We start from the raw sequence: 57268 nt of genomic DNA, 5'->3' as shown, positions 1-57268 counted from the left end.
CGGTCGATCGTGCCGTGGAGCCGCTCGGAACCGACGTGCACCTCAACCGCGGCCCGGCGGCGGCAAAGGTCGCGCAACACGAACGCGAGCCCGAGGCGGGCTGACAGGGCGGTCGGCGGCTCGGGGGTGCTGTCGGCACGCAGACTCGCGACGAGTTGTCCCCGGGCGGGGTCGACCGTCGCGAGCGCCGCAAACGGCACGATCGCCGACCGCTGGATGCCGGCATCCAGCTCGCCCGCGAGCCAGTCGCGCCCGATCGCCGCGAGGGTGAGCGCGACGCGGTCGCCACTGCGCAGGGTCAGCCCGAGAGGGGACGCACCGTTCTCGTGCAGGGCGCGGATGCGGTCGCGCAGACTCAGGCGCCCCAGGCGCAGCCGCTCCTCCTCGGCGAGCAGGTCGACCTGCTCGGCCCCCAGTTCGGTCTCGAGTTGACTCTCGAGGTCGTCGAACAGGTTCTGCCAGCGCACGGCGCGACGTTATCCACCGCTGGTCGTCGCGGCGGACAGTTATCCACAGGGAGGTAGTTCCCATTTACGACCCCTCGCGGGCGTGGTCGGATGGGGCATCCCGCTGGGACGGGAAGCACCGGAACCGATTCAGGGAGTTACCGATGACACTTTCCCAGGCGTCACCCGCCGCAGTCGACGGCACCGCGTTCGACGGTACCGCCGCACGGCAGCTTGAGCCGCGCTTCCCGGTCGACGACTTCTTCGACCACCAGCCGACGCCCACGACGGCGCTACCCGACCCGCGGCCGCTGATCGAGAATCTCACGCGCTGCGTCATCGAGATCCTCGCCGGCGCCCGCGAGCTCGACCAGATCGCGCGCTGGCTGACCGACGACGTCTACCGGCACCTGCTCAAGCGCGTCGTGCTGTCGTCGCGAGCGCGGCAGGCGAAGGGCGCTCCCGCGTTGCGGCCGACCTTCGCGATCGGGTCGGTCATCGTCTGCGAACCCCGCGATGGCATCGTCGAGGCGACCGTTGTCGTGCGCGGGCGTGCCCGGGTGCGCGCGGTCGCCCTGCGACTCGAGGGTCTCGATCGCCGCTGGCGAGCGACCGCCATCCACGTGTTGTAGGCCGCGACGCTCACCATGAAGTGATGTAGCATTACATCATGCAGCGCACCCAGATTTCGCTGACGAGCGAAGACCGGCGCATCCTCGACGCGGAGGCCGCCCGCACCGGTCGTTCCCTTTCCGCGCTCATTCGCGAAGCTGTGGTCCGCACCTACGGGTCTGAGCGAAGTGCCGACGACGACCTCCGAGCCCTCGACGCAGCGTTCGGGGGTTGGCGCGATCACGGCCTCGACGGTGAGTCCTACGTCGAGGCGCTGCGGTCGGGTCGCCGGCTCGACGCCACTTCATGAGCACCCTCGTCGACACCTCGATCCTCATCGACGTGCTCCGCGGCGAGCCGGCCGCGCGATCGGCGTTGCGCGAGGCTCGCAAGGCTGGGCCACTCCACGCGAGTGAGGTCACGCGGCTGGAGGTTCTGGCCGGCATGCGTCCCCGCGAAGAGAGTGCGACGCGGGCTCTTTTCGAGGCGTTCACCTGGCATCCGCTCGACGCGTCGATCGCGGAGGTCGCGGGTGACCTCGGTCGCCGCTGGCTCCCGGCTCACCGCGGCATCGACTCGGCCGACCTCGCGATCGCGGCGACAGCCGTCGTGCTCGACGCCCGGCTCTACACCCGCAACGTCACGCACTTTCCGATGTTCGACGGGTTGTCGTCTCCTTACTGACGAGACCCGACGGTCTCGACACCCGCTCAGCACCCTTCGCGACGACACGCCGACCAGCGCCCACCGACGACGGCGTGTCGCGGCAGAACGGTGCTGAGCGGTCGCCTGCGGCGTGCGAAACCCATCCGCTGCTACCGGCGCTTCTCCTGCGCTCGACGCTGGGCACGGTTGAGTGGCGGTGCCTGCGGTGCGCCGCCCTCCTTCTGGCCGAATGCACCGCGCTGAGCGGGCGCTGCGGGCTGCTGAGGCTGCGGAGTCGGCTGGCGGGTGAACGCCGCCGCCTGCTGCGCAGCCTGCTGCTGCGCCAAAGCCGTCGCTCGCTGCTCGACCTGCCCGCGCTGGTTGCGCACCTCCACCTCGCCGGCCGCGTCGGCACTGGGCGCCGAGTACGACAGGTTCTGCTGCGGCGGCTGATCGGCGTTGAGGCCGCGCGCCGCGATCCGCGCCTGGCCGGCCGCGTCGCCGGTGACCTGCACCTCGAGGTTGAACAGGAACCCGACCGCCTCCTCGCGGATGGCGCCCATCATGCTCTGGAAGAGCGCATACCCCTCCCGCTGGTATTCGACCAGCGGGTCGCGCTGCGCCATCGCGCGCAGGCCGATGCCGTCCTTGAGGTAGTCCATCTCGTAGAGGTGGTCGCGCCACTTGCGGTCGATCACCGAGAGCACGACGCGGCGCTCGAGTTCGCGCATCGCAGGGGCACCGAGCTGCTCTTCGCGCTTGCGGTAGGCGACCTCGGCATCCGAGAGAATCTCTTCGGTGAGCCGCTTCGACGAGAGGCGGCCCTTGCTGCCGACCTCGCTGAGCACCTCGTCGATCGTGAGCCCGACCGGGTACAGCGTCTTCAGCTCGGTCCACAGGGCTTCGAGATCCCAGTCGTCACTCGAGCCGTCGGCGGTGTGCTCGTCGATGATCTCGGTGAGCACGCGCTGCAGGAACTGCTGCACCCGCTCGTGCAGATCGTCGCCTTCGAGGATGCGGCGGCGGTCGGTATAGATCGCGTCGCGCTGACGGTTGAGCACGTCGTCGTACTTGAGCACGTTCTTGCGGATCTCGGCATTGCGGCTCTCGACCTGTGACTGCGCCGACCGGATCGCCCGCGAGACGAACTTGTGCTCGATCGCGACATCGTCGGGGATGCCGGAGCGGCCGAGCAGGCTCTCCACGGCGCCGGCGTTGAACAGCCGCATCAGGTCGTCTTGCAGCGATAGGTAGAAGCGGCTCTCGCCCGGGTCGCCCTGACGACCGGATCGACCACGCAGCTGGTTGTCGATGCGGCGGGACTCGTGGCGTTCGGTGCCGAGCACGTAGAGGCCGCCGGCATCCACGACCTTCGACGCCTCGGCCTCGACCTCGCGCTTCACCTGCGCGAAGACCTCGTCCCACTGCGCCTCGTACTCCTCCGGCGTGTCCACCGGCGAGAGTCCGCGTTCGTGCATGCGCGCCGTCGCGATGAACTCGGCGTTGCCGCCGAGCATGACGTCGGTACCGCGACCGGCCATGTTGGTGGCGACGGTGACCGCGCCGACCCGACCCGCCTGGGCCACGATCGCCGCTTCGCGGGCGTGGTTCTTCGCGTTGAGCACCTCGTGCTTGATGCCGCGCTTGGCGAGCAGCCGCGACAGCTCGTCGCTCTTCTCGACGCTCGTCGTGCCGACGAGGATCGGCTGGCCCGTGCGGTGCCGCTCGACGATGTCTTCCACGACCTGCTGGAACTTGATCGCCTCGTTCTTGTAGACGAGGTCGGACTGGTCGACGCGCACCATCGGCTTGTTCGTCGGGATCGGGATGACGCCCAGCTTGTAGGTCGCCATGAACTCGGCGGCCTCGGTCTCGGCGGTACCGGTCATGCCGGCGAGCTTGGTGTACAGGCGGAAGTAGTTCTGCAGCGTGACGGTCGCGAGAGTCTGGTTCTCTGCCTTGACCTGCACGCCCTCCTTCGCCTCGATCGCCTGGTGGATGCCCTCGCTGTAGCGCCGGCCCATCAGGATGCGGCCGGTGTGCTCGTCGACGATGAGCACCTCGCCGTTCATCACGACGTAGTCCTTGTCTTTCTTGAACAGGGCCTTGGCTTTGAGGGAGTTGTTGAGGAACGAGATGAGCGGGGTGTTGGCCGACTCGTAGAGGTTCTCGATGCCGAGGTAGTCCTCGACCTTCTCGATGCCGGGCTCGAGTACGCCGACCGTGCGCTTCTTCTCGTCGACCTCGTAGTCCTCGCCGTCGACGAGGCGCTTGGCGACGTTTGCGAACTCGCCGAACCAGCGGTTCGCCTCACCCGACGCGGGGCCGGAGATGATGAGCGGGGTGCGCGCCTCGTCGATGAGGATGGAGTCGACCTCATCCACGATCGCGAAGTAGTGGCCGCGCTGCACCATGTCTTGCGTCTGCCAGGCCATGTTGTCGCGCAGGTAGTCGAAGCCGAACTCGTTGTTCGTGCCGTAGGTGACGTCGGCGGCGTATTGCTCGCGGCGCTCGGCCGGGGTCTGCCCCGAGAGGATGCAGCCGGTGGTCATGCCGAGCGCGCGGAACACGCGGCCCATCAGCTCCGACTGGTACGACGCGAGGTAGTCGTTCACCGTGACGACGTGAACGCCCTTGCTGGCGATCGCGTTGAGGTAGGCGGCCGTCGTGGCGGTCAGGGTTTTGCCCTCACCGGTCTTCATCTCGGCGATATTGCCCAGGTGAAGGGCCGCGCCGCCCATCAGCTGCACGTCGAACGGCCGCAGGCCGAGGGTGCGCTTGCTCGCCTCGCGGATGGCGGCGAAGGCCTCCGGCAGCAGGTCGTCGAGGCTCTCGCCATCGGCATACCGGTCGCGGAACTGCCGCGTCTCGTCGCGCAGTTCCTCGTCGGTGAGGTCTTCGAAGTGTTCTTCGAGGTGGTTGATGGCTTCCGCGTAGTGCTTCAGCCGCCGGAGGACACGGCCCTCCCCGAGTCGAAGGGCTCTCTCCAGAACGTTCGCCACGGATGCTCCACTCGTGCTCTTTGGCGGGCATACGGGCGCCCGCCGTTACCGGCGCGTAACTCTAGCAAGCGTAGCGTTCGGCCCACCTGGGAGGCTGGCCGCATCCCTGGCTTAGCGGCGGCGGCGCTTCGCCACCTCGTCCAGCTGCTCCTCCAACGAGATGACGCCGTAGTGCCAGCCCTTGCGGCGGTAGACGACCGACGGGTTGTCGGTGGCGGCGTCGATGAACAGGAAGAAGTCGTGGCCGACGAGTTCCATGTGGTCGACGGCATCCTCTTTGGTCATCCGCTCGGCGGGGAACACCTTCTCGCGGATGACGACGGGGCTCCACTCGGGCTCTTCGCCTTCGGCCACCTGCGTGGGGATCTCTCCCGTGGCGACGGCCTCGAGCAGCGCGGTGCTGGCGGGCACGAGTTCGGCGACCCGGCCGTTGCTCGTCGCCTCGCCGATCGACACCGGGCGGCGCGCGCCGCGGTGCACCTTCTTGCGGTCTTTCGCCTGCCGGATGCGTTCGATCAGTTTGTCGAAGGCGAGGTCGAAGGCGGCGTACTTGTCGATGGCGGATGCCTCGGCCCGCACGACGGGGCCGGGACCGATGAGGGTGAGTTCGACACGATCGTCGCCCGTGGTTCCCCCGGTCTCGTGGTGGCGGATGACGCGGATCTCGAGGGCGAGCGCCTTGTCGGCGAGGTGGGCGACCTTCTCGGACTTCTCGGTCGCGTAGTCCTCGAACCGGTCCGGGATCTCGACTCCGCGACCGGTGATGGTGATGTCCATGGGCGTCCTCCTCTTGCTCGGTGGCACTCACCGGACCCCAGGAGGCCCCGCCAGCGAGTGCCTGTTTCCTCACCGTAGACCCGCACCCTATGGATGTCACGAGAAGACGTCGAAAAGAAACTGCGACTACGACGAGTTGCTGAGCATTCCCGAGGAACGCCCGTCGCGACGCGGTGTGGCGGCGAGAACGGCGGCCCCGACGACGTCCGCGCCGCCCGCTCGCAACACCGCCGCGGCCGCAGCGAGAGTCGCCCCCGTGGTGACGACGTCGTCGACCACCAGCACGCGGACCCCGCCCACCGGCCGGGCGAGAGCGAACACCCCGTCGAGGTTGCGGGCGCGCTCAGCGATGCCGAGCCCCTTCTGCACCGCGTGCGGGCGAGCCGGCAGAAAGAGCGGGGTGAGGCGGATGCCGGCTCGGCTCGCGAGGAGGTGCACCGGTTCGAAGCCGCGGCGGCGGCGCGCGGCAGGCGTCGACGGCACGGCCGCGATGACGGCTTCCGGGGTCGCGACGAGGGCCGCGGCGACCGCGGCGGCGAACGGCTCGGCGAGGGGCGTGGCCAGGCCGCCGCGTCCCTGCTCTTTCAGCCCGAGCAACACCGCGCGTGTCATTCCCTCGTAGTCGAGGGCGGCAGTGACGGTTCCCGCCCCGGGCAGCTCGGTTGCACGGACGCGAGCCGCGAGTTGGGGTGCGCAGTCGCGACACAGTGCGCGCCCCTCCGCCCCACAGCCCGCGCACGGCACCGGGAACAGGTAGGCGAACGCGTCGCGCACGGTGGCCACCCCGGCACGATCGCACGCGCCGGCACAACCGCAAGCCGCTGAGCGGCTCCTGGGGGACGGGGGCTACTGCTGAGTTCCGAGGAAGGACGCGACGAGGCCCGTGTCGACCCAGACCCCGGCACTGCTCGGGCGCAGCACCCGGCCGTCGGAGGTGAGCACCCGAATGCCCTCGACGCCATTGCCGCCGACGATCTGCACCGCGTCATCGGCGTCGTCGAAACGCTCGCCTGGGCCGCCCAGAGCGAGCACCTCGGCCCGGGTTCCCGTCGATGAGGTCACGAGCACGGCGACGCGCTGCGCGTCGACCCACGTTCCCCCGAGAACCGTGCCCGATGCGGCGAGCTCCAAAGGCGCCCCGAGGGCGACCGGCAGCAAGTCGGCGTCCCGCAGTATCCCGACGACGAACACCCGCGGCCCCTGAGGAGTCGAGAGCACGACGAGCAACCGGGCCCCGTCCCGCGCGACCTCGACCGCCACAACCGTTCCGTCGACGTCGAGCGGCACATCGTGCGGCACACCGTCGTCCGGCGATGTCGCGACGAGCCCTCGTGGGTTCGCGGCGGGCACTGTCCAGACATACCCGTGAGGGTCGAGACTCGGCGCGACGAGCCCGGCTCGACTGTCGATCAGGACGGGTGCGCCCGTTGGGCCGACGAAGCTGACGCCGCCCGCGCCGAGCACCGCGAGCGAGTCGCGATTCCTGGCGAGCGACGCCGCGGTGGGCGCCAGCTGGTCGGCTCGGGCGCCGATGTCGGCAATGGGGGTGACCCCGTCCGTGCCGAGCGTTCCGATCGCCCCGTCGAAGCCTCCGAAGACTCCACTCACCTGCGGCTGCGACTCCGGGCGCCCATCGTCGGCAGCGGGCGCCAGCGGGAGGCCATCGGATGTCACCGACACGTCGGTCACGTTGCCGAGCGCTCCTCGTAGGGTCGTCTCGAGCTGCCAGATGATGCGCCGTTGGGCGAGAGCGGACTCCAACCGCACCTCGGGGCCGAGGGTGACGGTGACTTGCGGGGCGTCGTACTGCGCCTGACCGCTCGTTCCCCCCGGTATCGCTGAGAAGAGCACGCCCGATCCGAGCCAGGGTGCCGGACCGGCGACCATCTCGGCGACGATCCGACTCGCCACTCGGGTCAACGGAAACCAGCGGGCGTCCGCAACGAGGAACTGGAACGATGGATCGTAGAAGTAGAGCGGGAACTCGTCGAACGCGAGCGAGAAGCCGTTCGGGGTGAGCACGGTCCCCGCGGCAGCCGACGAGATGCGCCACTCGCCGTCGACTTGTGTGAACCCGTACGCCAGCGTCTGTTGCGACGACTCGACCGAGTAGCGTCCCGTCGCGTCGACCTCGGCGGTGACGGCGAGAGAGATCGTCTGCGTGGTCTCGTCGACCGCCACCGGATCGATCGTGGTCGACGAGATCAGCACCTGCGCGGTGCCGCTCCAGTCGACGCCCGGAGCGAGGTATTCCCTCGCGACGGAGTAGTCGTTTTGCGGACCCCGCCCCGCCCGCAGGAAGCCCCGCAGAATCTCGGCCTGCGTCATCCCGGCGACGGGACTTTCCGGCTGGGCGATCGGGGTGAGCTCATCGGGATCGACATCGAGAGGCACGGTCTGCACCCCACCCGTGGTCGGAATGGCGATGCACCCCGACAGGAGCGCGCCGACGAGCAGGGCGACAGCCGTGCCGGCCCGCATCGAGCCGCTCACGGTGCCACCTCGGCGACCAGTTCCTCGGGCGGCAGGCCGAGCGGGGAGATCCCCAATGGCTCCCCCCTCCGGCGCGGAATGGTGAGCCGGAAGCAACTCCCGGCACCCGGCTCCGACCACACTTCGAGCACCCCGCCATGAACGGCGGCATCTTCGAGAGCGATGGCGAGCCCCAGCCCGGTGCCTCCGGTCGATCGCTGCCGCGACGGATCCGCTCTCCAGAACCGGTCGAAGACGTGACCGAGATCCTCGGCGGTCATCCCGATTCCGTGATCTCGCACCGCGATCGCCACCGTGTCGGAGTTGGAATCCACATAGAGATCGATCGGCCTGGCTTCGCCGTGATCGATCGCATTGCCGAGCAGATTCTGAAGTACGCGTCGGATGCGGCGCGCGTCGACCTCGGCCTCGAAGTAGCCCCCGGGCGCGACGACGCGGATCGGGGTCTGCTTCTCCTCGGCGAGCGGCTGCACCTGGGCGACGGCGTCTTCCACCAGACGCACGAGGTTGGTCGGTTCGAGCTCGAGTTGCACCGCCCCCGCGTCGTAGCGGCTCATCTCGAGCAGATCGGCGAGCAACACCTCGAAGCGCTGGGTCTGTGCGTGCAGCAGTTCCGCCGTGCGTGCCGTCGCGGCCGGAAACGCCTCCCGTTGGTCGTAGAGCACGTCGCTCGCGAGCCGGATGGTCGTCAGCGGCGTACGCAATTCATGAGAGACGTCGGAGACGAAGCGTTGTTGGAGCCGGGAGAGATCGGCGAGCTGGCGGATCTGCCGCTGAAGGCTGTCGGCCATCCGATTGAACGACCGGGCGAGGGTCGCGAGCTCGTCATCGCCACCCTCGGGAAGTCTCGACTCGAGCTCGCCGGCCGCGAGCTTCTCGCTGGCCTCCGCTGCGACCCGAACCGGTCCGATGACGAGCCGCACGACGAGATAGGAGACGGCACCGATGAGCAGCACGAGCGCGAACCCGGCGAGCGCGAGGGAGCCCTGAACGAAGTCGAGAGTGTCCTGCACCGGTCTGAGGTTGTAAACGATGTAGATCTCGTAGAGCTCCCCTTGCGGAAGCCGCAACATCGATCCGACGATGATGCCCGGGTCGGCGGGACCGTTCTCGGAGGTCAGCGCGACGGGCTGCCAGGCTGCGACGTCCTCGTCGGCGTTGGCCAGTGTCAGCCGCATGGCGTTGGTGACCATCGAAAAGGAGAAGTTCGCGGTGCGCGAGTCGACAAGCGGTGCCTCACCGGACTGGCCCGGGGCGCGACGAATCGCGACCGAGGGTTCCGCTGAGATGATCGCCGCGATCGACCTGAACGCCGAGATTTGAACGAGCTCGAGGTCATCCGTCGTGCCCGAGTCGCTGGCCTGGGTGAACTCCTCCTGCGCGGCGGCGATCGCGCGATTCGCCTGGGCGATCACCTGGTCGCGGTTCTGATCGAACAGGTTGTCGCGCACGCTCGTCACGACGTAACCGCCGATCACGGTCACCGCGAGAGTCGACAACGCGACCGTGAGTGCGATGGTGCGCAGCTGGAGGGACCCCCGCCAGAGTCGCACGGCCCGAGCGACGTAGATCCGCCAGTCGAATCGCATCGTCGGTCGCCAGGCGAACCCGGGTCAGGAGACCGCGCCCGCGCGGTACCCGACGCCGCGCACGGTCGTGACGATCCGGGGGTCTTCGGGGTCGTGTTCGACCTTCGCGCGCAGGCGCTGCACGTGCACGTTCACCAGCCGGGTGTCGGCCTTGTAGTGGTAGCCCCACACCTGCTCGAGCAGCATTTCGCGGGTGAACACCTGCTGCGGCTTCAGGGCGAGCGCCAACAGCAATTGGAACTCGAGCGGCGTCAGGCCGATCTTCGTGCTGCCGCGGCGCACCTCGTGGCCGGCGACATCGATGACGAGGTCGCCGATCGCGACGGTGTCGCTGTCGGTCGCGGGCGTCGGTCGCAGTCGCGTGCGGATGCGCGCCACCAGCTCTTTGGGATCGAAGGGCTTCACGACGTAGTCGTCGGCGCCGCTCTCCAAGCCGCGCACGACATCCGTCGTCTCGCCTTTCGCGGTGAGCATGATGATCGGCACACCGCTCTCGACGCGGATGCGTTCGCACACCTCGATGCCGTCGATGCCGGGCAGCATGAGGTCGAGCAGCACGAGGTCGGGGTTGGTCGCGCGGAACGACTCTAGTGCCGCGGCGCCGTCGGCGGCGAATGACGGCTCATAGCCTTCGGCGCGCAGCACGATGCCGATCATCTCCGAGATGGCGGTGTCGTCGTCGACCACGAGGATGCGTGCGTTCATCGTGGGCACCAGAGTAGTCGAGCGCGTGAGAACATGACTGTCAGTCCGTGACAGGGAAAGGGCTCGAGTGAGCGACAGCGGATCCACCGGCACGCCTGCCGTCGCAGCAGCGTGGTCGGCCCCCGCGGTGCCACCGCCCCTGGCGACCGGCTCCCGCGAGCAACCGCTGCAACGCCGGCTCGGGTGGACGCCGCCGCCGAAACGCGGGCTCGTGCCCCTGCGCCCGATCCCCCTCGGCGTGATCCTCGGCGCCCCGTTCCGCCTCCAGCGGCGCGCGCCGCGCACGACGCTCGGCCCCGCGCTGGTCATCAGCCTCGCGACGACGACCCTCGCCGCATTCGTCGGCTGGGCGCTCACGGTGGGCCCGCTGGCCGCCCTCGACGCCGCGTATTACCAAGACTTCGTGCTCGCCCAGAACCTGCTCACGGTCCTGGGGGCGGTCGCGGGATTCGTGCCCCTCGTGCTCGCTCTCACCGCGAACGCCCTGCTCGCGGGCGCCGTCGTCGTCGCCGCCTCGCGCGCCGTGCTGGCCGAACGGGTGTCGTTCCGCGGGCTGCGATGGCGCCTCACGGGTCGCACCGGGCCGCTCATCGGGTGGTCGGCGATCGTGTTCGTCGTCGTGGCCGCGCTGCTGACGGTGGCGTCGCTGTGGCCGATCGCGCTCGCGGTGGGGTCGTCGGCTGGCGTCGGCTTCGCGTTCGCCGTCGCGTTCCTCGAGGGAGTCGGCCTGCTGCTGGGAGGCGGCTACCTGGCGGCTCGAATGGGATTCACCGGTCACGTCATCGCGATCGAGGGGCTCGGGATCGCCGCTGCTGTCGCCCGCTCCTGGCGTCTCACCCGCCGCGCGGGGTGGCGGCTGTTCGGCGTGCACCTGCTCACCTGGGTCGTCGTCGGCGTCGCCGCCGGCATCCTCACCCAGCCCGTGAGCTGGGCGCTCGACCTCGGGGTCGGACTCATCTTCCCGACCGGTGCCACGAACGAGCAGACCGAGATCTATCTCGCCGCCCGCACCGTCGTCCTCACCGCGGTGACCGCTGTCATCGGGGCGTTCGGGTTGGTCATGCAGTCGGTGTCGGCAGCGCTGCTCTACCTCGACCAGCGGATGCGCGTCGAGGGTCTCGACCTCGCGCTCGCGCGCTACGTCGATGAACGTCAGCGGGGCATCGCTGTCGCCGATCCGTTCCCGAGCGGCGGAGCCGGATGATCCGCGACGTTCCGGTCGACCCCGACGACGAGCAGGCGCGCCGGTGGCTCGAGGAGGAATTGGGCCGCGGCGACGAGCCGTACCAACCGCCCGAACCGCCGGGGTGGTGGCAGGACTTCCTCGACTGGCTCGAACGGCTGCTCGCCGGCGCCGGCGCGCCCGAAGCCCCGACGCCCGGATTCCAGACCGGCCAGGCGGTCGGCATCGTCGTGCTCATCCTCCTCATCGCGGCAATCCTCATCGTGTCGTTCGTGATCTTCGGCCTGCCGCGGTTGCGCAAACGCAGCAAGGTGACGGGCGACCTCTTCGGTGAAGACGACGACCGCTCGGCGGCGGAGCTGCGTACGACGGCACAGCAGGCGGCGGATGCCGGCGACTACACGTCGGCGGTCATCGAACTGTTCCGCTCGTTGGCTCGAGATCTCGCCGAGCGGGGAATCGTGGTCACTTTCCCGGGCACGACCGCCCGCGACTTCTCCCGGCGCACCGGCCTGGTGTTCCCGCCGACCGCCGATCGACTGGCAGAGGCCGCCGTGGTGTTCGACGACCTCCGCTACCTCGGTGGGGTCGGCACTCTCGAGCAGTGGCAGCGGATGTCGACGCTCGACGCCGAGCTGCGGGCGGCCCGCCGGCCGCGGGTGCGGGCGACCGACGCGCTCGACGGGCTCGACGGGGCCGACGCGGCCGACGACGCTGCACGGACGGAGCCGACCCGATGAGCGTCGTCGCACCCCCGGCACCGCCGCGGTCGGCGCCTCCCCGCCGGCTCGGGCGCGGCGTGTTCATCGGGATCGCGATCGGCCTGGTCTTCGTGCTCGTCGCCGTCCTCGTCTACGCGGTGACTCGCCCGCGCGAGCGCGAGATCGACTTCCTCTCCCCCACCTCCGGCAGCCCCGACGGGTCACGTGCCGTCGTCAACGTGTTGCGCGATCAGGGCGTCGACGTCGAGCCCGCGACGACGCTCGCCGAAGTGCGCGCTGTCGACAGCGACCCGGCGGCCACGACGCTGGTGCTTTACGACGCCTACCTGGTGCTCGGCCAGGATCAGCATCGGGAGCTGTTCGACGTCGCCGACCGCATCGTCGTGCTGGATGCGGTCGACACCGAATTGGATGACTTCGCCCCCGGCGTGATCTACGACAGCGACGGCTTCGGCGACACTTTCCGCGCCGACTGCGACCTCCCGGCCGCCGAGAAGGCCGGGTCGGTCTCGGGCGCCCCCTACCGGTACGACATCAGCGACGCCGACGCCAACGTCACCGGCTGCTTCGAAACCGACGACGGCCTCTACGCCGTCGCGAACACCCGCACCGCGGGCGTCGAGGTGACGATCGTCGGCATCTCGCAGGCGTTCACCAACAGCCGGATTCTGGATGCCGGCAACGCCGCGTTCGCGCTCAACCTGCTCGGCGCGCGCGAGACGCTGATCTGGTACCGACCGGATCTCAGCGATCTCGACTCGGGCGAGATCCCCACCGCGGTGAGCCTCACTCCGCCCTGGGTGACCCCGCTCATCCTGCTGGTGGTGCTCTTCGGCCTCGCCGCAGCGATCTGGCGCGGGCGCCGGCTCGGCCCGCTCGTCACCGAGCGGTTGCCCGTCGTGGTGCGCGCCAACGAGACGATGGAGGGCCGGGCTCGCCTGTACGAACGCGCCGCATCACGAGAACATGCGCTCGACTCGCTGCGCATCGGCGCGCTCGCCCGACTGGCGAAGCTGTGCGGGCTGCCGCGACGCGCGACACTCGACGAGGTCATCGACGCGGTCGCCGCGCTCACCGGACGCAGCCGGGACGAGCTGTCCGCTCTGCTGGTCGAGCGCACCCCCGGCAACGACGGCGATCTCGTGCAGCTCTCCGACGACCTTCTGCTGCTCGAAGCCGAGCTCACCCGCATCGCGCGCGGACGCTGACCACCACACCCCTCCCGCATCGAGAGAATGGCTCACATGACCGACACGACGGAATCCCTCCGCGCCTCGCTCGCCACCGTCCGCACCGAGGTCGGAAAGGCGGTCGTCGGGCAGGACGGCGCGGTGACCGGGCTCATCATCGCGCTGCTCGCCGGCGGCCACGTGCTGCTCGAGGGCGTGCCGGGTGTCGCGAAGACCCTGCTGGTGCGCTCGCTCAGCGCGGCGATGCGCCTCGACACCAAGCGCATCCAGTTCACCCCCGACCTCATGCCCGGCGACATCACCGGCTCGGCGGTCTACGACCCCAAGTCGGGCGAGTTCGAGTTTCGCGAAGGGCCGGTGTTCACCAACATCCTGCTCGCCGACGAGATCAACCGCACACCCCCGAAGACGCAGGCAGCGCTGTTGGAGGCGATGGAGGAGCGCCAGGTCTCGGCCGACGGCGTCACCCGCAAGCTGCCCGAGCCGTTCCTGGTCGCCGCGACGATGAACCCGATCGAGTACGAGGGCACCTACACGCTGCCCGAGGCCCAGCTCGACCGGTTCCTGCTGAAGCTGGTGCTCGACCTGCCCGAGCGTGAGGTCGAACTCGAGGTGCTGCGGCGTCACGCCGAAGGCTTCAACCCGCGCGACCTGGCCGCCGCCGGTCTGACGCCCGTGCTCGACGCCGCGACGCTCGCCGCGGCGCAGGCCGACGTGCGCACGGTGACGGTGAGCCCCGATGTGCTCGGCTACGCGGTCGACCTCGCGCGCGGCACCCGCATGTCGCCCTCGGTCAAGCTCGGGGTGTCGCCGCGCGGCACGACGGCGCTGCTCGCTGCGGCACGGGCGTGGGCGTGGCTCTCCGGCTCGACGGGGGTGACGCCCGACCACATCCAGACGATGGCCGTGCCGGTGCTGCGCCACCGCATCCAATTGCGCACCGAAGCCGAACTCGAGGGTGTCGCGCCCGATACGGTGCTGCGTTCGGTGATCCAGCAGGTGCAGGTGCCGATTTGATGGGTACCTGATCGTGGCCGTCTCGGGGTGGTTCGTGCTGCTCGTCGCGGTGGGTGCCGTGCCCGTCGTGCTGTTGCAGGGCGTGCCCGGGCTCGTGCTGTGGGGCGTCGTGCTCGCCGCCGTCGTCACGGTCGATCTGGTGCTCGCCGGCTCGCCGCGAGCGCTGGAGTTCGCGCGTGATCTGCCGCGTCGGCTGAGGCTCGGCGAGAGCGGGGCGGCCCGGCTGGCCGTCGCCAACCCGGGTCGTCGTGCCGTGCACGGCACGATCCGGGATGCCTGGGAGCCGTCCGCCGGCATCCGCCCCGCTCGGCAGCGGATCTCGGTGGCAGCCGGCGAGGCGGTCGCGCTGACGTTCGGCCTGCACCCCGTGCGCCGGGGGGAACGCCGCGCCGCCCACGTGACGGTGCGGTCGTTCGGGCCGCTTCGGATGGTCGCCCGGCAGGCGAGCATCCCGGTGCCGGGGAGCGTGCGCGTGCTGCCGCCGTTCAACGCCCGCAAGCACCTGCCCTCGCGGCTCGCCCGCCTGCGCGAACTCGACGGCCGCACCTCGGTGATGGTGCGCGGTCAGGGCACCGAGTTCGACTCGCTGCGCGAGTACGTGCGCGGCGACGATGTGCGCTCGCTCGATTGGCGGGCCACGGCGCGGCGCCGCGACCCCGCCGGCGGCGGCGTGAAACTCGTCGTGCGCACCTGGCGCCCCGAGCGCGACCGCCGCGTCGTCATCGTCATCGACTCGTCGCGCACCTCGGCCGCCCGTATCGCCGACGAGCCGCGCCTCGACACGGCGTTCGAGGCATCCCTGCTGCTCGCCGCGCTCGCCACCCGCGCGGGCGACCGGGTCGACATGATCGTGCACGACCGCGTCGTGCGCGGGCGCGTGCAAGGCGCGACCGGCGCCGACCTGCTCGCGCGGATGGTCGACGTGCTCGCCCCGATCGAACCCGAGCTGCTCGAAGGCGACTGGCACGCGATCCCCGAACTCGTGCGCAGCGTCACGACGCAGAAGGCGCTCGTCGTCATCCTCACCTCGATCGACACCCCGGGCGGTTCGAGGCCGCTGCTCGCGATGCTGCCGACCCTCACGAAGCGGCACAGTGTCGTCGTCGCGGCGGTGACCGACCCGGGCGTCGTGGCCGCCACCCGCACGCGCGGCAGCTCTGACGAGGTCTACCGGGCGGCATCCGCCGAACGCGCCCTGCTCGACGTCGCCCGGGTCGCCACCGCGATCGGCCAGGTCGGCGCCGAGGTCGTCACCGCCCCGCCCGCCGACCTGCCCCCCGCCCTCGCCGACCGGTATCTCGCACTCAAGGCCGCCGGGCGCCTGTAAACACGCGGGCCCTCGGCAGCGATACCTTTTCGGTATGGCAGAAACCAGCGCTCCCTCGTACCTCCGTCGTCTCGTCGCCGAGACCTTCGGAACCTTCCTCCTCGTCTTCGGCGTCATCGGCGTGGCGCTCAACTACGGCGGCGAGGCCAAGCCTCTCGTCGTCGGCCTCGCGGTCGGCATCGCCGTGCTCGGGGGCGCGTACGCCGTCGGTCACATCTCGGGCGGGCACTTCAACCCGGCCGTCTCGATCGGCGTCGCCGCGGCGGGCCGGATGCCGTGGCGCGACGTGCTGCCCTATGCGGCCGCGCAGATCGTCGGTGGCCTCATCGCGACGCTCATCCACTTCTTCATCGTGCTGAGTGCGGGCGCCCCAACGGGCGACCTGTTCGCCGGAGTGTCGAACGGCTACGACAACGGCTTCGCGCCGCTCGTGACGGTGCTCATCCTCGAGGTCGTCATCACCGCGGTGTTCCTATGGATCATCCTGAGCGTCACCGCCGAGGGCTCGACGACGGCCGGCTTCGCCCCGCTCGTGATCGGCCTCGCGCTCGCGCTGTTCCACTTCATTGCGATCCCGCTCGACAACGCGTCGCTCAACCCGGCGCGTTCGCTCGCGACCGCCGTCTTCGGCGGGGTCGAGCCGCTCACCCAGGTTTGGGCATTCTTCGTCGCCCCGATCGTCGGTGCCCTCATCGCCGGCCTGACTTGGAAGCCCCTCTTCGGCAAGAAGTAACTCGCCCTCCGCGGGTTGAGGAGCGCCCGGCCCAGCCGGACGCGTCTCGAAACCACAGTTGCCCGTACCTGGTTTCGAGACGCGGCGCCCATCGGGCGGCGCTCCTCAACCCGCGACGATCTCCTTCGCGCCGGCGTCGAACTCGAGCACGTCGCCGGTTTCGCCCGCCCGCGCGGCCCGGCGACCGGCAACCCACTGGTAGACCAGGAACGCCGCCAAGGCCACGGTGCCGATGCCGGTCTTGAGCGGCCACGGCCAGTCCTGCCGCGTCACGAAACCTTCGATGACACCCGACACCAAGAGCGACAACACCAGGCCGACGACGATCGTGAAGAACGCGCGGCCGTCCTCGGCGAGCGCCTGCCGCCGCGTTCGGGCTCCGGGGGCGACCCATGACCAGAAGATAAGCAGCCCGGCGGCTCCGGCGACGAAGATCGAGTAGAGCTCGAGCTGCCCGTGCGGCGAGATGTAGAGGAAGAACTGGTCGAGCCGGTCGAACTCGTTCATGATCGCCGCCGAGATGCCGATTCCCTGCGCGTTGACGAACAACAGGTAGACCGGAAAGATCCCGGTGATGCCGAACATGATGCACTGCGCCGTCAGCCAGGCGTTGTTCGTCCACACCTGCCCCGCGAATCCGCCCTCGGAGCTCTCCGAGTAGTAGGCGACGAACTCCTGCTCCGCGTACTCGCGGCGATAATCCTCCGGCCCGAGCAGCTCGAGCAGTTCGGGGTTGACGGTGAACCACACGCCGAACGCCGTCGCGATGGCGGCGAAGAGCACCGTCACGACGAGCGATGACCAGCGGATGCGGTAGAGCGCCGCCGGAAGCTGGTTGGCGAAGAAGATGGTGAGTTGCCGCAACGGGTTGGTCGGTGCCCCGGTGAACCGCACGCGCGCCTTCGCGAGGGCGAGCGAGATGTGGTCGCCCTGTACGGTCTCGCCGACGGTGGCCTTGATCTCGGCGAGGTGAGCGGATGCCGACTGGTACAGGTCGATCAGCTCGTCGGCATCCCGCCCGCTGAGCTTGCGCTGACCGGCGAGAACCGCGAGCCGATCCCACTCCGCGCGGTGCGCGGCTGAGTAGGCGTCGAGGTCCATGCACTGGAAGGATATCCGCATGGTGGCCGACCCCGACTCCGAGTGGATCGACGACCACGCCCCGGGCGAGGAGGGGACCCTCACCGGCGAGGCGGTCAGCCTCGACTTGCACCCCACCGGGTTCGTGTTGCGGGCACTCGGCGCCCTCATCGACGTCATCGCGACCGTCGTCGTCACGTTGATGCTGCTGTCGGCGCTGGCGATCACCCTGACGATGCTCGGCACCGAACCGGCCGTGCAGGCCGCCCTCACCATCGTGACCATCGTCGTCGGTCTTGTCGGCATCCCGATGACGGTCGAGACGATCACGAAGGGCAAGTCGCTCGGCAAACTGGCGGTCGGCGGCCGCATCGTGCGTCTCGACGGCGGGTCGATCAACCTGCGCCACGCCGCCATCCGCGCCCTGCTCGGCGTATTCGAGTTCTACGTGACCCTGGGAGGTGCCGCCGCGCTGTGCGGCCTGCTCACCCCGCGCACCCAGCGCCTCGGCGATCTCGCCGCCGGCACCTACTGCCAGTACGAGCGGGTGTCGGGCACGGTGCTTCCGCTCTTCGGCATCCCCCGCGAGCTCGCCGAGTGGGCCCGCATCGTCGATGTGGCGAGGATGCCGACGCAGCTGTCGCGGCGCATCGGGCAGTTCCTGGCACAGGCGCCGCAGTACGACGCCGGGCGGCGTGCCCGCCTCGCGGAGGAACTGGCGGTCGAGGCGCAGGAGTTCGTCGCCCCGCTCCCGCCCGTGTCGGCGGAGCTGTTCCTCGCCGGCATCACCGTCGTGCGGCGAGAACGCGAGGCCGTGGCGCTGCGCCTGGAGCGCGAACGCCTCACCACGCTGCAACCCGCCCTGCGCGGCACCCCGCACGATTTCCCGCTGCGCGACGACTCACCCGTGGGGTGACCCGAACCGATCACCCCTCCATCCGCGACTTTTCGCGCGGATGGAGGACCGATCAGCGCGAAAACTCGCGGATGGAGCCGCCGGGTCTCGACACGCCGCTTCCCGGCTACTCGACCGACGAGTCGGGGGCGGCGCCGGTCAGTACCGGTAGTGGTCGACCTTGTAGGGGCCGGCGACGGGCACACCGATGTAGGCGGCCTGCGCGGGGGTGAGCTCGGTGAGTTCCACCCCGAGGGCGGCGAGGTGCAGACGGGCGACCTTCTCGTCGAGCACCTTCGGCAGCACGTAGACGCCGATCGGGTACTCGGCGGTCTTCGTGAACAACTCGAGCTGGGCGAGCACCTGGTTGCTGAACGAGTTGCTCATCACGAACGACGGGTGGCCGGTCGCGTTGCCGAGATTCATCAGGCGACCTTCGGAGAGAACGAGGATGCTGCGGCCGTTGGGCAGGCGCCACTCGTGCACCTGCGGCTTGATCTCGACCTTCTCGGCCCCCGGCAGCGCCTCGAGTCCGGCCATGTCGATCTCGTTGTCGAAGTGCCCGACGTTGGCGACGATCGCCTGATGCTTCATCCCCTGGAGGTGCTCGACGGTGATGACATCCTTGTTGCCGGTCGTGGTGACGAAGATGTCCGCCACATCCAGCACGCTCTCGAGGCGCGCGACCTGGAAGCCGTCCATCGCCGCCTGCAGCGCGTTGATCGGGTCGATCTCGCTCACGATCACGCGGGCACCCTGGCCGCGCAGCGCCTCGGCGGAGCCCTTGCCGACATCCCCGTAGCCGGCGACGAACACGACCTTGCCGCCGATGAGCACGTCGGTCGCCCGGTTGATGCCGTCGGGCAGCGAGTGGCGGATGCCGTACTTGTTGTCGAACTTCGACTTGGTGACCGAGTCGTTGACGTTGATCGCGGGGAAGAGCAACCCACCCGCCGCATGCAGTTCGTAGAGGCGGTGCACCCCGGTCGTGGTCTCTTCGGTGACGCCGAGGATGCCGGCCGCCACCTTCTGCCAGCGGTCGGGGCTCGCGGCCAGCGAGCGGCGCAGCGTGTCGAGGATCACGGTCCACTCGTGCGGGTCGCCGGGAGCCGCATCGGGCACGGCGCCGGCGAGTTCGAACTCGCGGCCCTTGTGCACGAGCAGCGTCGCGTCGCCGCCGTCATCGAGGATCATGTTCGGGCCGTCGAAGCCTTCCGCCGACCAGTCGAAGAGCTGCTCGGTCGCCCACCAGTACTCCTCGAGCGTCTCGCCCTTCCAGGCGAACACCGGGATGCCGGCCGGGGCGTCCACGGTGCCGGTCGGGCCGACGGCGACAGCGGCAGCGGCGTCATCCTGCGTGGAGAAGATGTTGCACGACACCCAGCGCACCTGCGCGCCGAGGGCGACGAGGGTCTCGATGAGCACCGCGGTCTGCACCGTCATGTGCAACGACCCCGCGATGCGCGCACCCTTCAGCGGCTGCGACGGGCCGAACTCCTCGCGCAGGGCCATGAGGCCGGGCATCTCGTGCTCGGCGAGCCGGATCTGGTGGCGCCCTGCCTCGGCGAGCGAGAGGTCGGCGACCTTGAACGGGAGGCGCGTGGTGACAGTCATGACCCCATCATCCCAGGCCTCAGCGTGTGTTACCGGGTCAGGCGCCGAGTTCCTCGACGACCGCGTGCCGCACGACCTGCCAGCCCTGCGGCACCGACAGCCGTTCGGAATGCCGGGGGCACAGGTCGTAGCTGTGCGGCTCGGGGCGGTAGCTCAGCGGGCCCAGCACCGCCATCGCATCCGCGTAGTCGTAAGTGAGCGTGGCAACGGCATCCTCGCCGCACGCCACCTTGCTGCACGGTCGTCCCCTCACCATGCCCCTTTCGCTGTTCGAGTCAGGCTAAACCCGCCCGCCCCCACCAGCGGTCTGGCACGCCGCCTAAACTGGGGCGCATGGCGAGGATCGGGCGGCGCAGCGTCGGACGCACCAGCGTGCGCTCCACCTCCCGCGACCGGCACGGCCGCGGCATCCGCTCGTCGGTGACGGGCCCGCAGCTGCGCCGCCTGCGCACCCGTCTCGACTTCTTCGACAGCTGCATCGCATCGGCCGCCGAGTACCTGCGCGACCTCTGGCCCGACGAGATGGCGAAGGTGCGCTTCGAGGTCGCCACGGTTCCCCCGGGCGAGCCGTCGAAGCTCGGAGTCGACCGCTGGCGCATCGACGCGTCACGCCGCATCGTCGTGCTCTACCGCGTGCCGATCGAGCGCCTCGCCCACCTGCACAAGGACGACGAGTGGCACCGCCGGTCGCTCATCGAGAGCTGCGTCTTCCGCGCCGTCGCCGAACTGCTCGGCAAAGACCCGTGGGACATCGCGCCGGAACGCTACCGCCACTTCTGAGGCGTCGCACCTGGGGCGCCCGTCGGGGTGAGGCGTCAGTCGGGGTGGACGACGATCGCGCCCGCCACCGGTCGCGGGGGCGCGAGCACGAAGGATGCCAGAGCGGCGGCCCCGGCGAACGTCACGGAGATCGATAGCCCGTCCGTTCCCGACAACCGGTAGGCACCCGACGCGAGCGGAACGGAGAACGCCGTCCCCGCGACGACCGTGACCAGGGTGGGGGCCGCGCCGCCAAGCGGGGCCACCTCCACCTCGACGTCGTCGGTCGTCGGGTTGACGATCGTCGCGAGCGGCGACGGCCCGTCGGGCACGACGACCAGCGTCTCGCCCTCGAGTGGCGGCGCCGCCGAGAACCAGGCGAGGTCGCTGTCCGGAGCGTCGAGGATGGCGTCGGGGGCCGGCTCCACGCCGGAGTCGACGGCGGTCGAGACCCGCACCCCCGCGACGACGGGAACATCGGCGTCGACGAACACCGTGTAGACGCCCTCGGCGAGGCCGTGGACATCCGACTCCTCAGCGGCACCCTCCTGCCCGGCGCCCTCCGGAACCCCATTGTCGAGCGCCACCTCGGTTGCGACCCCCGGTTCCAGCTTGACTGTGAACGACGTGCCGATCGATCCTTCGGTCTCGGGAACGACGCGCACCGTCGCCCGGCCCGCCACGTCACCGGGCGCGATCAGCCGGATCACGGGGGCGACGTCCTGCCAGTCCGACAGCGCGCTCGCCCGGTTGGTGCCGATCGCGTCGACGATCCGCACGCCGGGCAGGACGAGACTCGCGCGGGGGTCCGCCCCGCCGCCGACGGTCTCCACGCCGACGTCGTCGAGTCCGCGGACGATCGATTGCTGGAGGGTGGCGACGACACGGCCGCCGCGCGCGACGACGTGCACGACCGGCGACTGCACCCCCGGCGCGAACCCGGCGAGGGAGAGTATCCGCTGCCCGTTCGCCGGAACCTCGATCCCCGAAGTCCCCGGCGCCGCGACCCGCCCGTCCTCCCCGAAGATCTCGAGACCGACCCGCGACGGAACATCGGTCGGGTTGCTCAACACCAAGAAGGTCGATCGGCCGACGGTCATCGCGCCCCCGACCAGCCAGATGGACCCGCTCGGCTCGGCGCAGGACGCCGCGGCGAACCCGCGGAAGCCGGAGGCGTCGACGTCCTGGCTCTGGGCCCCCGCGACGAGGTCGCCGTCGGCGGCCGCTGCTCGCAGCAGCTCCGGTGCAGCCGCGGATGCCGCCGCCGGGTCGGCCGAGGCCAGTCGCGTCCGTTCCAGGGCACCCCCCCCCGCCGCACCGGCGGTCGCTGCGACGCCGATCGCGAAGACGGCGTCGGCATTCTCGCCGGCCTCGTCACCGACCCGCATCGCGGCCCCGGGGCACACCCGCAACTGGTCGGCGGGGGCCGGCTCGACGGTGACCGTGCGCGCCGCGGGCCCCACCGTCGGCAACGGAAGGAAGGCGACCGCGGCGATCACCAGGGCGGCCGCGGCGGTGCCGACGGTGCCGCTCGCAATGCGTGCTCCGATCAGAAGCCCCCGTTGTTCAGCCACGGTCGTCTCCGAACCCGTCGTCATCGAATGTGGAGGACTCGAAGCCGGCGTCATGCTCGTCGTCGGCCAGGCCTTGCGGATCGGAGGCGGCGAATCGGCGCCGGCGGCCCGTCGGCAGGGCGAGCAGCAGCGCGAAGACGACCACCGCGGCCTGCGCGGCGAACGCGAGTGCACCGATGGGCGACGACCCAACCTCGAAGGATGTCGGAACGTGATCCGGGTAGCGCCACAGCGATCCGCGACCGGTGTCGCCGACGGCTTCGAGGGCGGGCTGGGCGTCGAGCGCCTCCGCCGCGCGTTCGCGCACCGCCTCGCCACCGCTGCCGAGGGCGGGCGTCAGAACGACGAACTCGATGCCGAGCCGGTCGAGCACCGGAGCCGGATCGAACCCGCCCCGCGACGCCAGGTTGCCCGCGAGTTCCGCAACCTCACGCTGGGCGTCGGATACGGCGCCGCGCGTGGCAGCGAAGGTCGATGTCTCGTCGAGGGTCGTGCCGGCGCCGCGGTCGACGGTCGCGGCGAGCGAGCCGTCGTCGAGTGGACGAAGCACGAGCGTGCCGAGTTCGGGGTCGCTCCCGGCTTCGGCGGCGACGATCGCCGGCAGTGTTCGGCCGTCTCCGGCCATGACAAGACCCGCGCCGGAGGCGAGGGTGACGATCGACGGGGCAACGGCCAGAGCGGCCGAGACCAGAACGGCGACCCCGACGGCAACGGCCACCCGGCCGAGCGCCGCCATCGCGACGGTCACGGCGCCGATCAGGCCCGCCCAGTAGAGGCTGAGGCCGGTTCCCGCCCAGATCGTCACCGGCTCTCCAGCGACGGTGGCCGGCGCCAGGTGGGTGGCCGCGACGGCCGTGAGCAGCCCGCCGAGCGCGAACAGCACGGCGGGAAGGGCGCGTTTGGCTCCCGGCAGGAACAGGGCGAGCAACACGACCGCCGCGAGCGGGGCGAGCAACGCAATGGATGCCGGCGTGGCGACGAACCCGGGAAGCCCGAGCGACTCGATGAAAGGCGCCCAGCCGCCGCTCGACTGTGTCGGCGACCCGAGCAGCAGATGCCACCCCGACGGCACCGCGCTCGGCACCGGGACTCCCGGGTCGGCGAGCAATCCGAGTGGAGTGCCACGGGCGATCTGCGCGGCGATGAGCGGCGCCGCGAGCACCAGCGCCGGCAGCGGGATGGCGAGCACCCGGATCAGGGCGCGCGGATGCACGGCCGCCCACACCACCACGGCGGCGACCAGCACCGGGACGAGGATCGGGGCACACGCCGCGATGACGGCAAGCAGCAGGCTCGCGGCACCCGCGGCGCTCCACGAGCGTGGGGCTTCGAGCAGCGCGAAGAGCAGCCACGGCAGCAGGAGGTGCGCGAGTACCGCCGCGGCGCGCCCCTCGCTCAACGCCGAGAGGAACGACGGCGCGAGCATCCACAGGGCCGCCGCCAGGAGAGGAGGCCAGGTGCGGGTGCTCAGCCGGGTTGCGCACCACCAGGCGGCGAACGCCGCGAGAGCGGGGGCGACGATCCACAGTACGACGAGGACCAGGGACGGGTTCCACGGGGTGAGGGAGCCCAGCACCGCCAGCACCGCGTGGAACGGGTCGGAGGGTCCTTCCAGCCCGACGCCGTCGCGGGCGCCCCAGCCGAGGCCGGCCCAGAGCGACGCTGGATCGCTGGCGAGCGGCAGCAGACCGCCGCCGGTGAGCGCGGTCGAGCCGAGAAGGCGCACCGCGAGAATGACCCCGAACGCCGCCGCGATGACGGTGATCGCGAGGCCCCCGGGAAGGAAGGGCGCCCGAACGATGTCGGGCATGCCGGAGAGCGCCTGATCGCGGTCACGTGCACTCGCCCGGCGTTCGCGCACGACGTCGGGGGGGAGGCGCAGCGACGCGAGCGACGACCAGCCGACCCGACGGATGCGCCGGATGACCCGCCGCGCGGCCGGGACCGAGCCGTCGAAGACCGCCGCGACTCCGGCTGCGATCTCACCGGGGATGGCCGCCGGACGTTTGGCGAGCAACAGCCCGAGCGACCGCACGACCGTCAGCGGAAGCAGCGAAAGCCAATGGAACGGCACTGCGGCGCTCGGCGCATACGCCATCCGCCGGTGAAGCGCCGCAGCTCGGCGCGCCCGATGCCAGGCGGCGGGATTCAGAGCCCGACGCCGGGTGAAGTCTTGAACGCCGGGCGCGACGGCGACCCGCGCGCCGGCGACGCGGATGACCCGACCTCCGGCCAAGCGGGCGCGAATCGACAGGTCGAGGCCGGCGTCGGCTGTCGGCAACCCCGGGTCGGGCCCGCCCAGCAGGTCCCACATCGCGCGGCGCACGAGCATGCCGGGCAGCGCGACTCCGAGCACGTCGTCGTCGGCGTCGTGCTGGGACTGATCGAGTTCGTCCTCGGCGAGAGGCATCGTGGCGCCGTAGTTGGTGATGCTCTCGCCGAACGACCGCAACAGCGCGCGATCGTCGGGGTCGACGAGCTTCGGACCGGCGATGACGACCGAGGGTGCGACCTCGACAGCGGCGAGCAGGCGGGCCAGGGCATTCGGTTCGGGGGTGGCGTCCGCGGGCAGCAGCCACACCCATTCGTCGGAGCTTCTCGGGGCCGGCAACCCACCGACCGCGCGCATCAGTGAGGAACCGGCCGACACCACCACGACCGCGTCGGGCGGCCTCGTCTGCGCCGCAAGCGCGCGCTCGGCGGTGTCGCCGCCATCGCGGGCGACGAGGATCGCACTCACCCCAGGCATCCTCTAGAGGCTAGGCGCCTCCCCCTGAGACTTGGGGATGACGCGCTGACCCCAGCCACCTCGGTGGTCGAGTAGCGGCCCGCAGGGCCGCGTGTCGAGACCCCGCGTCTCGAGACCCCGCGTGTCGAGACCCCTACGCGGACCGCGACCGACGGAGCTTGCGACGCTCGCGCTCGGAGAGCCCGCCCCAGATGCCGAACCGCTCGTCGTTCTGCAGCGCGTAGTCGAGGCACTGCGCCTTGACCTCGCAGGTCGTGCAGATGCGCTTGGCGTCGCGGGTCGAGCCGCCCTTCTCGGGGAAGAACGCCTCGGGGTCGGTCTGCGCGCACAGCGCGTCGGTCTGCCAGGAGAGCGGGTTGTCGTCGTCGATCGGCTGCGGGCGAAGCCCCGGGATGCCGAGGCGAACCGGATCGACGAACCAGTCGTCGGGAACGGACGGCTTGTAGCTCCCCTGAGCCATCTCGTTCCGCGTCATCCGACTTACCCCTTCGTTGATGACGCCTCTCCCCGCGGGGCGCCTTGGTGATAATTACAGCGCTGTCATTCACCCGAAGTCAAGTCGCGGATCATAAGTCTCAGCTACGGGTGAAGGTTGGCGCGACGCGCCGACGACACCGGGATGGGACCAGCGAGTTCACAGGTGACGATCAGTCAGCGCTGACGGCGGAGCGTGCCGCCCACGCGCTCGCCACCATCTCGTCGAGGGTGTATCGCATCTTCCAGTCCAGGTCGCGAGCCGCGAGGTCGCCATTCGCCACGATCCGCGGCGGGTCGCCCGGCCGGCGGGGACCGATCTCGGGGTCGAACGCGATGCCGGTGACCCGGGCGACGGCGGCCATGATGTCGGCAACCGAGACCCCGGTGCCGCTGCCCAGGTTGTACGCCGCTTCGATCGGCTCCCCGGCATCCAATCGTTTCGCCGCCGCGACATGCGACCGCGCGATGTCGCTGACGTGCACGTAGTCGCGCACATTGGTGCCGTCGGGGGTCGGGTAGTCGTCGCCGTTGATGCGCGGCGTGCGGCCCTCGAGCAGCGCCTCGAAGACGAGCGGGAAGAGGTTGTGCGGGCTGGTGTCACGGATCTCGGGGTGACCCGATCCGACGACGTTGAAGTACCGCAGCGACGTGTGCCGCAGCCCGGCGGCCACCTCCTGGTCGCGCAGCAACCATTCGCCGATGAGCTTCGACTCGCCGTACGGCGACTGGGGTGCCTTCGGGGTGCCTTCGGTGACGAGGTCGACGTCGGGGGTGCCGTAGACGGCTGCACTGGAGGAGAACACCATCTTGCCGACCCCGCGGTCTTGCATCGCGGCGAGCAGCACCGTGGTGCCGTCGACGTTCTGCTCGTAGGTGTGCAGCGGCCGTTGCACCGACACCCCGGCGTACTTGAAGCCGGCGACGTGTACGACCCCCGTGACGTCGTGCTCGTCGAAGATGCGCTCGAGCAGTGCGCCGTCGAGGATCGTGCCGCGGGTGAACGACACATTTCCCGGGATGAAGTTCAGTTGCCCGGTCGAGAGGTCGTCGAGGACGGTCACGTGCATGTCCGCTGCGAGGAACTCGCGTACGACATGCGCGCCGATATAGCCGGCGCCGCCGGTCACAAGCCAGGTCACGACTCCAGGGTAGAGTGCGCTGGGTCCCCTCTCGTCGGCACGAGTCGATCACGCAGGTACTCCGCGAGCGGTTTGTGCTGACCAATGATCGCCACCAGGCGCAAGTTCCGCAGCGTCGGGACATCGACGAGGGTCCAGTTGATCGGATGCCCCGCGCGTTCCGCGATCGCACTCACGTACGCGCTCTGGCTTCTCGTGTTCCCATCTCTGAACGGATGGATCGCCGACAACTCGCCCCAGCGTTCAGCAAGACGATCAGCGAACGTCGAGGCATCCAGTCCGGTCAAGAAGTCTTCGCGCTCGAGTCGGCCGAAAAGCGATCGCACTGACTCCGCGATGTAGTCCGGGCGCGCGTAGACGATCCCGGTTCCCGTGGCCTCGGCGTCGGTGACCCGAATCTCGCCCGCCCACCCGAGGAGAGGGCCGAACATCTCTCGGTGGATTGCGCGCAGGTAGTCGAAGCCGGGTGGCTCCGGCGGTCTCGAACGGCGAAGGATCGCCCAGCCGGCCGATGCGTAGTCGTTGAGTACGGCATCAAGCACGTGGGGATCGCGGATGCCAAGTCGATTGACCAGTGCACCACCCGAGCCCGGGTAGGTGTACGTGTCGTCGTGGGTCATCCCCTCGAATACTTGGCGTCGAGCTCTGCGCGCGCCTCAGCGGGCGTTGTCTCACCCGTCAGGATTCGCCGGGCGCGTCCGAGAGCCTCGGCATCAGGGAAGTGGCCGGCGAGTTGTTGACCTTTTTCAACTTCCGCCATCTTGCGGTCGATGTCGGAGATCGCGACGCTGCCCAGAATCACGTTGCTTTGCGCGGTGTCAGTCATCGTGCCCTTCCAAGGTCCCTGATGTGCACCAAGTCTACCGCCGACTGCCGATACGATCGATGGCTCACGCCGCATAGAGCGGCCGCGCCTCGTCGAGCACCTGATTCTTGATGAGCGAGTTCAGAGCGCGCTCGGCAACCAGGTCGACCGGGCGCCCGAAAATCGTCCCAAGCTCATCAGCCAGATCCTCGATCTCCCACCCGAGGCGTGCGCCAGGCATGAGGGTGTAGAGCAAGTCGATGTCGCTGTCGGCATCCGCGTCTCCGCGGCTCGCCGAACCGAACACATCGAGTCGCGCGACCCCGTAGCGCTCGCACACGGCACGAAGCCGAGCGAGATCGACGTCGAGCACCTTCATGCCGACCATGGTACGGACTGCCGACAACTTCCGGTCGATCTATCCCGCGGTCAGGCGGGTCGGGTGGGGATGTGACGGTAGCCGTCCCGGACGACGGTGAGCACGGTGGCGACGATCGCCACGACTGCGGGCAGGGAGAGAAGGATGAGAAGTACCATGGCAGAAACGCTACGACTTGCGTGTTCCCGCCACGATTGGCACGATTGCCGTAGTTCGTCAAAAAACTGCCAGGAGGCTCCCGTGCTCAAGAAGGTCGTCTGCCTCGTGCTCCCCGGCACCGCGCCGTTCGAGTTCGGCGTCGTGTGCGAAGTGTTCGGTGTCGACCGCTCCGCGACCGGCGGGCCCGCCTTCGACTTCCAGGTCGCGACCGCCGACCCCGGCCCGGTGCCGACCAGCCTCGGCTTCCCGCTGACGATCGAGAACGACCTCTCCGTCGCCGCCGACGCCGACCTCATCGCGGTTCCCGCGCACCTCATCGGCACCGAAACCATCGACGAGCGTTACCTCGAGGTGGTCCGCGCCGCCGCCGCGCGTGGCGCCTGGGTGCTCAGCGTCTGCAGTGGCGCGTTCGTGCTCGCGCAGGCCGGCATCCTCGACGGGCGCCGCGCGACCACCCACTGGATGTACACCGACGTGCTCGCCCGGCGGTACCCGAGCATCGAGGTCGACCCCGATGTCTTGTTCGTGCAAGACGGCACGATCGTCACGAGCGCCGGCACGGCATCCGGAATCGACGCCGCCCTCCACATCGTGCGCGTCGAGCACGGCGCCGCCGCCGCCAACGTCGTCGCCCGCCGCATGGTCGTGCCGCCGCAGCGCGATGGCGGCCAGGCGCAATACATCCCGACCCCGATCCCCGAGCACCGCGCCGACTCGTTCGCCGAAGTCACCGATTGGATGCTGCAGCACCTCGACCAGGACCTCACGATCGACCAGCTCGCCCGCCGCGCGCTCATGTCGTCGCGCACGTTCGCCCGGCGGTTCCGTGCCGACCTCGGCACGACCCCGGCGGCGTGGTTGAACCGGCAGCGCATCCTGCGGGCGCAGCAGGCGCTGGAACAGACGGATGCCGGGCTCGAGGAGGTCGCGCAGCTCGCGGGCTTCGGCACGGCGGCGGTCATGCGGCATCACTTTCTGAAGGTGCTGCAGACGACCCCGACGGCCTACCGGCGCGCGTTCTCCTGCCGGCTCGACGAGATGGTCGCGAGTTGACACTCTCGGTGGTCGAGTAGCGCCCGTAGGGCGCGTGTCGAGACCCACCTCCTCGGTGGTCGAGTAGCGCCCGTAGGGCGCGTGTCGAGACCCACCTCCTCGGTGGTCGAGTAGCGCCCGTAGGGCGCGTGTCGAGACCCGTGCGGCGCCGACGGCCGGTCTCGCCACGCGGCTCCGCCGCGACTCGACCACCGAAGTCGCGACGACGGCAAGCCCTCCGGCCGCGACGTTGACTGTCTCACCTGCGACGTACGCCGCGCGCCCAGGGCCGAGGCCGTTTGCCGAACCCGCGAGAACGAGCAAGATCGCCGCACTATCGACCTCTGCCGACGCTTCGCCGCCGAGCACCTGCAGCTCCCATCCCGCACCAGACGGGGCGAACACGGTCGTGCCGGCGCGGACCTCGGCCGAAAGCCGCGGGTCGGCGACCGGCGTGAAGTCGACGACGCGCAACAGTTCGGGAACGTCGACGTGCTTCGGGGTCAGGCCGCAGCGCAGCACGTTGTCGGACGGTCCCATCAGTTCGACCCCCAGCCCGGACAGGTACGCGTGGATGTTTCCGGCCGGCAGGTACAGCGCGTCCCCGCGGCGTAACACGACGGTGTTGAGCAGCAGTGAGATCGCAACACCGGGGTCGCCCGGGTAGTGCTCGGCGAGCAGTCGCACGGTCGCCCAGGAGTCGCCCTCGGCATCCTGCGCGGCCACAGTGACGACCTCGACGACCACGGCCACGTCGGGATGCCCCGACACCAGCCACTCGACCAGCGGGCGGATGTCGGCATCCGATCGCAGCTCCTCGAAGAGCCCCGGATGCCCGGCATCCAGAACCGCCCGCGTCTCGGCGACGTGCCGGAAGCCAGAGAGCGCCCGGAACTCGTCGCTCAGCGCGTAAAGCATCTCCGGCTTGGCGTGTGGATCCTTGTAATTGCGATGCGAGGCGTCGAGCGGGATGCCGGCGGCGTTCTCGCGCGCGAACCCCTCCTGCGCCTGAGCCGTCGTCGGGTGCACCTGCAGTGACAGCGGAGTGCCCGCCGCGAGGATCTTCAGCAGGAATGGCAACTCCCCCGCGACGTCGCGCAGGTCGCCGTCGCGCTCGACCAGACGGGAGGGCGAGCCGGGATGCGTGCCCAACCAGACTTCCGCCTGAGAGCGACCGTCAGGTTCGACGCCGAGCAGCTCGGGGATGAGCGTCGTCGATCCCCAGGCGTAGTCGCGCGGCTGATTGGTGATCTCCACGAACATCCGGTGCGCACATCCCTTGCGTGATTGCACCAAAGTACCAACGCCGTTGGCGCTCACCGTGCGCGCTCCTAGGCTCGCGCCATGGACTTCAGCCCTCTGACCAGTGACTTCTACGGCTTCGCGGACGGTCTCGAGGATCGCGAGAAGGAGGTGCTCGCGAAGCTGCGGCACTACCTCGAGACCGAGGTCAAGCCTCTCGTGAACGACCTGTGGGCGCGGGCTGAGTGGCTGCCGTCGTCGGTCGTGAAGGGTCTCGCCGAGCTCGGGGTCTTCGGGATGCCGTGGGAGGAGTGCCGACAGTTCGCGAACTCGGCGGTCTTCCGCGGCTGGGTAGCGCTGGAACTCGCGCGCATCGACACCTCGGTCGCGACGCTCGTGGGCATGCAGAACGGACTCGTGATGGGTGCGGTCGGCGTTGCCGGATCGCCCGAGCAGCGCGCCGAGTGGCTGCCGAAGTTCGCCAGCGCGGAGTGGCTCGGCTGCTTCGCCCTCACCGAGCCGCTGTCGGGCTCCGACTCGGCGCGCGGGCTGCGCACGGTTGCCGAACGCGACGGTGACGACTGGGTGATCACGGGCGAGAAGCGCTGGATCGGCAGCGGAACGATCGCGACCCACGCGATCGTCTGGGCCAAGAGCGCCGAAGACGGCCAGGTGAAGGGATTCCTCGTGCCGACCTCGTCGGAAGGGTGGAGCGCCAGCAAGATCGAGAACAAGCAGGCGCTGCGCATCGTGCAGAACGCCGACATCACCCTCGACAAGGTTCGGGTGCCTGCGGCGATGAAGCTCGCGAACGCGAACTCGTTCCGCGACACCGCAGCCGTACTGCGCCTCACCCGCGCGGAGGTCGCCTGGGCCGCTGTCGGCAACTCGATCGGCGCCTACGAGGGTGCGGTGAAGTACGGCGCGCAACGGGAGCAGTTCGGCAAGACGATCGACGGCCACCAGCTCATCCAGGAGCACTACGCCAAAATGCTCGGCAACATCACCTCGTCGATCGCACTCTGCACCCGCGTCTCGGCGATGCTCGACGAGGGCACGCAGAAAGACGAGCACGCGGCTCTCGCCAAGGAGTTCGCCTGCAGCCGGATGCGCGAGACCGTCGCGTGGGCGCGAGAGTCGATGGGCGGCAACGGCATCGTGCTCGACTACGACGTCATGCGGCACTTCGCGGATGCCGAGGCGATCTACTCGTATGAGGGCACCCGCGAGATGAACACCCTCATCGTCGGGCGGGCGATCACCGGCAAGGCCGCCTTCGTCTGAGGTCGCGGGTCAGTCGACGGACCCGCGCGGCACGACCCACTCCGTGGCCTGACCGGTGATCGACGCGATCAGATCGAAGTCCGCGTCGTAGTGCAGCACCGTCAGCCTCTCGACTTCCGCGACGGCGGCGACCAGCACATCCGCCGGTGAGACGGCGCGATGCGTCCCCGCACTCACGAGCGCACGCTGGACGTCGATAGCCCGACGCTCGGCGCGGGGGCCGATGAGCACGGGCACGATTTGCGCGACGAGCGCCGATTGGCGAGCGTGATCGCTCAACGATCGTGAGGAGTAGCCGACCTCGAGCGCCGTGACGACGCAGAATCCGACGAGTCCGCGGCTGAAACGCGATCCCAAGAGGTCGAAGACCGGCTTCTGGGGATACCGTGCAAGCGCCGAGGTGTCGATGAGGTAGCGGAGCACGACGCTATCGCCACGCGCCGCGCATGACCTCGGGATCGCGAAGATCTTTCGTCGCGTCGATGAAGTCCAGGCCGAGCCGGTGGATGCGAGCTTCGCGCTCCTCGATGGACTCCTCGCCGGCGACGCGCTCCAACGCTGTCACAACCGTGTCGCGGATGCCGCGCGTTCCCAGTGCCTGCCGGGCGCGTTCCAGTAGATCGTCATCGATTTCGATCAGGCGCTTCGTCATGGCATCACCGCGTATATACGTCATGGTTCAGATATATACAGGAAAGGGTATCCGCGGCGATCCAAGCCGTCCAGCTGCGCCGGCCACCTCGATCCGCGACCTGGGGAGGACTCGTCACCCCAGATAGCCTGAGGGCATGACGCCCGCGAGCCGGTACCGCCTCACTCTGGCGACTCTCGGGTTCTTCACCCTCGTCGCCGGCGACGCGTGGCGGTACCTGCTCTCCTGGTGGGGCTGGGGTGCCATCGTCATCGTGCTCGTGACCCTCGCCGTGATCGAGCTCGTGCGCAGCCGCGAGGATGTGCGGCGCCTGCCGATCCTGCTGCTTGCGACGCTCGCGCTGATGGCGCTGTCGGTCTCGTGGTCGGCGTACCCGGCGGCGAGTGCGGTCGGAGTCGTCACCACCCTCGCGACGACCGCCTACGCGGTGTTCCTCGCGACGTGCTTCACCTGGGCGGAACTGGTGGATGCGCTCGCCCGGGCAATGCGGGTCGTTCTGGTGCTCTCGCTGGCGTTCGAGTTCGTGGTGGCGGCCTTCGTGCGGGCTCCGGTGCTCCCCCTCTGGGTCGACTACTCGGGCCTCGACAAGATCCCGATGGCGTTCTACTGGTCGCGCGAGCTGCTCTTCGAGGGCGACCGCATCCAGGGCATCGTCGGCAACGCCAACATCCTCGCGATGGCGGCGCTGCTGGCCCTGATCGCCGAGGTCGCCCGGCGGGTCGCCCGTCGCGGCAGCCTCGGCGGTTCCCTCCTCTGGATGCTGGTGGCTGTCGGCGTGCTCGCCCTCACCCGTTCGTCGACCGTCTTCGCCGCAATGGCCGCTGTCGCCGTGGTCTGCCTCGTCGTCTGGTTCGCCCGCCGCGGCTCCGGGGTGCGGCGGGTCGCCTGCGCGGTCGGGTTGCTGACCCTGACGGCTCTGGCCGCAGTCGCCGCTGGTGTGTTCCGCGGCCCGCTGCTCGACCTTCTCGGCAAGAGTCCCGATCTGACCAACCGGCTCGACATCTGGACGACCGTCGCCGACCTGGCCGGGCAACGTCCCTTCGCCGGTTGGGGCTGGATCAGCTACTGGGCCCCGTGGGTGGAACCTTTCGACGACCTCGTCGTCATCAAGGGCGTCACCTACCTTCAAGCGCACAACGCCTGGCTCGACATCTACCTCCAGCTCGGCATCCTCGGCCTCGTCGTGGTCGGGCTGTTCACCCTCACGACGGTGCTGCGCACGTGGGTCTACGCCCTCGACGGCCCCCGCGCCGACGCCCTCGTGCCGATGGCTCTGCTCGTCGCCGTTCTCGCCCAGAGCCTTGCCGAGAGTCGCCTCCTCATCGAGGTCGGCTGGGCGATCCTCGTGATCGTGAGCGTCCGCACCGCGACCAACCGGTGGGAGCGACGGTGATCGCCGCCACGCTCGAGCTGATGCGGTCGCCGCGCACCACCGCGGCGCTGACCACAGCGGGAGCAGGGCTCGTCGCGATCGCGTTCACGCTGCAGCAGAGCATCGGTTGGCCCGGCTACGTTGCGGCGTTGATCGTGCTCACGCTGTTGCTCGGCGCCTCGTTGATCGCACGGCGCGACGAGATCGACTGGCACTGGGCGATCCTGCCTATCTCGTTGCTGGGATACCTGGGGTGGGTCGGGTTGTCGGTGCTCTGGAGCGAGTACCAGCGCGTCACGCTCGTGTCGTTCGGCTACCTGCTGCTCGTGACGTTCGTCGGCGTCTACATCGGCCTCTCGCGCGACACCATCCAGGTCATCCGCAGCTTCGGCGACGTGCTGCGCGCGGTTCTTCTGGCGTCGCTCGTTCTGGAGGTGCTGTCGGGCATCATCCTCGACGCCCCTCTCGCGGCGCTCAACATCCACGGTGAACTCGCCTACGGCGGCCCGATCTCGGGGCTCGTGAGCACGCGCAACCAACTCGGTCTGCTCGCGGCGATCGGGCTCGCGACCTTCGCCATCGAATGGCGCACGCGCTCGGTCACGCGGCAGGTCGCCATCCCCTCGCTCGCCCTCGCCACCGGCACGATCGGGTTCACCCAATCGCCTGTCGTGGGGATGGTGACGGTCGTGCTCGTGTTCGCCGCTGCCGCCCTCTACGGCATCCGTCGGCTGCGCGAAGACCGTCGCCAATTCGCCCAGTACGCCGTGCTCGCCGCGCTCGCCGTGTTCGCTACGCTCGCCTGGGCGTTTCGGGCGCCGATCATCGCGCTCTTCAACGCGACCGGTGAGCTTGAGTTCCGGCTCGAGCTTTGGCAACGCATTCTCGCCTTCGTTCCGGTGCACTGGCTCGAAGGCTGGGGCTGGACGGGCATCTGGAACCCCACGACCCCGCCCTACTCGGCGCTGACGCCCACCGAGGGCCGGCCTCACGACTCCGCGCTCAACGCCGTCGTCGACCTCTGGCTGCAGATCGGTGCCGTCGGCGTCTTCGTGTTCCTCACGCTCGTGGGGCTCGCGTTCACCCGATCCTGGCTACTGGCCGGTCGGCGCCGCAGCGTCGTGCACACCTGGCCCGCGCTCGTGCTGGTCGCGCTCATCACCGTTTCGGTCGCCGAAAGTGCGGTGCTCGTCGAGTTCGGGTGGCTGTTGTTCGTGATCTGCTGCGTGAAGGCCTCGGCGGAGTTGAGCTGGCGTTCCGCGCTCTCCCCGCGGGCGCTGCCCTTCACCGACACCGACGCGCTTCCGCACGCTCAATAGGATGGCCTTCCAGCCAGCTCGGCTGGGCGGGCCGCGGATGGCGAGGAGCGCGATGTCGCACGGATTCACCCACGATGTCGTCGTCATCGGCGGCGGCGGGCATGTCGGGCTGCCGTTGGCCATCGCCCTCGCCGAGCGGGGCTCGAAGACTGTGATCTACGACGTCAGCAACGCCGCCGTCGACACCATCAACGCCGGCGAACTGCCGTTCTCCGAGCCGGGCGCGCAGCCGCTGCTGCAGAACGCTCTCGATGCCGGGATGCTGACGGCGTCGACCGCCCCGGCAACCGTCGCCACGGCCCGCACCGTCATCGTCGTCATCGGAACCCCGGTGGACGAACACCTCAACCCCGACCCGTCGGCGATCCCGCGTGCCCTGGGCGCGTGCAGCGGCTACTTCCGCGACGGGCAACTACTGGTGCTGCGCAGCACCCTTTACCCGGGTGTCACTGCCCTCGTCGAGCGGATGATCGCCGACCTCGGCGTCGACGTGCCCGTCGCCTTCTGCCCGGAGCGCATCGCCGAACACCGGGCGATGGAGGAGCTGTTCACCCTTCCGCAGATCGTGTCGAGCCGCAGTGTCGAGGGCCGCGCGCGGGCCGAAGAGCTGTTCCGGATGCTGACCGACAAGATCGTGCACCTCGAGCCCGAAGAGGCCGAACTCGCGAAACTCTTCACCAACACCTGGCGGTACATCAAGTTCGCCGCGGCGAACCAGTTCTACATGATGGCCAACGAGCGCGGCCTCGACTTCGAACGCATCCGCGGTGCCCTCACCCAGGACTACCCGCGGGCGCGCGACCTGCCCGGCCCCGGATTCGCGGCCGGCCCGTGCCTGTTCAAGGACACCATGCAGCTCGCGGCGTTCAGCGACAACTCGTTCACCCTCGGCCACTCGGCGATGCTCGTCAACGAAGGTCTGCCGCTCTATCTGGTCAGCCGTCTCGAGAAGCGCTTCGACCTCGCCAACCTCACCGTCGGCATCCTCGGGATGGCATTCAAAGCCGGCTCGGATGACATCCGTTCGAGCCTGTCGTACAAACTGCGCCGCGTGCTCAAGTTCAAGGCGAAGGCCGTGATCGCGACCGACCCGCACGTGACCGAGGAGACCGACGACACCCTGCTGCCGCTCGAGTTGGTGCTTGAGAAGGCCGACATCCTCATTCTCGCAACGCCGCACGAGGAGTACCGCGGCCTGCGCACCGACAAGCCCGTCGCCGACGTGTGGAACCACCTCGGCAACGGGGTTCTCGTCTGATGGCCCCCCGAGCATCGGTCGTCATCCCCGCCTACAACGAGGGCGACGACGTCCTGCCAGGACTCGACCGGCTGTTCGAGGCGGTCACGCTCGACGTCGAGGTGCTCGTCGTCGTCGACAGCCCCGACGACACCACCGCGGCCCCGGTGCGGGAGTATGCGAAACGGGAGCCGCGCCTGCGTCTCGCGGTGAACGACTACGGTCGAGGCCCCGCCCAGGCGATCCGCTACGGCATCGACGCCGCGACGGCCGACACGGTCGTCGTGACGATGGCCGACGGATGCGACGACCCGCGGCAGATCGACGAACTGGTGAAGCTGGTGGAGCGCGGCGTCGTTGTTGCAGCGGCGTCGCGGTACATGCCGGGCGGGCAGCAGGTCGGTGGGCCGCGATTCAAGGCGTTCCTCTCCCGCCTGGCGGGACGCACCCTGCACCTGTTCGCGAATGCGGGCACTCGGGATGCCACCAACTCGTTCAAGGCGTACCGCCGGGAGTTCGTTCGGGATGTCGGCATCGACAGCCGCAGCGGTTTCGAGATCGGGCTCGAGCTCACCGCGAAGGCTCGTCGCCTGCGGCTTCCGGTCGCCGAGATCCCGACGATCTGGCTCGACCGCACGTTCGGTCAGTCCAACTTCCAGTTGGGCGCTTCGCTGCCCAAGTACCTGCGCTGGTACCGTTTCGCGTTCGGCCCGCGCCTCACACTCGAACAATTGAGAACCAAAGCCCCGAGGAGTACGCAGTGACTTGGAGTACGCAGTGAAGAACGTCGTCGTGACCGGTTCGGCCGGCTTCATCGGCGGGTACATCGTCGAGCAGCTGCTCGAGGCGGGGTATTCGGTCGTCGGGGTCGACAACTACTCGAAGTACGGTCCGGTCGCCCGCAGCTACGACGACCACCCCGACTACCGTCTGGTCGTCGCCGACGTGCAGGATGTCGCGCTGATGACCGATCTGCTCGGCGACGCCGATCACTTCATCGCCGGTGCCGCGCTCATCGGCGGCATCTCGTACTTCCACACCTACGCCTACGATCTGCTCGCGCAGAACGAGCGCATCATCGCGTCGAGCTGCGACGCCGCGATCGCGGCCCTGAAGGCCGGCTCGCGCCTTGAGAAGGTCACCTACATGTCGTCGTCGATGGTGTTCGAATCGACCGACCGCTGGCCGAGCAAGGAGGGCGACGAGCGCCTCGTGCCGCCACCGCTGTCGTCGTACGGCTTCCAGAAACTCGCGGTCGAGTACTTCGCCCGTGCGGCCTGGGACCAATACCAGGTGCCGTACACGATCCTGCGCCCGTTCAACTGCGTGGGCATCGGCGAATCCCGCGCGGTCGGCGACGTCGAGATCGACTCGGGCAACGTGAAGCTCGCGATGAGCCACGTCGTGCCCGACCTCGTGCAGAAGATCCTCAAGGGGCAAGACCCGCTGCACATCCTCGGCGCGGGTGACCAGGTGCGGCACTACACCTACGGCGGCGACCTCGCCCGCGGCATCGTGATGTCGCTCGAGCACCCGGAAGCGCGCAACACCGACTTCAACCTGTCGACCGCGACCGGCCACACCGTGCTGGAACTCGCCGAGATCATCTGGCACAAGATCAAGGGCCCGGATGTGCCGTTCCGGTTCGTGAGCGACGAAGGCTTCGAGCACGACGTGCAGAAGCGAGTACCGGATGTCGCGAAGGCCCGCGACGTGCTCGGCTTCGAGGCGACCACCCGGCTCGAAGACATGCTCGACGAGGTCATCCCCTGGATCGAGAACGCCGTTGCCGACGGCACCATCTAGGCTGCTCCGCCTCCTCACCTCTCCGGTCGCGTGGCACGCGGCCTCCCTCGTCGCGGGGCTGGCGATCATTCTCTGGCTGCAGCGCGACCAGTGGTTCTTCTTCGACGAGTTCCGCTTCCTGCTGCCCGATGGCCCGGGACCGTGGGACCCGCACGTCGGACACTGGTCGCTCATGCCGACCCTCATCTACGACGCCTACGTCGCGCTGTTCGGAATCAACTCCTACTGGCCGTGGGCGCTCACGATCACGCTGCTGCACCTCGCCGTAGCACACCTGGTGTGGCGGGTCTGCCTGCGGGCCGCGGTGGCTCCGCCGATCGCGACAGCGGCCGTCGCGGTGTTGATCGTGCTCGGCAGCGGGGGCGAGAACATCCTCTGGGGCTTCCAGATCGGGTACGTCGGCGCGATCGCGTTCGGGATGCTGGCGTTCCTGCTGGCCTGGGACCCCTCCCGTTCCACGCCTCGCTTCCTCGCCGCCGTCGGGGTGTCGGTGTTCAGCCTGATGTGGTCGGGCACGTCGATCCCACTGGTGGTCGCGACCTCCGCCGTCGTCTGGTGGTCGCAGGGCTGGAAGCGGGCGCTCGTCGCCGCGGTGGTGCCCGGCGCCATCTACCTGACCTGGTACGCACTGTTCGCGGTCGGCACCGGGCCCGACACCGGCGGGTTCGGCGTGCAGAAACTGTTCGTCGAGATGCCGTTGTTCCTCGGGGTCCTCGTCGTGCTCGGGTTCGGGGCGGTGTTCCCACTCATCGTGCCCGGCGTGCTCGTCGTGATCGCCGTGCTGATCTGGCTCGTGCCGACGCTGCGACGCCGTGACCTGCGCGTCGCCGCCGCCGTGCCGCTCGTCCTCGCTGGAGCCGCGGTCGTGTTCGCGCTCCTGACCGCGTACAGCCGCGCCTCGATGTCGGTCGGGTCCGGTCGGGCGGGGCGGTACGTGTACTTCGTCGTCGTGCTCGTGCTGCCGCTGCTCGCGTACGCCCTCACGCGACTCCTCGCGCGGTACCCACGCCGCGGCATCCCGGCGGCCATCGCGGCCCTGCTCGCCCTCTCCGCGTACCAGGTCGTCATCCTCGGCCTTGAGTCGGCACGTCAGGCCCAGATCGAGCAGCACACCCACCGGCTGGTGAGCGCGGCCCTGGCACTGCATGCCGACGACCCCGGCGCTCTCGATCCGGAGCGCAAACCCGACCCGGTGTGGGCGCCCGACCTCACGCTCGGGTCGCTGGTGCTTCTGGCCGACGCCGGACGCATCGGAATCGGCGACTACACGGACGCCGACCGGGCCGAGGCGCTGACGAACCTCAGTCGCTGACGGCGGCGCGGCGGCGCCAGCGGCGCAGCACCGCGATGGACTGCGCCGTCACCGACACCAGCTCGCCGATCGCGAGCCCCCACGCGCCGCCGGCCGCACCGTAGAGGCTTGCCAGCACGAGGATGGCGGGAACGCCCGCGGCTGCCCCCAGCAGCACGCAGATCAGGAAGTCGCGCCGCGCACCGAGACCGACGAGCACGACGCGCCCGAGGCCGGTGCCCATCGCGATGCCGAACGACGCCGCTCCGAAGCCGAGCGCCGTCAACTGGTCGATCGCGACCTCCGCCCCGAACAGCAGTCCGGTTAGCCACGGCCCGAGAGTCGCGAAGGCGGTGAAGGCGAGCACACCGAGGATGCCGTGGGAGAGCAGCGCCCGCCGCGCCCGGGCCGCGAACCGGGTTCCGCCGTCGTCGACGACCCAGCCTTGCGTCGCGTTGCCGAGGGCGGATGCCGCGTACTGGCTCATGCGATACAACTTGTCGCCCGAGACGTAGGCGGCCGCCTGCCCGACCGCCGCAGCTGCGCCGACGAACGTGACGGCGAGCGAGTTGTACGCCCCGCCTGCGAGCTCGATGGCCATCGCCGAGGCGTTGGCACGCAGCATCCGACTTGTGTCGCCACGCTGCGGGCGCAGGTTCGCCCGGCCGACCGTGCGCAGGAGGTAGGCGAGCGTGCCGACGATCGCGGCCGCGATCAGCAGCAGCGGGTACCAGAGCACGACTCCGGTGGCGACGAGTAGACCGGATGCGGCGGCGGTCGCGACGATGCGAGGCGCGAAGTCGTAGCCGAGGATGTGCGAAACGCGCCCGAGCCCGACCATGAACCAGGTCGCCGACAGGCCGCTGAGCGCCAGAGCCAGCGCCATGAGCGCCGCTTCGAGCCCATGCCCCTGGGGGGCGACGAGAGCGGCGACCGTCATCGCGAGCGCCGCGGCGGGAGCGGCGAGCGCGAGCCGCCCCGGAAGGCTCTCCCGCAACACCTCGGGACGGTCGGCGGGGGCGGCTCGGGCGACGAGGGTGGGCCCGACCGTGTTGTAGCCGAGCGAGATCACGAGGGCCGCGAACGCCCCCGCCGACTGGCCGACGGCGATCGCGAGCCAGGAATCCGCTCCCGCAATGCGCGCGAGCAATGGGAGGAAGAGAAAAGGCGTGAGCAGCGACAGAAATGGGAGTCCCGCAAACGCGACGACCCGGCGCACAAGGCCGGCGCTCTCACTCACCGGGCCCAGCGTAGAGCACCATTCTTCGAGCATCGGGAGCCGGGCGGGCGACTGACTAACATGGGTCGGGTGTCCTTTGCGCATCCGACCGCTGACGTCGCCGACTCCGCGGTGATCGGCGAAGGCTCCAAAGTCTGGCACTACGCCCAGGTGCGCGAAGATGCCCGACTCGGCGAGAACTGCATCATCGGCCGGGGCGCCTACATCGGCAGCGCAGTCGAGCTCGGTGACAACTGCAAGGTGCAGAACTACGCGCTCGTCTACGAGCCCGCGAAGCTCGCGAACGGCGTCTTCATCGGTCCCGCCGTCGTGCTCACCAACGACCACTTTCCCCGCGCCATCAACGCCGACGGCTCGATCAAGTCGGCCCACGACTGGGAGCCCGTCGGAGTGACCATCGGCGAGGGTGCTTCGATCGGCGCGAGTGCTACCTGCGTCGCCCCGGTGACGATCGGGCGCTGGGCACTCGTCGGCTCCGGCGCTGTGGTCGTCAAGGACGTGCCCGACTTCGCACTCGTCGTCGGCAGCCCGGCGCGCCGCGTGGGCTGGGTCGGCAAAGCCGGCGTACCCCTCCAAGCCGGCGATGTCGGCGAGTGGGTCTGCCCACAAACCCGCGAGCGCTACATCGAGAACGACGGCGCTCTGAGAGAGGCACACGCATGAACGACTTCATCCCTCCGGCCAAACCGATCATCGGCGAAGACGAGATCGAGGCCGTCACGCGCGTCATGCGCACCGGAATGGTCGCGCAAGGGCCGGAGGTTGCCGCCTTCGAGACCGAGTTCTCGGCGCACTTCGTCGAAGGCCGCCCCACTGTCGCGGTCAACTCCGGCACGTCGGGCCTGCACCTGGGACTCCTCGCCGCGGGTGTCGGCGCGGGCGACGAGGTCATCGTGCCGTCGTTCACCTTCGCGGCGACCGGAAACTCGGTCGCTCTGGCGGGCGGCATCCCGGTGTTCGCCGACATCGAACCCGACACCTTCACGCTCGACCCGGCGTCGGTCGAAGCGGCGATCACCCCGAAGACCAAGGGCATCATGCCCGTGCACCTCTACGGTCACCCGGCCCGGATGCGCGAACTCGCCGCGATCGCCGAGAAGCACGGCGTCGCGCTCTACGAGGATGCCGCCCAGGCTCACGGCGCGGCGCTCGACGGCAAACCGGTCGGCACCTTCGGTGACTTCACGATGTTCAGCCTCTACCCCACCAAGAACATGACCAGCGGCGAAGGCGGCATGGTGACCTGCGCCAACGACACGATTGCGCGGGCCGTGCGGCTGCTGCGCAACCAGGGCATGGAGAAGCAGTACGAGAACGAGCTGGTCGGCTTCAACGCGCGCATGACCGACATCCACGCCGCCATCGGCCGCGTGCAGCTCACCAAGGTGGATGCCTGGACGGCGGCCCGACAGAGCAACGCCGCTTTCCTCGACGCGAACCTCGCGGGCGTGGTGGTGCCCCCCGTCGCCGCGGGCGCGGTGCACGTCTACCACCAGTACACGGTGCGCGTCACCGACGACCGAGACGGCTTCGTGAAGGCCCTCCGCGAAGAACACCAGGTCGGCAGCGGGGTGTACTACCCGATCCCCAACCACCGCCTACCGTCGCTCGCGTCGTTCGCCCCGGGCCTGGACCTTGCCGAGACCGAACGCGCCGCGCGCGAGGTCGTATCGCTGCCGGTGCACCCGTCGTTGTCGCCGGGCGACCTCGAGCGGGTCGTCACCGCTGTGAATGCCGTCGCACAGGCGGGTGCGTGATGACTCTCCGTGCCGGTCTCGTCGGACTCGGGGTGATGGGCCGCAATCACGGGCGCGTGCTGAGCGACCTCGAAGGCGTCGAGTTCGTCGGTGTCGCCGACCCTGCACCCACCGCGCCGAAGACCGTCGACGGTCGACCCGTCGTCGCGGAGGTCGACGACCTCATCGCCCTCGGTATCGACTACGCCGTTGTCGCCGCACCCACGGTCTACCACCTCGACGTGGGGCGCCAACTCGCCGAGGCCGGCATCCACGCGCTGATCGAGAAGCCGGTTGCCTCGACCGCCGAGGAAGCGCGCGTGCTGCGGGATCTGTTCGCGGCGAAGGGACTCGTGGGTGGCGTCGGCCACATCGAGCGATACAACCCGGCTCTCCAGGTGGCTCGCCAGAAGATCGAGGACGGCCTGATCGGAGAGATCTACCAGATCGCGACTCGACGTCAGAGCCCGTTCCCCGGCCGGATCGCCGATGTCGGCGTGATCAAAGATCTCGCCAGCCACGACATCGACCTCACCGCCTGGGTCGCTCAGCAGGAGTTCATCTCGGTCAACGCCCGCACCGCGCACCGCTCGGGTCGGCCCCACGAAGACATGGTCGTCGCGGTCGGCACGCTGGCCGGAGGGGCGATCACCTCACACATCGTGAACTGGCTGACGCCCTTCAAAGAGCGCGTCACCGTGATCTCTGGCGAGAACGGCACCCTGGTCGCCGACACGCTTACGGCAGATCTCTCCTACTTCGAGAACGGCAGGATTCAGGTGTCCTGGGATCCAGCCTCCTTCCGTGGCGTTTCCGAGGGAGACATGACCCGCTTTGCACTGGACCGCCGAGAACCCCTACGAGTCGAACACGAGGCCTTCCGCGACGCCATTCTCAGCGGATCCACAGCGGGAATCGTCAGTTTTGACGAAGGCACTCGGGTGGTCGAAATCGCCGAGCAGATGGTGACCGACGGAGTCGAGCGACGACTGACCCGGAGTGCCTGATGCGCCCCGGGCCTTCGATCGGATTCGGATCTTGAACGACAAAGACCAGACTGCGAAGAGCTTCAGCGAGAAGTGGCACAACAATCGCCGACTTGCCTTCGACGAGACGCTCGACGAAGCATCCGATATTCAACGCTGGATATTGACCCGAAACGGCATCGACGACCTCGCGGCCCTCACAACGTGGCTGGGTGGGCGGCGCCGTATTCTCGATGCAGGGTGCGGAAACGGTCGAGTCACCGCCCTGCTACGTCGCTACGCGCCCGAGGATGCCGAAGTGGTGGGGATCGACCTCACCGCCTCTGATGTCGCGGCGGAGAATCTCGCGGGCGAACGCAACATCCGTTTCGAAAAGCGCGACCTTCTCGGTGACCTGTCGGGCCTGGGCGAGTTCGATCTCATCTACTGCCAAGAAGTTCTCCACCACACCGGCGATGCCGCCGGGGCCTTCCGCAATGTGGCGAGCCTCCTCTCGGACGAGGGTGAGATCGCCGTCTATGTCTATAAGGTCAAGCCCCCGGTCCGGGAGTACACCGACGACCTGGTGAGGAGCCGAATCTCCCAGCTTCCGTACCCCGACGCGATGGACGCGATGCGCGCGGTCACGGAGCTGGGCCGGGCTCTCTCCGACCTTGACGTCAAGATCGAAGTCCCCGACGTCAAAGTTCTGGGAATCTCCGCCGGAACCTACGACATCCAAAGGTTCATTTACCACTTCTTCGCGAAGGCCTTCTGGAATCCCGCGATGGACGTCGAGGCGAACGCCGCCATCAACTACGACTGGTACCACCCGCAGCTCGCGACTCGACACACGCTCGAGGAAGTCGAGGGGTGGTTCGCCGCCGAGGGCCTCCGGGTCGTGCACAGCCTTGTCGACGACTACGGAATCACCGTGCGCGGCGTCCGACCCCGGGGTTCGACACGCGGCTCGACCTCATGAGGGATGACTCCCCCCCTGGCAGCTACCACCTGACGTTCGACATCGATTGGGCTCCCGACTGGGCGGTCGCTGATGTCCTGGAGTCGTTGGCAGCGCACTCGGTCCCGGCTACCTTCTTCGTCACCCACCGTAGCGAGATACTCCGCGAGATCGCTGCGCGCGGTCACGAAATCGGCATCCACCCGAACTTTCTTCCGGGGTCGAGTCACGGGGCCGAACCGAGGGGAGTCATGGAGACGGTGCTCGCTCTCGCTCCCGACGCTCGAGTCATGCGGACTCATTCGCTCGTACAAAGTACGACTCTGTTCGAGGCAATCCTGGCCGAGTCCCCGCAGATCGAGCATGACCTCAGCCTGCTCACCTACGGCTCGCCGCATACCGCATGGACCGCGTGGCACTCGCGAGGCAAAAGGATACGGCGCTTGAACTACAACTGGGAGGACGATCTGGCGTTCGACGACCCGAATCAGGACTGGACCGTGTATCGTCCTGTTGCGCCGATCGACGTGCTCGACTTCCACCCGATCCATGTCGCGCTGAACTCGAGTCGCGAGGACGCCTATATGTTGCTCAAGGGTCGGCTGGGTCCGGGTCACCTGCATGAAGCGGAGCGAGACGATGCGCTTGCGCTTCGGGAACGCGGACCGGGCACCGCGGACTACCTTCACGCGGTACTGAATTCGACCGCACGGCCCCTGTCCTTCGAGGAGCTGCTGTGAGAGTGGGACTGATCGGCCGAACAGCCTGGCTTCTCGATACCGCTCATCTCGTCCTCGAGCGAGGCCACGAGATCAGCTTCATCTGTACGGCTCCATCGTCTCCGGAGGCCCGCGCCGGCGTCACGGAGTTCCAGGCATTCGCCAGCACCCACGGCACTCCCTTCTTCGCCGACCCGCGCATCTCGGGCCTCGATCTCACCGCCGATGTCTGCCTGTCAGTCAATTGGGTGACGGTACTGAGACAGCCGTTTCTGGAACGGTTCGCGCACGGGGTGTTCAACGCCCATCCCGGCGACCTCCCCCGGTTCCGCGGCAACGCGTGCCTCAACTGGGCTATTCTCGCCGGGGAAAGCGAGGCGGTCCTGACCGTGCACAGGATGGTCGAGGAGCTCGATGCCGGCCCGATCGCACTGAAGCGCCGACGACCGATAGCACCCGAGGACGACATCTCCACCCTGTACGCGTGGCTCGACGAGCAGATACCAGCCGCTCTCGTGGAGACTCTCGACCGGGTCGTTGATGGCACCCTCGAGCTTCGGCCGCAGGATCCGTCGATACGGCCGTTGCGGGTTTACCCTCGCAAGCCAGAAGACTCGAGAATCAATTGGGGCGACACCGCCGAACGGATCCTTCGACTCGTGCGCGCCTCTGCCGCACCCTTTGGCGGCGCGTTGACCCGGTTAGAGTCGGGCGAGGAGATCGCGATCCACCGAGCGCGCGTCCACGTCCCGGACCACGACTTCTTGGCTGTTCCCGGCCAGGTGTGTTACGCGGTTGACGGTAACCCGATCATCGCGACCGGTGACGGCATGCTCGAGTTGGTCGAGCTTGCGGACGATGTGGCTTCCAAACAGATCATCCTGCGCTCACTTCGCAATCGGCTGGTGTGATCCGGCCAACTCGACAGCTCGGATCACGGGGTCGTGGCGAGTGTGTTGATCGCTCCGGCGATTGAGAACCCGAGCGGGCTGTTGCCTGCGACCTGCGCGGTCAGATACTTACCCCCGTCTGCCGCCTTCGACACATACGTCGTCGCCGTCGCCCCACTGATCACCACACACCCCGACGGCACGAACGTATACGTCGCACTCACCGGCTGATTGCAACGCAACCAATGAATCGCCATCGTCGGCGCTGGAGAACCCGTCCACGTTCCGACATCCACCGTCCACGTCGACCCGATCGGCGCCGCACCCGACACCGTCGGCAACACTGTATTCGCCGGGAACGCCGAATGCGTCGCGACCGTGTTGACGGCGCCGGCCAGCGAGAACCCGAGCGGGCTGTTGCCTGCGACCTGCGCCGTCAGATACTTACCCCCGTCTGCCGCCTTCGACACATACGTCGTCGCCGTCGCCCCACTGATCACCACACACCCCGACGGCACGAACGTATACGTCGCACTCACCGGCTGATCGCAGCGCAACCAATGAATCGCCATCGTCGGCGCCGGAGAACCCGTCCACGTTCCGACATCCACCGTCCACGTCGACCCGATCGGCGCCGCACCCGACACCGTCGGCAACACCGTATTCGTCGGGAATCCCACCGGTATCGTGCTCACCGCCCCGGCGAGAGCGAAGCCGAGCGGACTGTTGCCCGCAACCTGCGCCGTCAGATACCTACCCACATCCGTCTGCGTCGACACGTACGTCGTGGCCGTCGCTCCGCTGATCACCACACACCCCGACGGCACCACCGTGTAGATCACGTTCATCGGCTGGGTGCAGCGGAGCCAGTGAATCGCCATCGTCGGCGTCGGCGTCCCCGCCCACGTCCCGACATCAACCGTCCACGTCGACCCCACCGTGGCAACACCCGAAACCGTCGGCGGCGTGAGGTTCACGGGGTGGCCGACCGCGACGGGGAAGACGCCACCTGCCGTCATCGACCCGTACTGATTCGTTCCGGTGACGAGTATCGCGATGAATCTCCCCGCATCGACGGCCACCGTCGTGTAAGTCTGTGATGTCGCCCCGGAAATCGCGGTGCACCCGCTCGGAACGCCATCGAAGATCACGAGGGGGCGGCTGGTGCAGCTCATCCAGACGAAACCGAAACTCGGAGAACCTGTCCACGGTCCGGTCTGGGCCGTCATCGTCGAGCCGACGGCACTCGATCCCGCGATACTCGGACCGGTGACGGGATGTGGCTCGGACAGTGCCAGCGTGTCGCCGAACCACGCGTTGTAGAAGCGCCAAAAGTTCCGGTTTCCGTACGAAGAGCAGCTGTCTCCGGTTCCGCCGAGATTAGCGAGCGCGGCAGCGTTCGGCTGGTACGGCGTGTAGTTGTAGAGCGCGGCCGTCGCGTAGTTCTGGATGTAGACCGTCGTGCTTCCGCAGGCGGCGTTGGGGTGCCACTGGATCGCATGCGAGCCAGGCTGACGACCGAATCGGCTGGCCTTATAGGTATTGAGCTGCAGCGCTCCCGAGTAGACCTGGTTTCCGAAACCCAGAGTCGACGGCGCACACGGCGCCGTATCCGGGCACGCGTAGCCCATCGCGCGGTCGAGCGCCGACTGCGACGGCGCGCTCTTCGTGATGAGCCCTTGCTCTTTCTGGAGCGTCACGAGAATTACCTTGGCGCTGATACCGCACGACGATTGCGCTCGGAAGATGATGGTCGCCGCAGGAAGCCACTCGCCTCCCTGAAAGGCCTCGCACTTTACGTTCCCGGTGTCTTGCGAGATCGACCGCGGTCGGCTGGCGACGGTGAACGTCATGTGCGCCAACCCGCTCCCCTTCGCGGTGAGGAACTGCTGAATCTCCGATTCCGACATCGCATCGGCGTCGTAGAACAACGTGTCGCTGATAATCGCGCCGGGTATAAAGTCGCTCCCGGAGATCGCCTGAACCGGCGCCACCGGAGCGACCGCGCTCACTGCTGTGGCCAGCATCGCTGCCGCCAGAAGACGGCTCGTCACGCCACGCACCCACGAGAGTGGCTCGCGTCTGCTGGTGGTACTTCGAATCATGACGACTCCGCCGATCGATCTGACGCCCCCGCGTCAGGTACTCCATCCTGACACTTGCCACCCGTCGACCGCCTCTAGTGAGCCGCGCGCCTCCGAAACCGATCGACCGCTACCGGGTTCTCGGCGACACGACGAGCTGCGCGATGTGCCGCGCAATCTCCAGTGCGCTCGTCGCAGCCGGCGACGGTGCATTGAGGATGTGGATCTGATTCTGCGTCTGGTGGATCGAGAAGTCATCGATGAGCTTGCCGTCGCGACCGATGGCCTGCGCGCGGACCCCGGCGCCAGACCGCACGAGATCGGCAGGGGTGATCTCGGGCACGAGCCGGGCAAGATCGCGGGCGAAGCGTCGCTTGGAGAACGACCGGAGGACCTCCTGGGCGCCCGTTCGCACGTTTCCGGCTGCGAGCTTGAGGAACCCCGGAAAAGTGACGGTCCCGAAGACATCCCGCGGCGAGATGTCGGACCAACGGTAGCCTTCCCGGGCGAGCGCCAGAACGGCATTCGGGCCCGCATGAACCGTCCCGTCGATCATTCGGGTGAGGTGCACTCCCAGGAACGGCATCTCCGGATCGGGGACGGGATAGATCAGGCCGCGCACGAGATTCTGGCTCTGCGGCGCAAGCTCGTAGTACTCCCCTCGGAAGGGCACGATGCGCACGCCCGGAGCGATCCCGGCCATGCGAGCAACGGTGTCACTGTGCAGCCCTGCGGCGTTGATCAGCAAGTCCGACGACTCCTGGCCGAGATCGTGCTCGACGGTGACTCCCTGATCAGAGCTACGGATGCCGCGTGCTCGCGTACCGGACACCAGATTCGCGCCGTTCGCGGTCGCAAGCTCGGCGAACTTCGCCGAGACCGCGCGGTAGTCGACGATTCCGGTGTTCTCGACCCGGAGAACCTTGAGGCCGCCGAGATGCGGTTCGTACTCGCGTGCTTCCTCCATGGAGATGAGCCGACATGTCACGCCGTTCGCGGTCGCCCGTTCGGCGAGTGCATCGAGTCGCGGAATTTCGCTCTCGGAGGTCGCCACGATGAGTTTGCCGACGGTCTCGTACGGGATGCCGTGCTCCCGAGCGAAAGCGGTCATCGAGCGGTTGCCGGCGAGACACATGCGCGCCTTCAGCGATCCGGGCTTGTAGTACGGGCCGGCATGAATGACGCCGGAGTTGTGACCGGTCTGATGGGCCGCCCAGGTGGGTTCCTTCTCCAGGAGCGTCACCGCGAAACCGGTCGACGAAAGGTGGTGCGCGAGCGAGAGACCGAGGATCCCGCCGCCGACAATCGTGACGCGTGTGGTGCCCACTATTTACCGTTCTTCCGCTCGTGAATCGCCCGCGCTCGACGATAGTCGTTCGCGATCTTCGAGGTGATCGCCACCGGATCGTGCCACCGTTCGACGAACGCCCGACTCTGTCGCGCGCGAGCCACGAGTTGCGCGCGCGGCTGCACGAGGATCTCCCGCAGCGCGTCCTTGACCGTGGTCGGTGTGGCGCGGAAGAACGGGAGGTCGTCGGCCATCTCGGCGGGGAGGAATCGGAAGTCCGACTCTCGGAGGTAGACCACCACGGGCTTTCCGAGGGCCATCGCCTCGACGGCGACTCCCCCATACCAACCGGCATAGAGCTGGTCGATCACGACGTCAGCGTTCCGGTAGCGGGCGAGGGCCTCGGCGTTGCTCACGCCCTCGATGAGGTCGAGCTCGAACGCGTAACCTTCCGACGCTAGCTCGGAGAGCGCCCTCACGATGAGATCGGTGCCCTTGACGGCGCGGTTGCTGGGCGCATGGGCGAAGACGAGCCGCTCGTGCTCCTCCTGGGTGTACCGCGGCTCCCACTCGCTCACCGCGACGTGACCGTAAGGTACGAACTCAGCCGACGCGGGCAAGACGTTGAGGAGGTCGGGGTTCACCGCGTAGATCGCGAAGGCGTGTCTGCCCATCAGCGTGATCTGGCGGCGTTTCCACGCGTCGCTCTCGGCGGTGTAGTACCCCGGGGGAACCTGGGTGGCGATGCTGATGTCGAAGTGCTGAAGCGAGTAGTCTCCCTGACGCGCGTCGTCCCCCTGGTAGTGGACGAAGACAGGGATGCGGCGAGCGCGGAGCACGGCGAGCTCCGCGCGTTGCAACACGCCCGCCACCACTCCAAGCGCGCGAGCCAAGAGCCGCCCCGCGGCGCTTCCACCGGAACCGCGGCGGGAAAGCAGCTTGCCCCCGTTGGAGAACAACGTGCTGCCGTAGTTGTAGTGGACGGCATCCCATCGGCCGAACACGTAGGTTCCCGCCCGCAGCGCCGTGAGCATCTGACGCAGCACGGGTTCCTGGGGCTCGGTCAGGACCCGATCGACGGGATAGTTCAGGTAGTCCTGGTCGATCGTCCATACCTGGGATTCGATCCCCTGCAGCCGCAACTGCCGACTGAGTCCGGACGGGCCGCCCCCGACTGCGGTGGGGAGATGGAGGACGCGCATCAGTCGCGGATGTCAGGCAGAGCTTCGCGCAACGTGATCGACGGGGGTCGGAGGAGTTCGCCCATCCGTTCGGTGGATGCGATGAGGTCGGCCGGGGCGCCGTCGCTGTGGTCGAAGACGGGCTCCAGCCCGGAGTCGCTTCCGAAGAGTTCACCGATGTCACGCAGCGAGACCGTCTCGGGACCCGCGACATTGACCGTCACCCGACCCTCGAGCTTTGCCGCCGCGATCGTGGCGGCGGCCGCGTCGGACGCGTGGACGGGGTTGATCCGCATCCCGTCCGGCCCCTGCAGACCGAGCGCTTCGCCGTTGCGCACCCGATCGTAGAGGCGGGGAATGAGCATCGAGCGACTCTGTGCAGGCCCGTAGATGAAGAAGTAGCGCAGGGCGGCGGTCGAGAATTGGGCGCCGTAGCTGCCGACGAGCGCCTCGCTCGACAGCTTGGTCGCGAGGTAGAAACCGAGATCAGCGGGCTCGTGCAGCGGCGAGTCTTCGGTGAGCTCGGTGCCTGCCGCCCCGCGGTAGACACCGCCCGACGAAGCGTAGACGAAGTTGGTCACGCCGCTCCGGGTCGCGTAATCCAACAAGAAGGCGGTCGAGGCCACGTTGATGGCGAAAACGGCGGGCGCCGCGCCCGGAAAGTCTCGGAACTCCCGCGCCTGTGCTAGGTGGAAGACCGCGTCCATCCTGGTGGGCAGCGCCGACTCGGCTAAAGGCTGCGACAGGTCGGCTGAGACGAATCGGACGTCGTCGCGGAATCCTTGGCTGGGGTCGCGGACCACGGCGTGGACTTCCACGCCGTCGTCGGCGAGGGCGTCGACAGTTGCCCGGCCGAGCAAGCCGGCCGCTCCGGTCACCAGTGCCGTCTTCATGGGAATCGATCTCCTCTCACGGGGACTGCTGAAGCAGTCTCGCCCACTGGTCGGGCGAGGCGACGCCGCGTTCGAACGTGCCCTCTGCCATCCTCGCGTAGACCTCGCTCTGGAGTTGCGCCGTGAGTTCCGGCGAATGCCGCTCGAGAAGCCACGCTCGATACCGGGACCGGGTCTCGCCGATCACGACGTCGCGCCCTCGCTCCGCGATGTCGCGCAGTACGCCCGTCGTCTGACGCACGATCTCCTCCGTGGTCGCCGCGTGGTGCCAGGGCACCGGGCCGCCGATGAGCTGCTCACCGATCGGCGCGAGGCCCCTGCTGACCAGCGGCGTTCCCTGTTCTACAGCGCGAAGCGCGAGCGCGCCGAACGCGTCGAGCCCGAACTGGTCCCACACGACATCGACGTCGGCCATCATCCGCTGAAGCGACAACCTCGCCATCGGCGGGACCCACGCCACTTTCCCTCCAACCCCGGCTTCCTCCAGGAAAGACCGCGACTCAGCCAGCTGGAGTCCCCATTCGACGGCCACCAGCCCGACGTCGACGCCGGAGCGGCGCAGCTCGACGAACGCCGTGAGAGCCTTCTTCGAGCCCTTGTCGTGGTGCTTGCTCCAGTTCTGACTCGACGGCAGAAGCACCAGACTCGACGAACTCGTCTGCTCCAGGATCGCTTTTCGGCGTGGCGCCGACCCGGCGAACGGTACTCGGTCATCGAGGGTGTAGGGGTGGGGCAGCGCGGTCCATCGACCCGGGGCAACTTCTTCGGCGATCTCGATGGTGCGGGGGTCGAGATTGGTCACCCAGAGCTGCATCGCTTCTTCGATCTGCTTCCGGTAGGCCTTTCGGAGAACCGCGGATTCCCGCCCGCCGTCCGCGATCCACCGAACGGTCCCATGCTCCAGGTAGGCCGTCGTGCGCGGGTTCGGCGGCACCTTCAGGTGGATCAGCGAGTCAGCACCGTACAACACATCGACGACACCCGAAATCGGGCTGAGCCTGGGGCGCCGAGCGAGGACCATCCGATACGACGCATCGAAGATCGGCTGTGCCCAGCGCTTCCCGTAGAGCGGGAGGAGGATCGCGCGCGCCACGGACATCATGTGCCCGCTCAGCCCGCGACCCCCGGACTGTGGGGCGACATCACCGGCGGCGGACGGAGCTGTGAGGTCGGTGAACTTCGAGTTGACGGCGACTGCCCCCGGCACTGTCGACCAGTCGGGTCGGTGCACCCATTCGGCGCCCGGAACCTCGAAGTCGGCCGACTCCCAGGCTGGCGCGGAAATCGCGTGCTCGAGCCCGAACATCCGAATCGGGAGCTGCGATGGGATGTCGGCATACTGCCCGAGGAGCAATGCGTTGTAGTAGGCGTTGTTCGCCGTGTTGCCGAAATGCCGAAGCTGCATCACCCGGTCACGCGTCCTTCAAATCGGCCGCGTCGATCCACTGCGGCCATGCGTCGGTCGCCGCGCTACCAGATCGGAACGACCCGTCGAGGATTGCAGCATAGAGATCGTGCTGGAGGGCAGCCGTGACGGCGGGTGGGTGGCGTTCGAACAGCCAGGCGCGATACCGGTCTCGGGTCGACGCGACAACCGAGGCCCGCCCATCGCGGGCGATCTGCTCGAGCACCTGAGTCGTCTCGTGCACAATCTCGTCGGTCGAACCCGCCGCCCGCCAGGGGACCGGACCCCCAATGAACTGTTCGCCGATCCGCGTCAGCCCACTGCTGACGAGCGGGGCGCCCTGCTCGACCGCCCGAAGGGCGAGGGCTCCGAAGACTTCGAGGCCGAACTGATCCCAAACGACATCAACATTCGCCATCATCCGCTGCAACGGGAACCTAGCCAGCGGCGGGAGCCAGACGACATTCGCACCCACTCCGGCCTGCTCCAGGTACGTTCGCGACTCGGCGAGCTGGTGTCCCCACTCGATCGCAATGAGTCCGACATCTACCCCCCGACGGCGCAGCTCGACGTATGCGCGCAGCGCCGTCATAGAGCCCTTGTCGTGCTCCTTGCTCCAGTTCTGGCTTGCCGGGAGCAGTACGAGGAACTGGGAACGCGACGCTCGTAGCAGTGCGTCACGTTGAGTCGACGATTCCGGAAAGGGCACGCGCGGATCGGGAAGGAAAGGGTGAGGGAACGCTGACCAGCGCCCAGGCATGAGGTCCTCCGCGACCTCCAACGTGCGCGGATCGAGGTTCGTGACCCACAGGTGCATGGACCGTTGCACTTGCTGACGGTAGGCGTCTCGGAAAGCCTTCTCGGCGCGACTCCCGTCGGCCACCCAACGGATCGTGCCGTGTTCGAGGCAGACCGTCCGTGACGGGACCTTCGGGATCTGTTCGAGAATCAATGAGGGGGACCCGTAGACCACGTTGACGTGTCCGGCCTGCTCGGCGAGCACGGGTCGGCGCGCCAGCGCGCGACGATCCCGCACCTCGACCAGCGGCCGAGCCCAGGCCTTTCCGCGCAGCGGCCCGAACAGCCTCGTCCGAGCGGCCATGACAAGTCGCGTGGCCGGAGACGCCGCTGCGTGAGAGGGCGCATCGCCAGCGGCCGGCAGGGACACGTTCGGCAGGTCTGAGTACGCGGCATTGACGGCGGCTGCCTCAGGGAAGAGCGTCCAGTCAGGCTTCGCCACCCACTCCGCGTCGGGTACGTCAAAGTCCGCCAGCTCCCAGGCCGGAGCCGAAATCGCGTGGTCGATGCCGTACATCCGAATCGGAAGCTCGGACTCGATCCCCTGGAAGTGATCGAGCAGGAGCACGTTGTGGACGGCATTGTTCGCCGTATTGCCGAAGTGGCGGACTCTCATGGGAACTCCGTCGTCGTCGCGCGAGAAGGGTGGCAGTTCGTCACGAGGACGGGCGAACCTGCGAGAGCCATTCATGCACGCTCAGCAAGCCCCAGACGAGCAGGCGTCGGTTCTCGCTGCCGGAGAGGTGTGCCTCGAGCACCGTCCGCACCGCGCTCTCGTCGAGCACGTCATAGAGGGGGCTCGCGCTGCCGAGCTGGCGACGCACGAAGTCGATGCTCTCGCCACGGAACCAGCTCGCATCCGGCGATGAGAAGCCTTGCTTGGCGCGGCCGGTGACGTCATCGGGAATGATGCGGCTCATCGCTTCCCGGAGGATCTGCTTGCCGTCCTTCGTGCGCTGGAAGAACTTGTCGGGCTTGGCGCCCGTCTCGTTCTCATTGAGCCGCACGACTTCGGCGAGGTTGTTGAGCTTGTACTTCACCGGTACGCGCATCGCGAAGTCGACCAGGTCGTTGTCAAGGAACGGCACACGCCCCTCGAGCCCGTGGGCCATGGAGATCTTGTCCTCGACGACGAGCAAGCCGTGGAGGAAGGTCTTCGCCTCGAAGTAGAGCGAGTGGTTGATGTAGTCCTCGGGACGCTGAGGTGCTTCCGGCTCGGCCGGGTAGACGCCGCGGAAGATGTCGCGCGTCGACACGTCGGCGACCTGCCCGCGGATGGGCGAGGTGAGCGCCTTCAACTCGTCGGGCGACGTGAGGCGCTGCCAGTAGTCGAAATAGCTGTCGACGTAGTCCTCGAAGTTGAGCGCGTTGGTCGCCCGGTAGTACCGCCACGGATAGCCGCCGAACAGCTCATCGCCGCCGGCACCCGAGAGGACGACCTTGACGAACTTGCTCGCGAGTTGAGCCGCGTAGTAGTTGGGGTAGCTCTGCCCGACGCGGGGCTCCTCGAGGTGGTGCGTGAGTGCCGAGAAGGAGCGCTCCATGTCGCCGGACTTCAGCACGATCTCGTATTGCTCGGTCTTGAAGGCCGCGGACATCGCCTCCGCGACGGCGCGCTCGTCGAACGCGAGCTCCATCCCCGAGGCACTGCTGAGGTCGAATCCGCAGGTGAACGTCTTCATCCCGGGGAACGAACCCGCCGCGACCGCAGTGATCGAGCCACTGTCCATACCGCCGCTGAGGTAGCTACCCACCTCGACGTCACTCAGGAGCTGACGGTTGACAGCCTGCCGGAAGAGTCTCTCGAGCTCCTCGACGTACTCTTCGTGGCTCGCCTCGGGAGACTCCTCGCGGAAGTCGAAGTCCCAGTACCGCGTGATCGTGAGGCGCGGAGACGACGACTTGAGGTCGAGCACGCCGTAGCTGCCGGCGGGTAGCAGCTCGATGTCGTGCAGGAGGGTGCGCTCCGAGAGGATGTTCTGGAACGTGAAGTACTCCATGAGCGCCGTCGTGTCGAGCCGACGTGAGAAGTCGGTGCGAGCCAGGATCGCCTTCTGCTCCGAGCCGAACGAGAACGTGTGACCCTGGTGGCTCACATAGAGCGGTTTGATGCCGTAGCGATCACGCGCGACGAGGAGGCGACGCTCGACCGAGTCGTAGAAGCCGATCGCGAGCATCCCGTTGAAACGCAGGAGCGCGTCGGGGCCCCACTCGATGAGGGCGTTGAGCACGACCTCGGTGTCGCTCGAGCCGCGGAAGCGGTGCCCGTGCGCCTCTAGCTCGGCGCGCAGCTCACGATGGTTGTAGACCATCCCGTTGTACGTGAGCACGTACCGGGAGTCGGCGGAGACCATCGGCTGGTGGCCGAGCGGCGAGAGGTCGATGATGGCCAGCCGGCGGTGGCCGATGCCGACGTTCTCCTTGATCCAGTGGCCCTCCCCGTCGGGACCGCGATGCGCGAGCGCGTCGGTCATCGACTGCAGGAGGACCGGCGAAATCGCGTCGCCCGCGAGGTCGACGATGCCGGCGATGCCGCACATGTGCTATCCCTCCTCGCGAGTTGCGACGCCCGCGTAGCTCACTCGTTGCCGGGGTTGGACTTGCGCCAGTCGATGAGCGCCTGCAGTCCGTCGCGCAGCGAATCCTGATAAGCGAAACCGAAGTCGCGCTCCGCCTTGTCGGTGGAGCCGATGCGGTTCTGCACCATGCGGCGGCTGTCTTCCGCACTGTACGGTCGGTACTCGACCTTGAGGTCGGAGCCGCGCAGCTCGAGGATGAGATCGCACAGTTCGCGAATGCTCGTCTGCACCCCCGTGCCGACGTTGTAGAACTCGTCAGCCACATCGCTCTGCAATGCGAGCACGTTGCAGCGTGCGACATCGCGCGCGGTGACGAAGTCGTATGCCTGCGACCCGTCGCCATTGATGACAGGAGCCTCGTTGGCGTCGATCTTGTTGAGCATGATCGGGATCACGCCGGTGTACACGGCGGTTTGGTCCTGGTGAGGTCCGTAGACGTTCATGTAGCGCAGGCCGACGTAGCTCAGGCCGTAGCGGTCGAAGAACGCGCGGGCCATCGCTTCGCCCGCGATCTTCGTGGCGCCGTAGAAGTTGCGGTTGTTGAACGGGTGCTCCTCCGTCATCGGCACGGTGACGGCGTCGCCGTAGACGCTCGCGGAGCTCGACCAGACGAGTCGCTCGATGTCGTTGTTGACGCACGCCTCGAGGACATTGAAGGTGCCCGCGATGTTCACGTCGAAGGCGGTGCGCGGGTAGTCCTTGCAGTGCAGAAGCCACATCGCCGCGAGATCGATGACGCCGTCGGCGTCGGAGAGTGCCTTGTTGAGCACGTCGATCTCGCGCACGTCGCCGCCGTCGGGGAAGACCGACACGCGGGGGTCGGTGAGCATGTGCGCGATGTTCGAACGCTTGCCGCGGGCGAAGTTGTCGTAGATGGTGATGCGATCGGCGTCGGTCGACATGAGCTCCTCGACGACGTGGCTGCCGATGAAACCGGCACCGCCGATCACGACGATGTGCTTACCCGCGATGTCCATAGCCAGATCCGTTCCACGATTGAGGGATACGCGCGCAGCGCGACCAGGCCGCGGCTGACGCGCGACGACCGAGTGTCAATACTAGTGTCGCGTTTCTGAAGTTGGTTGACGGTTCGCTTTCTTGAGGATGTCGTCGGCGGTTTTGGTCCAGACGAAGGCGTGTTTGCGGTCGTTCCAGCCGGTGACGAATTGGCGGATCTTCGCGTTGAGGTCTTTCACGCTGGTGAAGACGCCGCGGCGGATCGC

53 protein-coding genes and 1 pseudogene (1 of these 54 cut by a window edge) are annotated in these 57268 nt (G+C 68.5%); 25 read left to right on the top strand and 29 right to left on the bottom strand.

The genetic code is table 11. From position 1 onward, the window contains the following. Positions 1–467, bottom strand: the 5' portion of a protein-coding gene (locus WBL06_RS02355; RefSeq protein WP_424454370.1) for a hypothetical protein. Its footprint begins 118 nt before the window's first position; only the first 467 of its 585 coding nucleotides appear in the window; the start codon lies at positions 465–467; the stop codon falls past the left edge of the window. Positions 468–610: 143 nt separating this feature from the next. Here WBL06_RS02355 and WBL06_RS02350 point away from each other — a divergent pair, with 143 nt between their 5' ends. Genes WBL06_RS02350 through WBL06_RS02340 form a run of 3 tightly spaced genes read left to right on the top strand, consistent with a single transcriptional unit; the run spans position 611 to position 1742 of the window. Then, positions 611–1078, top strand: coding sequence for an Rv3235 family protein (locus WBL06_RS02350; protein WP_424454369.1), 468 nt, complete (start codon positions 611–613; stop codon positions 1076–1078). A 38-nt stretch (positions 1079–1116) separates the two neighbouring features. Continuing rightward, positions 1117–1368 carry a ribbon-helix-helix protein, CopG family gene (locus tag WBL06_RS02345; RefSeq protein ID WP_424454368.1) on the top strand — a complete coding sequence of 84 codons (252 nt, stop codon included), beginning with the start codon at positions 1117–1119 and terminating at the stop codon, positions 1366–1368. Next, positions 1365–1742, top strand: a complete 378-nt coding sequence (locus WBL06_RS02340) for a type II toxin-antitoxin system VapC family toxin (protein WP_424454367.1) — start codon at positions 1365–1367, stop codon at positions 1740–1742. Before WBL06_RS02345 ends, WBL06_RS02340 begins: the two co-directional genes overlap by 4 nt. 131 nt (positions 1743–1873) lie before the next feature. On the opposite strand, the gene secA is transcribed toward WBL06_RS02340, so the two are convergent. The 6 genes from secA to mtrA form a co-directional block, all read right to left on the bottom strand. Further along, the gene (secA, locus tag WBL06_RS02335; RefSeq protein WP_424454366.1) at positions 1874–4705 is read right to left on the bottom strand and encodes a preprotein translocase subunit SecA; all 2832 of its coding nucleotides are present in this window, start codon (positions 4703–4705) and stop codon (positions 1874–1876) included. 111 nt (positions 4706–4816) lie between these two features. Beyond that, positions 4817–5482: a ribosome hibernation-promoting factor, HPF/YfiA family gene (hpf, locus tag WBL06_RS02330; RefSeq protein ID WP_424454365.1), complete on the bottom strand. Its 666-nt coding sequence runs from the start codon at positions 5480–5482 to the stop codon at positions 4817–4819. 126 nt (positions 5483–5608) lie between these two features. After that, positions 5609–6265 carry a ComF family protein gene (locus tag WBL06_RS02325; protein ID WP_424454364.1) on the bottom strand — a complete coding sequence of 219 codons (657 nt, stop codon included), beginning with the start codon at positions 6263–6265 and terminating at the stop codon, positions 5609–5611. Positions 6266–6328: 63 nt separating this feature from the next. Then, on the bottom strand, positions 6329–7975 hold the full coding sequence (locus WBL06_RS02320; RefSeq protein ID WP_424454363.1) for an LpqB family beta-propeller domain-containing protein: 1647 nt from the start codon (positions 7973–7975) through the stop codon (positions 6329–6331). Beyond that, entirely contained in the window at positions 7972–9564 is a 1593-nt protein-coding gene (gene mtrB, locus WBL06_RS02315) for an MtrAB system histidine kinase MtrB (protein WP_424454362.1), read from the bottom strand. The genes WBL06_RS02320 and mtrB overlap by 4 nt, the downstream gene beginning before the upstream one ends. Positions 9565–9588: 24 nt before the next feature. Next, positions 9589–10269: an MtrAB system response regulator MtrA gene (gene mtrA, locus WBL06_RS02310; protein WP_424454373.1), complete on the bottom strand. Its 681-nt coding sequence runs from the start codon at positions 10267–10269 to the stop codon at positions 9589–9591. A 67-nt stretch (positions 10270–10336) separates the two neighbouring features. On the opposite strand from mtrA, the gene WBL06_RS02305 reads away from it, so the two are divergent. Genes WBL06_RS02305 through WBL06_RS02280 form a run of 6 tightly spaced genes read left to right on the top strand, consistent with a single transcriptional unit; the run spans position 10337 to position 16441 of the window. Beyond that, complete coding sequence (locus WBL06_RS02305; RefSeq protein ID WP_424454361.1) at positions 10337–11473, top strand: hypothetical protein; 1137 nt, start codon at positions 10337–10339, stop codon at positions 11471–11473. Next, a complete protein-coding gene (locus WBL06_RS02300) occupies positions 11470–12192 on the top strand; it encodes a DUF4129 domain-containing protein (RefSeq protein WP_424454360.1) in 723 nt (240 codons plus the stop codon). Before WBL06_RS02305 ends, WBL06_RS02300 begins: the two co-directional genes overlap by 4 nt. Continuing rightward, positions 12189–13382: a DUF4350 domain-containing protein gene (locus WBL06_RS02295; RefSeq protein WP_424454359.1), complete on the top strand. Its 1194-nt coding sequence runs from the start codon at positions 12189–12191 to the stop codon at positions 13380–13382. Before WBL06_RS02300 ends, WBL06_RS02295 begins: the two co-directional genes overlap by 4 nt. A gap of 36 nt (positions 13383–13418) precedes the next feature. Next, entirely contained in the window at positions 13419–14381 is a 963-nt protein-coding gene (locus WBL06_RS02290) for an AAA family ATPase (RefSeq protein ID WP_424454358.1), read from the top strand. Positions 14382–14394: 13 nt separating this feature from the next. After that, entirely contained in the window at positions 14395–15708 is a 1314-nt protein-coding gene (locus WBL06_RS02285) for a DUF58 domain-containing protein (RefSeq protein WP_424454357.1), read from the top strand. A 34-nt stretch (positions 15709–15742) separates the two neighbouring features. Continuing rightward, on the top strand, positions 15743–16441 hold the full coding sequence (locus WBL06_RS02280) for an aquaporin (RefSeq protein ID WP_424454356.1): 699 nt from the start codon (positions 15743–15745) through the stop codon (positions 16439–16441). A gap of 105 nt (positions 16442–16546) precedes the next feature. Here the strand turns inward: WBL06_RS02280 and WBL06_RS02275 are convergent, their stop codons facing one another. Next, entirely contained in the window at positions 16547–17542 is a 996-nt protein-coding gene (locus tag WBL06_RS02275; protein WP_424454355.1) for a stage II sporulation protein M, read from the bottom strand. On the opposite strand from WBL06_RS02275, the gene WBL06_RS02270 reads away from it, so the two are divergent. Further along, a complete protein-coding gene (locus WBL06_RS02270; protein WP_424454354.1) occupies positions 17541–18437 on the top strand; it encodes an RDD family protein in 897 nt (298 codons plus the stop codon). The genes WBL06_RS02275 and WBL06_RS02270 overlap by 2 nt on opposite strands. A 138-nt stretch (positions 18438–18575) precedes the next feature. Here WBL06_RS02270 and ahcY read toward each other — a convergent pair whose 3' ends face one another. Further along, positions 18576–20030: an adenosylhomocysteinase gene (gene ahcY, locus WBL06_RS02265; protein WP_424454353.1), complete on the bottom strand. Its 1455-nt coding sequence runs from the start codon at positions 20028–20030 to the stop codon at positions 18576–18578. 37 nt (positions 20031–20067) lie between these two features. Continuing rightward, on the bottom strand, positions 20068–20286 hold the full coding sequence (locus WBL06_RS02260) for a DUF3499 family protein (protein ID WP_424454352.1): 219 nt from the start codon (positions 20284–20286) through the stop codon (positions 20068–20070). Between the two features lie 77 nt (positions 20287–20363). Here WBL06_RS02260 and WBL06_RS02255 point away from each other — a divergent pair, with 77 nt between their 5' ends. Beyond that, positions 20364–20810 carry a metallopeptidase family protein gene (locus WBL06_RS02255; RefSeq protein WP_424454351.1) on the top strand — a complete coding sequence of 149 codons (447 nt, stop codon included), beginning with the start codon at positions 20364–20366 and terminating at the stop codon, positions 20808–20810. Positions 20811–20845: 35 nt separating this feature from the next. Here WBL06_RS02255 and WBL06_RS02250 read toward each other — a convergent pair whose 3' ends face one another. From WBL06_RS02250 to WBL06_RS02220, 7 genes are all read right to left on the bottom strand, one after another. Further along, positions 20846–22363, bottom strand: coding sequence for a DUF5719 family protein (locus WBL06_RS02250; protein WP_424454350.1), 1518 nt, complete (start codon positions 22361–22363; stop codon positions 20846–20848). Then, positions 22356–25103, bottom strand: a complete 2748-nt coding sequence (locus WBL06_RS02245; protein WP_424454349.1) for a glycosyltransferase — start codon at positions 25101–25103, stop codon at positions 22356–22358. Before WBL06_RS02245 ends, WBL06_RS02250 begins: the two co-directional genes overlap by 8 nt. Before the next feature lie 142 nt (positions 25104–25245). Then, positions 25246–25587 (bottom strand): WhiB family transcriptional regulator, encoded by a 342-nt coding sequence (locus WBL06_RS02240; RefSeq protein ID WP_424454348.1) that lies wholly within the window; start codon positions 25585–25587, stop codon positions 25246–25248. A gap of 172 nt (positions 25588–25759) precedes the next feature. Next, positions 25760–26728, bottom strand: coding sequence for a UDP-glucose 4-epimerase GalE (gene galE, locus WBL06_RS02235; RefSeq protein WP_424454347.1), 969 nt, complete (start codon positions 26726–26728; stop codon positions 25760–25762). After that, positions 26725–27348 (bottom strand): Fic/DOC family protein, encoded by a 624-nt coding sequence (locus tag WBL06_RS02230; protein WP_424454346.1) that lies wholly within the window; start codon positions 27346–27348, stop codon positions 26725–26727. The genes galE and WBL06_RS02230 overlap by 4 nt, the downstream gene beginning before the upstream one ends. Continuing rightward, complete coding sequence (locus WBL06_RS02225; protein WP_424454345.1) at positions 27345–27554, bottom strand: hypothetical protein; 210 nt, start codon at positions 27552–27554, stop codon at positions 27345–27347. Before WBL06_RS02225 ends, WBL06_RS02230 begins: the two co-directional genes overlap by 4 nt. Before the next feature lie 64 nt (positions 27555–27618). Further along, on the bottom strand, positions 27619–27912 hold the full coding sequence (locus tag WBL06_RS02220) for a nucleotidyltransferase family protein (RefSeq protein ID WP_424454344.1): 294 nt from the start codon (positions 27910–27912) through the stop codon (positions 27619–27621). Positions 27913–28152: 240 nt separating this feature from the next. Between WBL06_RS02220 and WBL06_RS02215 the strand changes: the two genes are divergently transcribed. Beyond that, positions 28153–29124 carry a GlxA family transcriptional regulator gene (locus WBL06_RS02215; RefSeq protein ID WP_424454343.1) on the top strand — a complete coding sequence of 324 codons (972 nt, stop codon included), beginning with the start codon at positions 28153–28155 and terminating at the stop codon, positions 29122–29124. A gap of 339 nt (positions 29125–29463) precedes the next feature. Here the strand turns inward: WBL06_RS02215 and manA are convergent. After that, positions 29464–30366: pseudogene (gene manA / locus WBL06_RS02210) on the bottom strand (mannose-6-phosphate isomerase, class I); the annotation flags it as partial. A gap of 81 nt (positions 30367–30447) precedes the next feature. On the opposite strand from manA, the gene WBL06_RS02205 reads away from it, so the two are divergent. After that, positions 30448–31629: an acyl-CoA dehydrogenase family protein gene (locus WBL06_RS02205; RefSeq protein WP_424454342.1), complete on the top strand. Its 1182-nt coding sequence runs from the start codon at positions 30448–30450 to the stop codon at positions 31627–31629. A gap of 9 nt (positions 31630–31638) precedes the next feature. Here the strand turns inward: WBL06_RS02205 and WBL06_RS02200 are convergent, their stop codons facing one another. Then, on the bottom strand, positions 31639–32052 hold the full coding sequence (locus WBL06_RS02200) for a PIN domain nuclease (protein WP_424454341.1): 414 nt from the start codon (positions 32050–32052) through the stop codon (positions 31639–31641). Positions 32053–32056: 4 nt separating this feature from the next. Continuing rightward, entirely contained in the window at positions 32057–32281 is a 225-nt protein-coding gene (locus tag WBL06_RS02195) for a hypothetical protein (RefSeq protein ID WP_424454340.1), read from the bottom strand. 136 nt (positions 32282–32417) lie between these two features. Between WBL06_RS02195 and WBL06_RS02190 the strand changes: the two genes are divergently transcribed. From WBL06_RS02190 to WBL06_RS02165, 6 genes are read left to right on the top strand one after another with little or no spacing between them, the layout of a single operon-like run. Next, a complete protein-coding gene (locus WBL06_RS02190) occupies positions 32418–33674 on the top strand; it encodes an O-antigen ligase family protein (RefSeq protein WP_424454339.1) in 1257 nt (418 codons plus the stop codon). Beyond that, a complete protein-coding gene (locus WBL06_RS02185) occupies positions 33671–34972 on the top strand; it encodes a hypothetical protein (protein ID WP_424454338.1) in 1302 nt (433 codons plus the stop codon). The genes WBL06_RS02190 and WBL06_RS02185 overlap by 4 nt, the downstream gene beginning before the upstream one ends. Before the next feature lie 52 nt (positions 34973–35024). Continuing rightward, positions 35025–36230, top strand: coding sequence for a nucleotide sugar dehydrogenase (locus WBL06_RS02180; RefSeq protein WP_424454337.1), 1206 nt, complete (start codon positions 35025–35027; stop codon positions 36228–36230). Beyond that, positions 36230–36973, top strand: a complete 744-nt coding sequence (locus WBL06_RS02175) for a glycosyltransferase family 2 protein (RefSeq protein WP_424454336.1) — start codon at positions 36230–36232, stop codon at positions 36971–36973. The genes WBL06_RS02180 and WBL06_RS02175 overlap by 1 nt, the downstream gene beginning before the upstream one ends. Before the next feature lie 13 nt (positions 36974–36986). Next, a complete protein-coding gene (locus WBL06_RS02170; RefSeq protein WP_424454335.1) occupies positions 36987–38015 on the top strand; it encodes an NAD-dependent epimerase/dehydratase family protein in 1029 nt (342 codons plus the stop codon). Then, positions 37996–39327, top strand: coding sequence for a hypothetical protein (locus tag WBL06_RS02165; RefSeq protein WP_424454334.1), 1332 nt, complete (start codon positions 37996–37998; stop codon positions 39325–39327). The genes WBL06_RS02170 and WBL06_RS02165 overlap by 20 nt, the downstream gene beginning before the upstream one ends. Here the strand turns inward: WBL06_RS02165 and WBL06_RS02160 are convergent. After that, positions 39317–40546 (bottom strand): polysaccharide biosynthesis protein, encoded by a 1230-nt coding sequence (locus tag WBL06_RS02160; protein WP_424454333.1) that lies wholly within the window; start codon positions 40544–40546, stop codon positions 39317–39319. The genes WBL06_RS02165 and WBL06_RS02160 overlap by 11 nt on opposite strands. A gap of 69 nt (positions 40547–40615) precedes the next feature. Here WBL06_RS02160 and WBL06_RS02155 point away from each other — a divergent pair, with 69 nt between their 5' ends. The 6 genes from WBL06_RS02155 to WBL06_RS02130 are packed head-to-tail and all read left to right on the top strand — an operon-like array spanning position 40616 to position 45838. Then, positions 40616–41209 carry an acyltransferase gene (locus WBL06_RS02155; protein WP_424454332.1) on the top strand — a complete coding sequence of 198 codons (594 nt, stop codon included), beginning with the start codon at positions 40616–40618 and terminating at the stop codon, positions 41207–41209. Further along, the gene (locus tag WBL06_RS02150) at positions 41206–42303 is read left to right on the top strand and encodes a DegT/DnrJ/EryC1/StrS family aminotransferase (protein WP_424454331.1); all 1098 of its coding nucleotides are present in this window, start codon (positions 41206–41208) and stop codon (positions 42301–42303) included. The genes WBL06_RS02155 and WBL06_RS02150 overlap by 4 nt, the downstream gene beginning before the upstream one ends. Beyond that, positions 42303–43289, top strand: a complete 987-nt coding sequence (locus WBL06_RS02145) for a Gfo/Idh/MocA family protein (RefSeq protein WP_424454330.1) — start codon at positions 42303–42305, stop codon at positions 43287–43289. The genes WBL06_RS02150 and WBL06_RS02145 overlap by 1 nt, the downstream gene beginning before the upstream one ends. A gap of 31 nt (positions 43290–43320) precedes the next feature. After that, positions 43321–44229: a class I SAM-dependent methyltransferase gene (locus WBL06_RS02140; RefSeq protein ID WP_424454329.1), complete on the top strand. Its 909-nt coding sequence runs from the start codon at positions 43321–43323 to the stop codon at positions 44227–44229. Beyond that, positions 44226–44948 (top strand): polysaccharide deacetylase family protein, encoded by a 723-nt coding sequence (locus WBL06_RS02135; RefSeq protein WP_424454328.1) that lies wholly within the window; start codon positions 44226–44228, stop codon positions 44946–44948. Before WBL06_RS02140 ends, WBL06_RS02135 begins: the two co-directional genes overlap by 4 nt. A gap of 2 nt (positions 44949–44950) precedes the next feature. Beyond that, on the top strand, positions 44951–45838 hold the full coding sequence (locus WBL06_RS02130; protein WP_424454327.1) for a methionyl-tRNA formyltransferase: 888 nt from the start codon (positions 44951–44953) through the stop codon (positions 45836–45838). Between the two features lie 23 nt (positions 45839–45861). Here WBL06_RS02130 and WBL06_RS02125 read toward each other — a convergent pair whose 3' ends face one another. The 8 genes from WBL06_RS02125 to WBL06_RS02090 all read right to left on the bottom strand — a co-directional run bounded on the left by WBL06_RS02125 (position 45862) and on the right by WBL06_RS02090 (position 57022). Beyond that, positions 45862–47871, bottom strand: coding sequence for a hypothetical protein (locus tag WBL06_RS02125; protein ID WP_424454326.1), 2010 nt, complete (start codon positions 47869–47871; stop codon positions 45862–45864). Between the two features lie 160 nt (positions 47872–48031). Next, the gene (gene lhgO, locus WBL06_RS02120; RefSeq protein ID WP_424454325.1) at positions 48032–49228 is read right to left on the bottom strand and encodes an L-2-hydroxyglutarate oxidase; all 1197 of its coding nucleotides are present in this window, start codon (positions 49226–49228) and stop codon (positions 48032–48034) included. Then, positions 49228–50391, bottom strand: coding sequence for a glycosyltransferase (locus WBL06_RS02115; RefSeq protein WP_424454324.1), 1164 nt, complete (start codon positions 50389–50391; stop codon positions 49228–49230). Before WBL06_RS02115 ends, lhgO begins: the two co-directional genes overlap by 1 nt. Next, complete coding sequence (locus tag WBL06_RS02110) at positions 50391–51263, bottom strand: NAD-dependent epimerase/dehydratase family protein (RefSeq protein WP_424454323.1); 873 nt, start codon at positions 51261–51263, stop codon at positions 50391–50393. The genes WBL06_RS02115 and WBL06_RS02110 overlap by 1 nt, the downstream gene beginning before the upstream one ends. Before the next feature lie 16 nt (positions 51264–51279). After that, positions 51280–52671 carry a hypothetical protein gene (locus tag WBL06_RS02105; RefSeq protein WP_424454322.1) on the bottom strand — a complete coding sequence of 464 codons (1392 nt, stop codon included), beginning with the start codon at positions 52669–52671 and terminating at the stop codon, positions 51280–51282. Between the two features lie 4 nt (positions 52672–52675). After that, on the bottom strand, positions 52676–54082 hold the full coding sequence (locus WBL06_RS02100; RefSeq protein ID WP_424454321.1) for a hypothetical protein: 1407 nt from the start codon (positions 54080–54082) through the stop codon (positions 52676–52678). 40 nt (positions 54083–54122) lie between these two features. Then, complete coding sequence (gene asnB, locus WBL06_RS02095; RefSeq protein WP_424454320.1) at positions 54123–56006, bottom strand: asparagine synthase (glutamine-hydrolyzing); 1884 nt, start codon at positions 56004–56006, stop codon at positions 54123–54125. A gap of 38 nt (positions 56007–56044) precedes the next feature. Then, entirely contained in the window at positions 56045–57022 is a 978-nt protein-coding gene (locus tag WBL06_RS02090) for an NAD-dependent epimerase/dehydratase family protein (RefSeq protein ID WP_424454319.1), read from the bottom strand. Positions 57023–57268: the final 246 nt, after the last annotated feature.

It is taken from the genome of Pseudolysinimonas sp. (genome assembly GCF_049651805.1).
GTDB lineage: Bacteria > Actinomycetota > Actinomycetes > Actinomycetales > Microbacteriaceae > Pseudolysinimonas_A.
This window is presented reverse-complemented; position numbering and strand designations above follow the sequence as displayed.

Bases quoted from the DNA above. Each gene is read 5' to 3' on its own strand.
- WBL06_RS02350 (WP_424454369.1), top strand. From the start codon at position 611: ATGACACTTTCCCAGGCGTCACCCGCCGCAGTCGACGGCACCGCGTTC.
- WBL06_RS02345 (WP_424454368.1), top strand. From the start codon at position 1,117: ATGCAGCGCACCCAGATTTCGCTGACGAGCGAAGACCGGCGCATCCTC.
- WBL06_RS02340 (WP_424454367.1), top strand. From the start codon at position 1,365: ATGAGCACCCTCGTCGACACCTCGATCCTCATCGACGTGCTCCGCGGC.
- hpf (WP_424454365.1), bottom strand. From the start codon at position 5,482: ATGGACATCACCATCACCGGTCGCGGAGTCGAGATCCCGGACCGGTTC.
- mtrB (WP_424454362.1), bottom strand. From the start codon at position 9,564: ATGCGATTCGACTGGCGGATCTACGTCGCTCGGGCCGTGCGACTCTGG.
- mtrA (WP_424454373.1), bottom strand. From the start codon at position 10,269: ATGAACGCACGCATCCTCGTGGTCGACGACGACACCGCCATCTCGGAG.
- WBL06_RS02300 (WP_424454360.1), top strand. From the start codon at position 11,470: ATGATCCGCGACGTTCCGGTCGACCCCGACGACGAGCAGGCGCGCCGG.
- WBL06_RS02295 (WP_424454359.1), top strand. From the start codon at position 12,189: ATGAGCGTCGTCGCACCCCCGGCACCGCCGCGGTCGGCGCCTCCCCGC.
- WBL06_RS02290 (WP_424454358.1), top strand. From the start codon at position 13,419: ATGACCGACACGACGGAATCCCTCCGCGCCTCGCTCGCCACCGTCCGC.
- WBL06_RS02280 (WP_424454356.1), top strand. From the start codon at position 15,743: ATGGCAGAAACCAGCGCTCCCTCGTACCTCCGTCGTCTCGTCGCCGAG.
- WBL06_RS02270 (WP_424454354.1), top strand. From the start codon at position 17,541: ATGCACTGGAAGGATATCCGCATGGTGGCCGACCCCGACTCCGAGTGG.
- WBL06_RS02275 (WP_424454355.1), bottom strand. From the start codon at position 17,542: ATGGACCTCGACGCCTACTCAGCCGCGCACCGCGCGGAGTGGGATCGG.
- ahcY (WP_424454353.1), bottom strand. From the start codon at position 20,030: ATGACTGTCACCACGCGCCTCCCGTTCAAGGTCGCCGACCTCTCGCTC.
- WBL06_RS02260 (WP_424454352.1), bottom strand. From the start codon at position 20,286: ATGGTGAGGGGACGACCGTGCAGCAAGGTGGCGTGCGGCGAGGATGCC.
- WBL06_RS02255 (WP_424454351.1), top strand. From the start codon at position 20,364: ATGGCGAGGATCGGGCGGCGCAGCGTCGGACGCACCAGCGTGCGCTCC.
- WBL06_RS02240 (WP_424454348.1), bottom strand. From the start codon at position 25,587: ATGACGCGGAACGAGATGGCTCAGGGGAGCTACAAGCCGTCCGTTCCC.
- WBL06_RS02230 (WP_424454346.1), bottom strand. From the start codon at position 27,348: ATGACCCACGACGACACGTACACCTACCCGGGCTCGGGTGGTGCACTG.
- WBL06_RS02225 (WP_424454345.1), bottom strand. From the start codon at position 27,554: ATGACTGACACCGCGCAAAGCAACGTGATTCTGGGCAGCGTCGCGATC.
- WBL06_RS02220 (WP_424454344.1), bottom strand. From the start codon at position 27,912: ATGAAGGTGCTCGACGTCGATCTCGCTCGGCTTCGTGCCGTGTGCGAG.
- WBL06_RS02205 (WP_424454342.1), top strand. From the start codon at position 30,448: ATGGACTTCAGCCCTCTGACCAGTGACTTCTACGGCTTCGCGGACGGT.
- WBL06_RS02195 (WP_424454340.1), bottom strand. From the start codon at position 32,281: ATGACGAAGCGCCTGATCGAAATCGATGACGATCTACTGGAACGCGCC.
- WBL06_RS02190 (WP_424454339.1), top strand. From the start codon at position 32,418: ATGACGCCCGCGAGCCGGTACCGCCTCACTCTGGCGACTCTCGGGTTC.
- WBL06_RS02180 (WP_424454337.1), top strand. From the start codon at position 35,025: ATGTCGCACGGATTCACCCACGATGTCGTCGTCATCGGCGGCGGCGGG.
- WBL06_RS02175 (WP_424454336.1), top strand. From the start codon at position 36,230: ATGGCCCCCCGAGCATCGGTCGTCATCCCCGCCTACAACGAGGGCGAC.
- WBL06_RS02150 (WP_424454331.1), top strand. From the start codon at position 41,206: ATGAACGACTTCATCCCTCCGGCCAAACCGATCATCGGCGAAGACGAG.
- WBL06_RS02145 (WP_424454330.1), top strand. From the start codon at position 42,303: ATGACTCTCCGTGCCGGTCTCGTCGGACTCGGGGTGATGGGCCGCAAT.
- WBL06_RS02135 (WP_424454328.1), top strand. From the start codon at position 44,226: ATGAGGGATGACTCCCCCCCTGGCAGCTACCACCTGACGTTCGACATC.
- WBL06_RS02115 (WP_424454324.1), bottom strand. From the start codon at position 50,391: ATGCGCGTCCTCCATCTCCCCACCGCAGTCGGGGGCGGCCCGTCCGGA.
- WBL06_RS02110 (WP_424454323.1), bottom strand. From the start codon at position 51,263: ATGAAGACGGCACTGGTGACCGGAGCGGCCGGCTTGCTCGGCCGGGCA.
- WBL06_RS02100 (WP_424454321.1), bottom strand. From the start codon at position 54,082: ATGAGAGTCCGCCACTTCGGCAATACGGCGAACAATGCCGTCCACAAC.
- asnB (WP_424454320.1), bottom strand. From the start codon at position 56,006: ATGTGCGGCATCGCCGGCATCGTCGACCTCGCGGGCGACGCGATTTCG.
- WBL06_RS02090 (WP_424454319.1), bottom strand. From the start codon at position 57,022: ATGGACATCGCGGGTAAGCACATCGTCGTGATCGGCGGTGCCGGTTTC.